This window comes from Glaesserella parasuis (genome assembly GCF_002015085.1).
Classification (GTDB): domain Bacteria; phylum Pseudomonadota; class Gammaproteobacteria; order Enterobacterales; family Pasteurellaceae; genus Glaesserella; species Glaesserella parasuis.
In genome coordinates this window covers 26,864-81,947 of the sequence record NZ_MUXW01000033.1, presented here as the reverse complement: position 1 = coordinate 81,947, position 55,084 = coordinate 26,864, and the positions used below count along the sequence as shown (strand labels likewise).

Here is a 55,084-nt window from a genome sequence, read left to right as displayed (position 1 = left end):
CCTTGACGGTCAGTAATGGTTACGATTGTATTATTGAAAGATGCGTGGATATGAGCTACGCCATCTACGATCTGTTTTTTTACACGTTTACGTGCACGAACTGGTGTTTTAGCCATTATTTATCTACTCCGATTATTTTTTGATCGGTTTGCGTGGACCCTTACGAGTACGCGCATTAGTCTTAGTACGTTGACCACGTACTGGTAAACTACGACGATGACGTAAACCACGGTAGCAACCTAGGTCTAAAAGACGTTTGATGCTTAAAGTTACTTCACGACGTAAATCACCTTCGACAGTAAATTTACCAACTTCTTCACGCAGTTTTTCAATCTGCTCTTCAGACAATTCTCTGATCTTCACATCTTCAGCAATACCCGTTGCAGCGCAGATCGCTTTTGCACGAGTTTTACCGATGCCATAAATAGCAGTCAGTGCGATTACGGTGTGTTTTTGATCAGGAATGTTAATGCCTGCAATACGGGCCACTATGCACTCCTATTTAACTAAAATTATTGATATACTGACCTTGAAAAGCCCGTTTCAGGATACTCAAACAGCATATCAGGACGAAATGAGCTGAGCAGTATAACTGCTCAGCAGGTTCTTTGCAAGAAATAATGTCAATTAACCTTGACGTTGTTTATGTTTAGGGTCGCTACAAATTACGCGTACAACACCTTCACGTTTAACAACTTTGCAGTTACGACACATTCTTTTAACTGAAGCACGAACTTTCATTGCTTATCCTTTTGATCTAAGGGCTTATTGCCCTAAGCCTTTCAAATTGGCTTTCTTCAACACAGAGTCATACTGTAAAGACATTAGATGACTTTGAACCTGTGCGATGAAATCCATAATAACAACCACAACGATCAATAATGAAGTACCGCCTAATTGGAAAGATACTTTCCATAATGATGTTATGATATAAGGAACCAAACAAACAAAGGTAATATATAACGCACCAATTAAGGTTAAACGTGTCATTACTTTATCGATATAACGAGATGTTTGCTCGCCTGGTCGATAACCTGGTACAAACGCACCTGATTTTTTCAAATTATCCGCTGTATCACGAGGATTATATTGCATTCCTGTATAAAAGAATGCAAAGAAGATTACAGCCATTGTAAATAATACAATATAGAGTGGCTGACCTGGTTGTAACAACTGTGATAAATCAAATAACCATTCAAAACCTTCACTTGTTCCGAACCATTGTGCAATGGTTGCTGGGAATAAAATAATACTTGAAGCGAAGATTGCTGGGATTACACCAGCCATATTTACTTTTAATGGTAAATGAGATTGTCTTGCAGGTGCCATCATTCTTCCCTGCTGGCGACTTGCATAGTTTACAACAATTCTTCTTTGTCCACGTTCCACGAAGACAACAAAATATGTTACAGCAAATGCAACTACAGCTATTAGTAATAACACTAATAATGAAATCTCACCTTGGCGAGATTGTTCAATAGTTTGCCCGATTACTGATGGAAGATCAGCAACAATCCCTGCAAAAATAATTAACGAAATACCATTGCCAATGCCACGTTCAGTGATTTGCTCACCTAACCACATCAGGAACATAGTACCTGTTACTAAACTAATTACAGAAGTTACATAGAACAGCATATTTGGATTAGGAACTAATCCAGCTAGCATATTCGGTAGGGCTAATGAAATACCAATAGACTGAATAAATGCTAATAACAACGTAGCATAACGTGTATATTTGCTAATTTTACGACGCCCTGCTTCACCTTCTTTTTTCAACTCGGCAAGTGCTGGGTGTACTGCTGTCAATAATTGAATAATAATTGACGCTGAAATATAGGGCATGATCCCTAACGCAAATATAGAAGCTCTACTTAAAGCACCACCAGAGAACATATTGAACATATCAATGATGGTGCCTTGCTGTTGTCGTACTAGCTCGGATAATACAGAAGCATCAATACCAGGAACAGGAATAAAAGAACCGATACGGAAAACGATTAAAGCACCTAAAACAAACAATAATCGTGATTTTAATTCACCAGTCCCTTTTTGGGTATTACCTTGATATCCTGGTTGTTTAGCCATTTATTATTCCTCGATAGAACCACCAGCAGCTTCGATAGCAGCTTTTGCACCTTTAGTTACGCCTAAGCCTTTAACCACTACTGCTTTTTCCACTTTACCTGAAAGGATTACTTTTGCAGATAAAATATCTTTTGTGATTACGTTTGCTGCTTTTAACGCATCTAAAGTAACAACATTACCATCTACTTTTGCTAAGTCACTTAAACGGATTTCAGCTACGTGTAATGCTTTAAGAGAAGTAAAACCAAATTTTGGTAAACGACGGTATAAAGGCATTTGACCACCCTCGAAACCACGACGAACACCGCCGCCTGTACGAGATTTTTGACCTTTATGACCACGACCACCAGTTTTACCTAAACCAGAACCAATACCGCGACCTAAACGTTTTGCACTGTGTTTAGCACCTTCAGCTGGAGAAAGAGAATTTAAACGCATTCTATTATTCCTCCACTTTAACCATATATGAAACTTGATTGATCATACCGCGTACTGCTGGAGTATCTTCTAACTCTACGGTATGACGAATATGACGAAGACCTAAGCCTTTCAACGTTGCTTTATGCTTCGGTAAACGAGCGATAGAGCTACGAGTTTGAGTTACTTTAATAGTTTTAGCCATATTCAATTACCCCAAAATTTCTTCAACGGTTTTGCCACGTTTTGCAGCAACCATTTCTGGTGATTTCATATTTGCTAGTGCATCAATTGTTGCACGAACAACGTTAATTGGGTTAGTTGAACCGTACGCTTTAGAAAGTACGTTGTGAACACCTGCAACTTCTAATACTGCACGCATTGCACCACCTGCGATGATACCTGTACCTTCGCTAGCTGGTTGCATAAACACGCGTGAACCAGTGTGAGAACCTTTAACAGGGTGTTGTAATGTACCTTCGTTTAACGCTACATTAACCATATTGCGACGAGCTTTTTCCATCGCTTTTTGGATTGCTGCCGGAACTTCACGAGCTTTACCGTAACCAAAACCTACACGACCGTTACCATCGCCCACCACTGTTAAAGCAGTGAAACTCATAATACGACCACCTTTTACGGTTTTAGATACACGGTTAACCGCGATTAGCTTTTCCTGCAGTTCACCAGCTTGTTTTTCGATGTTTGACATCTCAAATTCCTCTATTAGAACTGAAGACCAGCTTCACGAGCAGCATCTGCTAATGATTGCACACGACCGTGGTATTTGAAACCAGAACGGTCAAATGCAACTGCTTTAATACCTTTTTCTAAAGCACGTTCAGCAACGATTTTACCAACGACTGCTGCCGCTTCTTTATTACCAGTATATTTAACTTGCTCTTTAATTACTTTCTCAACAGTTGAAGCTGCTGCTAAAACTTCTGAGCCATTCGGTGCAATCACCTGCGCATAGATATGGCGAGGTGTGCGATGCACAACTAAACGTGTTGCACCTTGCTCTCTCATTAAATGACGTGCACGGCTTGCACGACGGATACGAGCTACTTTCTTATCCATAGTGTTACCTTACTTTACTTTTTCTTCGCTTCTTTAATACGCACAACTTCATCAGCGTAACGTACACCTTTACCTTTATAAGGCTCTGGTTTGCGGTATGCACGAATATCAGCTGCCACTTGACCGATTAACTGTTTGTCCGCAGACTTAAGAATAATCTCAGTTTGTGATGGACATTCACCAGTTACACCTGCTGGCAACTCATGTTCAACCGGGTGTGAGAAACCTAAATTTAATGCAACAGTGTTGCCTTTCATTTGAGCTCTGTAACCAACACCCACTAATTGCAATTTCTTAGTAAAGCCTTCAGTAACACCGATAACCATTGCATTAACGAGGGCACGAGCTGTACCTGCTTGCGCATCTGCATTAACGATACCCGCTTTTGGAGCGAATGTTAAAGTATCAGCTTCGTATTTTACTTCAACTGCATTGTGAATTTCGCGAGATAACTCGCCATTTTTACCTTTTACTGTTAATAGCTGACCATTCAAAGTAACTTGAACGCCGGCAGGAACAGCGACAGGTGCTTTTGCAACACGAGACATTTTTCCTACCTCACTATTATGCTACGTAACAGATAATTTCACCGCCGAGACCCGCTTGACGCGCAGCACGGTCGGTCATTACACCTTTAGATGTAGAAACCACTGCGATACCTAAACCACCCATTACTTTTGGTAACTCGTCTTTACGTTTATAAATACGAAGACCTGGACGGCTTACGCGTTGGATACTTTCTACAACTGGTTTGTTTTGGAAATATTTTAAAGTGATTTCCAATTCAGGTTTTGAACCTTCAACAACTTTGAAGCTCTCAACATAACCTTCTTCAGCTAAAACGCTTGCAATAGCAACTTTTAACTTAGATGAAGGCATACTGATTGCAACTTTATTCGCAGCTTGACCGTTACGAATACGGGTCAGCATATCTGCGATTGGATCTTGCATGCTCATGTATTTACTCCCATGATTCCAAATTAAAAGAGGTTATTACCAGCTTGCTTTCTTAAGGCCTGGAATTTCACCGCGCATTGCAGCTTCACGCACCTTAATACGGCTTAAACCAAACTTACGAAGTACACCGTGTGGACGACCAGTTTGGCGGCAACGGTTACGCTGACGGATTGGACTAGAATCGCGTGGAAGTGTTTGTAATTTTAACACTGCTGCCCAACGATCTTCGTCTGAAGAATTTACATCAGAAATAATTTTCTTTAATTCTTCACGTTTAGCGTAGAATTTATCAGCTAATTTCGCACGTTTTACGTCACGTGCAATCATTGATTGTTTTGCCACGATAACCTACCTTATTTACGGAATGGGAAATTGAAAGCCGCTAATAAAGCTTGACCTTCTTCATCAGTTTTCGCTGTAGTGGTAATAGTAATATCTAGACCACGAACACGATCTACTTTATCGTAGTCGATTTCAGGGAAAATGATTTGTTCACGAACACCCATACTGTAATTACCACGACCGTCGAATGATTTCGCGTTTAAACCGCGGAAGTCACGGATACGTGGAACAGCGATAGTAATCAATCTTTCAAAGAATTCCCACATACGTTCACCACGTAGGGTTACTTTGCATCCGATTGGATATCCCTGACGGATTTTAAAGCCTGCAACAGATTTGCGTGCTTTAGTAATTAAAGGTTTTTGACCGCTGATTGCTGTTAAATCTGCTACTGCGTTGTCTAACAGTTTTTTGTCGGTCAATGCTTCACCCACACCCATATTCAGGGTTATCTTTTCGATTCGTGGGACTTGCATGACAGATGAGTAGTTGAATTTTGCTTTTAATTCATTAACTACTGTATCTCTGTAGTAATCATGCAGTTTCGCCATCGCATTACTCCAGTTAATTAAATTGTTTTCTCGTTAGATTTGAAGAAACGGACTTTTTTGCCATCTTCGAATCTAAATCCTACACGGTCAGCTTTGTTTGTTTCTGGGTTGAAAATCGCAACGTTTGACGCATCAATCGCAGCTTCTTTCTTCACTAAACCGCCAGCTTTGCCTAAAGCAGGAACTGGTTTTTCGTGTTTAGTGATAATGTTGATACCCTCAACAACCACTTTACCGTTTGGTAACACTTTAGTTACCTTACCACGTTTGCCCTTGTCTTTACCAGCAAGAACAATTACTTCATCGTTTTGACGGATTTTTGCAGCCATTACATTCTCCCCTTATAGTACTTCTGGAGCTAAAGAAATGATCTTCATAAACTTCTCAGAACGAAGTTCACGCGTCACAGGTCCAAAAATACGAGTACCGATTGGTTGCTCAGTGTTATTGTTTAAAATTACACAAGCATTGCCATCGAAACGAATAACTGCGCCATCTGGGCGACGAACACCCTTCTTGGTGCGCACAACAACTGCTTTTAACACATCACCTTTTTTAACTTTACCGCGTGGAATTGCTTCTTTCACAGTAACTTTGATGATATCGCCGATAGCAGCGTAACGACGGTGCGATCCACCTAGAACCTTGATACACATTACGCTACGAGCCCCTGAGTTATCAGCAACATCCAGCATAGTCTGTTCTTGGATCATATTAGTGCTCCGTTAAAATAAAAAACACCCTTTCGGGACGAACCTATTTACCCTATGCAAATAGGTTGCAGATTATATCGCAATTAGCGTAATAAGATCAACTGAATTTTATTAGAATGCCAGGACAACATATGCGGTTGCCCTGATTATCAACGTTGATTGAATCACTTGGAATATATGATTTATATTCAACAATTTTCAAATTAATGCATACAAGCCAGCTCTTTTCTTTAATGTATTATGCTACCAAGTCTTATCCTCTTAACGAGCAATCCCCTTATGTCTTAACAACGCATCTAACGTAGGTTTGCGACCACGGAAGCGTTCAAACAAGACCATCGGCTCTTCTGAACCTCCACGGGTTAAGATATTATCTAGGAAAGACTGCCCAACCTCACAATTAAAAATACCTTCCTCTTCAAAGCGTGCAAAGGCATCTGCTGATAACACTTCTGCCCATAAGTAACTGTAATAGCCTGCGGCATAGCCTCCTGCGAAGATGTGGGAAAAGCTGTGTGGGGTACGCACGAAAGTCGGTAATTCCACCACTGCAACCTGTGCTTTGACCGCTTTTAGCGTATCTAACACAATATTTTCTTTCGGCTCGCTCATATGTAAGCGGAAATCGAATAAGCCAAATTCTAACTGGCGTAACACAAACATTGCTGCTTGGAAGTTTTTCGCTTTCAGCAACTGGGTCAATTTCTCTTTTGGTAGTGGCTCGCCTGTTTGGTAATGTCCTGAAATAAAGGCAAGGGCATCTTCTTCCCAGCACCAGTTTTCAAGGAGTTGACTTGGTAGCTCAACTGCGTCCCACGGCACGCCGTTAATCCCTGAAACGTCACCCACATCAATTTCGGTCAGCATATGGTGAATACCATGCCCAAACTCGTGGAACAGCGTAGTAACTTCATCGTGTGTAAACAGAGCTGGTTTATCGCCAATCGGTTTATTGAAGTTACAGGTTAAGTAGGCAACAGGTTTTTGTAATGAACCGTCCGCTAGACGTTTTTGATTGATACAATCGTCCATCCAAGCACCGCCACGTTTATTTTCACGGGCATATAGATCCAAATAGAATGAGCCACGCAAGCGGTCAGTTTCATCGAAAATATTGAAAAAACGGACATTCTCGTGATAGCTATCAAATTCTTTCTGCTCCTCCACCCGCATACCAAAAATGCGTTTCACCAGTTCAAATAACCCCGAAAGCACACGTTCTTCAGGGAAATAAAGGCGCAACTCTTCATCGTTGATCGCATATAAGGCTTGTTTCTGTTTTTCACTATAAAACGCAATATCCCACGGTTGTAATTCGCTTACGCCATAGCTCTCTTTTGCAAAGGCTTTTAGCTCAGCTAACTCTTTTTTGCCTTGCTCTTTAGAACGATTTGCTAAACCTTCCAAGAAATCAACCACTTGCGTTGGGTTTTCCGCCATTTTGGTTGCAAGGGAAAGCTCGACATAGCTTTCAAAACCTAGTAATTTAGCTAACTCTAAGCGTAACTCAAGGGTTTCCGCCATAATTGCAGAGTTATCCCATTTACCTGCATTTGGACCTTGATCTGACGCTCGTGTGTTATAAGCTTCATACATTTTCTGGCGAAGCTCACGGTTTTCACAATAGGTCATCACAGGCAAATAGCTTGGAAACTCAAGGGTAAAGCGGTAGCCTGATTTCTCTTTACTTTGTGCTGAAAGTTTCGCCCCTTCAAGTGCCGACTCTGGCAAGCCTTTCAGATCTGCGTCATCATCAATCACAATATCCCAACCCATTGTCGCATCAAGGACATTGTTGCTAAATTGTGAGCTGAGTTCAGATAAACGAGCAGAAATTTCGCCATAGCGTTTTTGTTTATCCGCTGGCAATGAGATCCCTGATAACTCAAAATCACGCAAGCTGTTTTCAATCGCTTTTTTCTGAGCGAGTGAATAAGTGGCAAACTCAGGGCTATTTTTCAGTTTGACATAGCCTTGATATAAACCTTGATGTTGCCCAACCCAAGTGCTGTATTCGGATAACATCGGCAAACACGCTTGATAAGCTTCACGCAGTTCAGAGCTATTTTTTACTGAATTGAGATGCCCAACAGGCGACCACGCACGAGAGAGTTTATCCCCTGTGATTGCTTGCGGTAGGTAGAAGTTTTCCCACGTTGGTGTATCAATTTGAGAAACTTGTTCAATCGTATCACGGCATTGTTGAATTAACTGCTCAATAGCAGGCACAACGTGTTCAGGTTGAATTTGAGAGAATTTAGGTAAACCTGTGTTGTTTAAAAGTGGGTTTGACATTCGATTTCCTCTTTATTTGATAAAAGTGCGACATCTTACCATTTTAGCGATTATTTTCATTAGTTTATTGTGATTTATGGGGGAAGCCGTTAAAATTTCAGTTTTATACAAACTGCAAATGCAAACTGCAAAAAATTAGACACAACCGACCGCTTAGGAAAACGCAATGTCTTTAGATTTATCGGATATTCGACAACAAATCACTCAAATTGACCGCAACTTATTGAAATTATTATCGGAGCGTCATCGACTTGCGTTCGATGTAGTGAGAAGCAAAGAGATCACGAAAAAGCCTCTACGAGATATCGAACGTGAAAAACAGCTGTTACAAGAATTGGTTAGTTTTGCTCAAGCGGAAAATTATCAACTTGACCCACAATATGTAACGCAAATTTTCCAACGTATCATTGAAGACTCTGTCTTAACACAGCAACATTACTTGCAAAATAAACTGAATCAGAATCAAGAAAATGCCACCATTGCATTCTTAGGTATGCGTGGCTCTTATTCTCATCTTGCTTCTCGCCAGTTTATGAAAAACAGCACGGCTTCTTTAGTGGAACTCAGTTGCGAATCTTTCGATTCAGTTTTTGAAAAAGTTCAGCAAGATGAAGCCGATTATGGCGTGTTGCCGTTAGAAAATACCACATCAGGTTCTATCAATGAAGTTTATGATTTGTTGCAACATACAGACTTAACCCTTGTAGGCGAATTAGCTTATCCTATTAAACACTGTGTTTTAGGAACAAACAATGCTGATTTTGCCCAAGTGGATACCATTTATACCCACCCACAACCTGCACAACAATGTAGCCAATTTATTCATAGTTTAGATAAAGTGCATATCAAATACTGTGAAAGTAGTTCTCACGCTATGCAGTTAGTGGCTCGTTTAAATAAACCAAATTGCGTTGCGTTAGGTAATGAAGATGGCGGGAAATTGTACGGTTTAAGCGTGTTAAAAAGTGGTATTGCGAATCAAGAAAACAATATTACTCGCTTTATTGTAGTGTCTAAAAAAACTATCAATGTTTCGCCACAAGTACAGACCAAAACCTTGTTATTAATGACGACGACTCAACAAGCGGGTGCTTTGGTTGATGCGTTGATGGTGTTCAAGCAACACGGCATTCGTATGATTAAACTTGAATCTCGACCTATTTATGGTAAACCATGGGAAGAGATGTTCTATGTGGAATTAGATGCCAATATTCACAATGAAAATACCCAAAATGCCTTGAAAGAACTTGAAACAGTGACGAGTTTCTTAAAAGTATTGGGTTGCTATCCAAGTGAAATTATTGAGCCAGTCCAAATCAACAATATAAGTTAGGAAATCTCTTAGATATTCCTAGCATGTTACTTATAATGGCAGCTGCCAATTAATTTCTTCGACTCCGTGAGAACGAAGGTAATCATTGGTTTTTGAAAAATGGCGACAGCCTAAAAAGCCACGATGTGCAGAGAGCGGTGATGGGTGAGGGGCTGTGAGAACGCAATGACGAGAACGATCAATAAATTGCCCTTTTTTCTGAGCATGGCTTCCCCAAAGCAAAAATACCAGATTTTCACGATGTAGATTGAGTTGATGGATCACCTTATCAGTAAAGGTTTCCCAACCGATATTGGCGTGTGAATGTGCTTTTCCTTGCTCAACGGTGAGAACCGTATTTAACAATAGCACCCCTTGTTTTGCCCACTCAATGAGATAGCCGTGTGATGGTATTTGAAACCCAACATCTTGGGATAATTCTTTGTACATATTAACCAGCGAGGGAGGCGGAACAATTCCTGGTTTTACTGAAAAAGATAAACCGTGTGCCTGATTGGGGCCGTGATAAGGGTCTTGCCCTAAAATAACTACCTTCACATCTTTGAATTCAGTTAAAGCAAAAGCACTAAACACTTCATTTTGAGGTGGGTAAATTACTTTTCCAACTAAACGTTCTTGATGTACATATTGCAAAATATGTTGAAAATAGGGTTGTGTTTTTTCTTCCCCAATAGCATCAGTCCAACTGTTCATATTCTATCCTATTATTAAATTGTTAAAAATTAAAATGAACTGTTAATTCCTGTCTATTTTTTAAGCCACTATCAGTTTTTTTGATAAAAATGCTTAAATTTTTCTCGCTTTTTAAAGGGTTAAAGTTAAAATGCTCAAAATTTTTTGAAATTTTAAACTTTTTTTATAATTTACCCAACATACTAGGAGCTAAAAATGATCAAAGGTGTACAAATCACTGAATCTACCAACAAAAACTTATTAAACTCTTTCTGGTTATTAGATGAAGAGAAAAATGAAGCACGTTGCTTAGTAGCTAAAGGTGATTTCCAAGAAGACCAAATCGTTGCAATCAGCGAATTAGGTCAAGTTTCATACCGTGAAGTCCCAGTTAATGTTGCACCAACCATTAAAGTTGAGGGTGGTCAGCACTTAAACGTAAACGTATTACGTCGTGAAACATTAGAAGATGCAGTGAAAAACCCTGAGAAATATCCACAATTAACTATCCGTGTTTCTGGTTATGCAGTTCGTTTTAACTCATTAACACCAGAACAACAACGTGATGTTATTACTCGTACTTTCACTGAAAGTTTATAATTACATCTTTTCTCAGGCCCTACCGTAAGGTAGGGCTTTATTGTATCTATTTTGACATAGTAGCAGATATGTTTTCTACTATATCATTATTTTAAACCCAATTTCTTCTCAAGATAGTGGATATTCGTTCCACCCTTGCAGAAGTTTTCATCAGAAAGAATCTGTTTATGAAGTGGGATATTGGTTTTAATTCCTTCCACGATCGTTTCTGACAATGCATTTTCCATACGACGAATTGCAATATCACGATTTTCAGCAAAGGTAATCAATTTACCAATCATTGAATCATAATGCGGTGGAACAGAATAGCCCGCATAAATGTGAGAATCCCAACGAACACCTAATCCACCTGGAACGTGTAAACGGGTGATTTTACCCGGTGATGGTAAGAATGTACTTGGGTCTTCCGCATTAATACGGCATTCAATCGCGTGACCACGTACTTTAATATCTTCTTGTTTAACTGAGATTGGTAAACCTGCAGCAACACGAAGCTGTTCTTTTACAAGGTCAATACCTGTAATCATTTCTGTCACAGGGTGTTCCACTTGTAAACGGGTATTCATTTCAATAAAATAAAACTCGCCATTTTCAAATAAAAATTCAAATGTACCTGCACCACGATAGCCGATTTCACGGCACGCATTCGCACAACGTTCACCGATAAATTGACGTAATTCAGGGGTAATGCCTGGTGCTGGAGCTTCTTCCACCACTTTTTGATGGCGACGTTGCATAGAGCAATCACGCTCTGCTAAATAAACCGCATTGCCGTGTGTATCTGCAAGCACTTGGATTTCGATATGGCGTGGATTTTCAAGGTATTTTTCCATATAAACCATATCGTTATTAAAGGCTGCTTTCGCTTCTGCTTTGGTCATAGCAATAGATTCTTCCAAATCTTTTTCGTGATGAACCACACGCATACCACGGCCACCGCCGCCACCAGATGCTTTAATGATCACTGGATAACCAATCTTCTGTGCAATTTCTTTATTTTTGGCGACATCATTACCGATAGGACCACCAGAGCCAGGTACACAAGGTACGCCTGCTTTTTTCATCGCATTAATTGCAGAAACTTTATCGCCCATTAAACGAATTACATCTGCTGTTGGACCAATAAAGATAAAGCCTGAATTTTCTACTTGTTCTGCGAAGTTTGCATTTTCAGATAAGAAACCATAACCAGGGTGAATCGCATCAGCACCAGTTACTTCTGCAGCGGCAATAATCGCAGGAATATTTAAGTAACTTTTTGTCGATGGCGCAGGACCGATACACACTGTTTCATCCGCAAGGAGAACGTGTTTCAACTCACGGTCTGCCGTTGAGTGAACAGCAACCGTCTTAATGCCAAGTTCACGGCACGCACGCAGAATACGCAATGCAATTTCGCCACGGTTTGCAATGACAACTTTTTTTAACATAAGACAATGTCCTTAGTTGAACAAGCGGTCACTTGTTTGCAAAATGTTGCAACAATCTGACCGCTTGTAAGAAATGAATTATTCAATAATGAAGAGTTTTTGATCAAATTCAACCGCTTCGCCATCGTTTACAAGGATTGCTTTGATTACCCCTGCTTTGTCTGACTCGATACGGTTCATCATTTTCATTGCTTCAACAATACAAAGTGTATCGCCCACTTTCACGGTTTTACCCACTTCAACAAATGGTGCAGCTTCTGGGCTTGGGCTACGGTAGAATGTCCCTACCATTGGTGAAAGAATAGCGTGGCCAGCTACTTCCGCTGTCGGAGCTGGAGCTGCTGCAGGTGCGGTTTGAGCTGCTGGTGCAGGGGTTGCAATAGGTGCTGGAGCAGCTTGCGGTGCTGCAACATATTGTACTGCCGCAGGCGCAACTGCTGGGGCGGCACGGCTGATACGTACTGTACCTTCTTCTTCAGACACTTCTAATTCAGTAATGCCTGATTCTTCAACTAACTCGATAAGTTTTTTAATTTTGCGAATATCCATAGTGAGATCCGTATTTCAGTGTAAAAATAAACAGACTCTATGTTCAAAGAACATAGAGCAAAATTTTGCGTAGATTACCTGAAATTTTATTAATTTGCGACGAAAATCTGATAAATTTGCCGAATTTGTTAGCAAATTTGCTACTGATCGTAGCAGTTCAGTTTTCTTTTTTTACTTCAGACAACAAAAAGTGGATTTATTTCCCACTCTTTAGAAATTGAATAGCATAATCTAACGCATAATCGTAACCTTTTGCCCCTAAGCCACAGATCCCCCCTTTTGCCACATCGCTTAAATAAGAGTGGTGACGGAAAGGTTCACGAGCATGTACGTTGGATAGATGAACCTCAATAAAAGGAATAGCGACAGATAATAAGGCATCACGCAAGGCGACGCTGGTGTGAGTAAATGCACCTGGGTTGATAATAATAAAATCAACCTTTTGAAAGCCTTGATGAATGCGATTAATCAATGGTTCTTCACCATTTGCTTGAAAATAGTCAAACGCAAAGCCTTGTGCTTCTGCTTGTTGTTTTAAATGTTGTTCAATGTCAGAAAGGGTTTGTGAGCCGTAGATATGCGGTTCACGTTTTCCAAGCATATTTAGGTTTGGGCCGTTTAATAGTAAGATGGTTTTCATAACTTTCCTTTTTATAACAAGGTGTTCACTAACTCAGGCGGTCTGCAAAGTTTTGTACCTTTCTGACCGCTTACAAATGGTCGGTTTAGTAGATTAGGATATTGGGCAATCAAGGCGAAAATATCGTTGTCACTCATTTCTGGGGTAATCTGTTGATAAGCCTCTACATCGGTACGAATGGCTTCTCGAACAGATAATCCGCTTTCTGTAATAAGTCGTTTAATTACGGTAATATCCAGAGGCACGTTGAGATACTCTATGATTATCGGTTCAATGCCTGCCGCTTGAATGATCGCAAGTGTTTCACGAGATTTGCTGCACTTTGGGTTGTGGTAAATAGTTAGCATTTTATTCCTCTGATTTTCGATCTTTTCTAAACGACACCATCAGTTGATCGATCTTGAAGTTTTCCGTATCAATAATTTCAAACTTATATTTATCGTACAGTACAAAATCAGTCTTTTTCGGTACTTTTCGTAGCATATACATCATAAAACCGCTGATGGTTTCGTAGTTTTCTTGATTTGGGAAGGCTTCAATATCTAAGGCTCGCATTACATCTTCTAACGGTGTTGAGCCATCAACCAGCCAAGAGTCTTCATCACGGCGAACAATCTGCTCTTCTTCATTAGATACTAATTCGCCCATTACAATACTCATCACATCATTTAAGGTCACAATCCCCACGACTAACGCATATTCATTAATAATCACCGCAAAATCTTCACCCGATGATTTAAACAGTTCTAACACTTCAAACAGCGAAAGAGTATCAGGGATAAACAATGCCTTGCGTAACACACGGCTATCGATCAATTTAACGTTTTCTTCTTGTAAATAGAGCGTCAATAAGGTGTGAGATTCGACATAGCCTAAAATCTTATCCAAACTGCCGTCAGTAATAATCAGTTTGGAATGGGAATTTTCTTTCAGTGTTTCAATAATTTGCTGGCGATTAAAGGATTTATCAAGAAAAACAATATGCTCACGAATTGTCATTGTTGAAGTCACTGTTCGCTGTTGCATATCAAAAATATTTTCGATCAGATAATGTTCTTGAGCTTTCAGCACTCCCGCTTCCGCACCTGCATCAACAATAGCAACAATATCATCAGAAGTCATAGTTTCTTCACGAACAGTCGGAATACGAAATAGTCTAAACAAAGCATTCGCAAGCGGATCAAGTAACAACACAAATGGCTTAAATAAAATAATGCTAAATGACATTAAATTAACCATTTTCATTGCCACTTTTTCAGGGTTTGCAATCGCCAAACGTTTTGGTATTAAATCGGAAAAGATAATGAACGCCACTGTCACCAACGTAAAAGAAATCCACGATGACGCTGTTTCTAGCCAAGCGACTTGGCTGTATTGAGAAAGAAAACGATAAATATAAGGGGTAAGCGAACCCTCGCCGAACATACCGCCCAACACCGCAATCACATTTTGAGCAATCTGAACTACTGTAATAAATTGCCCAGGCTCTTCTTGAAACTTCAATACTTTCTGTGCTTTCTCATTACCCTCGTTAATTAAATTCTGTAACTTAAGTTTACGCACTGAGGCTAAAGAGATTTCCCCAGCAGAAATGATTGCACTGGCGATGACCAATAAAATAATGATTAAGATCGATTCAGATAATCCCATAATTGATATACGTTAATTTAAAAATTGCACAAGATTATAGCAAAGCTAGGGATTAGGGGCAAAAATAGCAAGCGGGTAAATGAGCAAGACACTTTGCAAAAAGCAGCTCTCATCTAACCACTTGCTACATATTGAAAGGAACAATTTTACCTTCTTGAGTAATCAACATTGCCTTTTTGCAACGTTTAAACATCGGTAAATCCGTCATACTATCGGAATAACCAACGTCAAACTGAATAGCAGGCTGAACACGTTCATCAAGCATTTTGACCTTATTTTCCGCTAAACAGCGTTCTTTAAGCAAAATTGCACCATACTGATGAACAAGGCTAGAGCCAATCAAATGTACATTCGGCTGTTGAAGCAAATCGGCATAAAAATGGGAAATTAACTCTACAGGGCTACCTGAGATAATCCAAATTTGATCTTGCTGAGTAAGATGTTGTTTAAGTGCTTGTTGAACCTGAGGTAATGGCGTTAGGCTAAAGTAGTCTTTGAAATCAACAAGATACTTCTCCATTTGAGATGTTGAACAACCAAAGGTAATAAGAAAGTTTAGAATATTTAAACTCCATCTTGCCGTTGGAAAAAAGGCGTAAATCACTAATGCAAGCGGATAAATAGGCAAGAAAATCAGTAAATTGAGAATACGCTTTCTGAGCAAAAATCTCATAAAGGCGAATTCAATATCTTCCTTATGCAATGTGCCATCAAGATCGAAAAAGATATGTTTCATAGGATTTTCAATAAATAAAGGGAGGTAGAACCTCCCTAAAATAACAATTACTCTTCGATAGAACGTAATAAATCGTTGATACCCACTTTACCACGGGTTTTCTCATCTACCTTTTTCACGATGACAGCACAGTAAAGGTTATATTTACCATCTTTTGACGGAAGGCTACCTGAAACCACCACAGAACCGGCAGGAACACGACCGTAATGGATTTCGCCCGTTTCACGATCATAAATTTTGGTGGATTGACCGATAAACACACCCATTGAAATCACACAGCCATCTTCAACAATCACACCTTCTACGATTTCAGAACGTGCGCCAATAAAACAGTTATCACCAATAATCGTTGGGTTAGCTTGTAACGGCTCTAACACACCGCCGATACCCACGCCACCTGATAAATGCACGTTTTTACCGATTTGCGCGCAAGAACCCACCGTTACCCAAGTATCCACCATTGTACCTTCGCCAACATAAGCACCGATGTTCACAAATGATGGCATTAACACCACGTTTTTCTCGATGTGTGAACCTTGACGCACAACGGCACCTGGAACAGCACGGATACCATCTGCTTTGAACTGCTCTTCGCTATATTTACCGTATTTGGTCGGCACTTTGTCGTAGTATTTAGTTTCTGCACCATCAATGATTTCGTTGTCGTTGATACGGAATGAAAGTAAAACCGCTTTTTTCACCCATTGATTAACAACCCATTCACCATCAATTTTTTCTGCAACACGCAGTGAACCATTATCTAATCCTTTAATCACTTCTTCGACAGCCGCACGAGTTTGTGTATCAACAGTTTTTGGAGTAATTTCAGCACGACGCTCGAACGCCGCTTCAATAATTGCTTGTAATAACATTTGCATTTCCTTCTTGTAAGTTAAATAAAAACGGCGAACGTTTTAACATATAAGCGGTGGGATTGCTACTAAATTTCACCAAATAATGTAATAGATACATATAAGCGGCATGATTCTACGGATTTTTTACAAATCCAGATTTTCTCTTTGACTAGTTGCTTCAAAATCTGTAATATTCGCACCCTATGCAAAAGGTAAAACTACCCCTAACTATTGACCCATATAAAGACGCTCAGCGTCGAATGGACTACGAAGGCTACATTTCTGCGAACCTACTTAGCCGTTTGGGTGAATCTGTTGGTCAAGTGCTGGGCGATGCACAAGTTACTTTATCGTTATATGTTGATCCGCAAAAACTCACAGTGGTTAAAGGCAGTGCGAAAGTTGATGTGGAGCTAGACTGTCAACGTTGTAGTAACCCATTTACGCAAACACTCGACTGCACATTTTGTTTCAGTCCAGTGTCTAATATGGATCAGGCGGACAATTTGCCCGAGATTTATGAACCAATTGAAGTTGATTCTTTTGGTGAGATAAATTTGCTAGATATGATAGAAGACGAATTCATTCTGTCATTACCCCTAGTGCCGATGCATACCGATGAACACTGTGAAGTGTCCGAAAGCGAATTAGTTTTTGGCGAATTACCAGAAGAACTGGCAAAGAAACCAAATCCTTTCGCAATATTAGCTAATTTAAAGAAAAACTAGATCTAGTAGGAGTATAGCCAATGGCTGTTCAACAAAATAAGAAATCTCGTTCACGTCGTGATATGCGTCGTTCACACGATGCATTAACCACAGCTGCAGTATCTGTAGATGCACGTGGCGAAACCCACTTACGTCACCACGTTACCGCTGACGGTTATTACCGTGGTCGTAAAATCAAATAATCAATTGGATCTCGTAGAGGTTTAAATTGACTCATCTAACTCTTGCGTTAGATGCGATGGGCGGGGACTTTGGTCCCCGTATTACTATCCCCGCATTATCACTTGCGTTGGCTCAACATCCAATACTCAGTTGCATCTTGTTCGGAGACCAAGCTGAAATATCCCCCTATCTCAATAAACTTTCTCCCGATATTCAACAACGTATCGAATTAGTCCATACAACAAAAGTGATCGAAGCAGACTTGCCTTTTGTGCAAGCGATTCGGCAAAGTAAAGGCAGTTCAATGCGTTTAGCGATTGAAGCGGTAGAAAATGGAAATGCTCAAGGCTGTGTAAGTGGCGGAAATACAGGTGTACTAATGGGGCTGGCAAAACAATTGATTGAACCCTTGCCAAACATTGATCGTCCCGCATTAACATCTTTGATTCCAACAATTAACGGCAACTCAAGTGTGATGTTAGATCTTGGTGCAAACGTTGAAGCAGATAGTGAACTATTGCTTCAGTTTGCGGAAATGGGCAATGTGTTTGCAGAAGTGATGTTGGATTTGGTCTATCCACGTTTAGCGTTGCTGAATATTGGAACAGAAGAGCATAAAGGAACACAGCAAATTCGAGATGCTCACCAGCAATTAAAACAATGTAATCATCTAAATTACATTGGCTTCTTAGAAGGGGATAAATTAATGAATCATCTTGCTGATGTAATTGTCTGCGATGGATTTAGCGGTAATGTTGCACTTAAAACACTTGAAGGTGCGGCAAAAAATATCCTTTCACTCTTTAAAAAAACAACGGAAGATTCACATCTTTGTCGCAATACCAAACGTTATTTACTACGTTTAATCTTTTATCGTTACTATAAAAAGCTACAACAGATCAACCCTGATCGCCATAACGGTGCCACACTGCTCGGCTTATCGTCCGTGGTTGTAAAAAGCCATGGTGGGGCAAGTGAGCGAGCGTTTTTCTATGCAATTGATTACGCCAAACAACAAATTAAAAATAACATCCCTACAAAAATCTCCCAAAGACTTATTCTAAACAATTAAGCTCGCTGTATCACAGGTAAAGTTTTATCCAGAAAAAACTTTTCTTTTTTTTAAAAATCGCTACTATACGCCGTCCTCAAATATAACCCAACATTTGAGGCGTTGTTTCCAACCTATCCAATCCTAGGGAGCAATAGGGTAAAAACAAAAAAGCTGAAACGCTTTTTTTAATAAGTAGCGAGTCAAATGCCCCAAGGCATCTTATCTTTCAAGATAAGAAAGCTTAGGCTTCCCGCAAGGCACCCGACTTATTTTTTTAACCTCTTATAGAAGGTCTATTTTCAAATGACAACAATTCCTGTAAATCCGATCAATCAAGCAACTAACGAATATTACTTAACTCGTCAAAACGAAATGGAATCGAATGTTCGTAGTTATCCTCGTAAATTACCGCTTGCAATTGCAAAAGCACAAGGTTGCTGGGTCACTGACGTTGAAGGTAACGAATATTTAGATTGCTTGGCTGGTGCAGGTACTTTAGCACTCGGACATAATCACCCAGCCGTTATTCAGGCTATTCAAGATGTATTAGCAAGTGGTTTACCGCTTCATACCCTTGATTTAACTACGCCGTTAAAAGATGCTTTTACCGAAGAACTACTCTCTTTCTTCCCGAAAGGTGAATACCGTTTACAATTCTGTGGCCCTTCTGGTGCGGACGGCACAGAAGCAGCAATCAAATTAGCGAAAACCTATACAGGTCGCGGTAATGTAATTGCATTCTCAGGTGGCTACCACGGTATGACCCACGGTTCGCTCTCAATGACAGGTAACCTTAATGCGAAAAATGCCGTGCAAAACTTAATGGCAGGCGTACAGTTTATGCCATATCCACACGAATACCGTTGCCCATTAGGTATCGGTGGTAAAGAAGGTGTTGATGCTTTAACTTACTATTTTGAGAACTTTATCGAAGATGTTGAAAGCGGTGTGGTAAAACCAGCAGCTGTTATTCTTGAAGCAATTCAAGGTGAAGGCGGTGTGGTTACCGCACCAGTGAAATGGTTACAAAAAATCCGTGAAGTAACGAAAAAACACGGAATTGTGTTGATTTTAGATGAAGTTCAGGCAGGGTTCTGCCGTTCAGGTAAAATGTTCGCCTTTGAACACGCAGGCATTGAGCCAGATGTTGTGGTAATGTCAAAAGCTGTAGGTGGTAGCTTACCGCTTGCTGTACTTGCGATCAAAAAAGAGTTTGACGCTTGGCAGCCAGCAGGACACACAGGTACATTCCGTGGTAACCAATTAGCAATGGCAACAGGTTATGCGTCACTTAAAATTATGCGTGAGCAAAATCTGGCGAAAAACGCAGAAGAGCGTGGTGCATTCTTAAAAGCAGAATTGCAAAAACTAGCACAACAATATCCGTGTATCGGTAACGTTCGTGGTAAAGGTTTGATGATGGGGATCGAAATTGTTGATGAGCGTCAGCCACAAGATCGCATCGGTTCTTACCCTGCAGATAGCGGACTTGCTGCGGAAATCCAAAAAGCCTGCTTTAAAAACAAATTATTGTTAGAGCGTGGCGGTCGTGGCGGTAACGTTGTGCGTATCCTTTGCCCATTAATCATCACTCAAGCAGAATGTGAAGAGATGATTAAACGTTTCAGCAAATCGGTTGCCGATGCGTTGAGCACAGTGCGTGGATAATTCGTTAACAAGCGGTCGGGAATTGCAAAATTTTTACCAAATGTGACCGCTTGTAGGGTGCGTGTAAACGCACCTTTCGTCTATTAATACGGTGCGTTGATACGCACCCTACGAGAAAAGAAAAATGGCTGATATTTCAAAACACAAACAAGCCCTATTCTGCAATGACGCTCAATCTATTGCAGACTACCAAAGCTCAATGGAAACCGCCGTACAAGCGGTGAGTAACTGGCTACAAAATGAAAAAATGTACACCGGCGGTAGCATTAAACAGCTACGCTCAGAAATTGCCTTTAACCCATCAAAAGAAGGCTTAGGCGTTGCTAAATCCCTAGATCGCTTAATTGAATTATTCCTCAACAAAAGTTTAAAAGTACACCACCCACACTCTTTGGCTCATTTACACTGTCCAACAATGGTCACCAGCCAAATCGCCGAAGTATTAATCAATGCCACCAATCAATCAATGGACTCTTGGGATCAAAGCCCAGCAGGTTCATTAATGGAAGTGCAACTCATCGAGTGGTTGCGTGAAAAAGTAGGCTACGGCAAAGGACAAGCGGGTGTTTTCACTTCTGGTGGTACGCAATCTAACCTAATGGGCGTATTACTTGCTCGTGATGCGTGCATTGCAAAACACTGGAAAAATGCCGACGGCACAGAATGGTCAGTGCAACGTAACGGTATTCCGCCTGATGCAATGCAAAAAGTAAAAGTGGTTTGCTCGGAAAATGCACACTTCTCTGTGCAAAAAAATATGGCAATGATGGGAATGGGGTTCCAATCTGTTGTAACTGTACCGTGCAATGAAAATGCCCAAATGGACATCAATGCGTTGGAAGCGACCTTAGCCAAACTTTATTTAGAAGGCAAAGTTGTGGCTTGCGTTGTGGCAACAGCAGGCACAACGGACGCAGGGGCGATCGATCCACTCAAAGCCATTCGTGCGATTACCAACAAATTCGGTGTTTGGTTACACGTTGATGCGGCGTGGGGCGGTGCATTACTGCTATCCAATGAATATCGCCATTTCCTAGACGGTATCGAACTCACCGACTCAATCACCCTTGATTTCCACAAACACTTCTTCCAAAGTATCTCTTGTGGCGCGTTTTTATTAAAAGATGAAAACGAATACCGCTACATCGACTACAAAGCAGATTATCTCAACTCAGAGTATGACGAAGAACACGGTGTACCAAACTTAGTGGCAAAATCACTACAAACCACCCGTCGTTTTGACGCATTAAAATTATGGTTTACTGTGGAAGCCCTTGGTGAAAATCTTTACGGTTCAATGATTGACCACGGCGTGAAATTAACTCGTGCCGTTGCAGACTACATCAAAGCGACCGACGGCTTAGAGCTATTAGTTGAACCTCAATTTGCTTCCGTGTTGTTCCGTGTTGTACCGCAAGGCTACCCAGCAGAGTTTGTTGATACCTTGAACCAGAACGTTGCAGATGAACTCTTTGCCCGTGGCGAAGCGAATATCGGCGTAACCAAAGTGAACAACATACAATCGCTAAAAATGACCACCTTAAGTCCAATTGCGACCTTAGAAAACGTTCAGGCTTTATTAGCTCAAGTATTGAGTGAAGCAGAGCGTATCAAAGATGCAATTGCAAAAGGTGAATATACACCGGCGATTGATTAAACATAAAGAGTTTCTAGGATGATGAATAAAAATTAATTTATACGCTATAAAACGAATAAGAAATCATCAATAACTCTTTTATTTAGTTCATTTTTAGTTAAATTCATGCTAACCCTATAAAATAGATGACACCCTATTTTATAGGGTAATTTTTTATTTATCCCTAAGATTTAAACAATTAGTAAGCTGATAGGAAAAAGATGACAAACAGCAGATTGCGTACTACCATATAGCCAAATTTTATTAGATAACGAGTTCAAATGATGCACCGTAGATTTCAAACCATTGCGATTGTCGGCAAACCTCGTCACGATATAGCTTTAGAAACGCATTTAGCTGTGTATAACTGGCTAAAAGATCGTAAATATAATGTGTTAGTCGAAGAAAAAATTGCCACTCAACTCAATTTAGCTAACCCGATGAGCATTGCAGAAATTGGCGAATGGGCGGATTTAGTAATTGTGATTGGTGGTGACGGTAATATGCTGGGTATGGCTCGGCAATTAGCGAAATATCGTGTACCACTGATTGGCATTAACCGTGGAAATCTTGGTTTTTTAACAGATATTGCCCCTCAAACAGCCTTTGAGCAACTGCATAGTTGCCTTGAGCGTGGCGAGTTTATGATTGAAGAACGTTTCTTACTTGATGCGAAAATTGAGCAAAATGGTAAGATCATTGAAGCAAATAATGCCCTCAATGAAGTTGTCGTTCACTCTAGCCAAATCGCTCGTACTATTGATTTTGAAGTGAGTATTGATGGCAAATTTGCTTTTTCGCAACGTTCCGACGGGTTAATTATTGGAACACCTACAGGTTCAACCGCCTATTCGCTTTCCGCCGGTGGCCCAATCTTAACCCCTAATTTAAATGCGATTGCTCTTGTTCCGATGAACCCACACAGCCTTTCTTCTCGTCCTTTGGTTGTCGATGGCGATAGTGTTATTTCAATGCGTTTTGCTGAGTACAATCAGTCAAATTTAGTGATTAGCTGTGATAGCCAACGTTTACTGCCGTTTAGCCCTGATGAACGTATTCTTGTGCAAAAAAGCCCGGATAAGTTGCGTCTATTGCATTTAAAAGATTACAACTACTTTAATGTTTTAGGTTCAAAATTGGGCTGGTTGAGTAAGTTATTTTGACATAATATGTTTCAAAAAATTGGCATAGCGACTATTTTGTCTACTATGCCCCAATATTGCTGGGAATAATCCCCTAAATGATTTCTTAAAATTTTAATTTTTGTACGACTATCGTATAACATCAGAAGTTGCATTTAGCGCCTGACGCTGTGCTTCAAACAACTGCTCAATCCCTTTCTGTGCTAAATCAAGGAGTTGCAATAATTCCATATGGCTGAACGGTTCACCTTCGGCAGTGCCTTGTACTTCCACTAAACGACCGTCTTCAACCATCACCACATTCATATCGGTTTCTGCGTTAGAGTCTTCCACATATTCCAAATCACAGACCGCTTGCCCATCGACAATCCCTACAGAAATTGCCGCCACTAATCCTTTCATCGGATTTTCTTTCAATAAGCCATCGGCGATCAATTTGTTAATCGCATCGTGTAACGCAACGCAAGCCCCTGTGATAGACGCTGTGCGTGTACCGCCGTCGGCTTGTATCACATCACAATCTACCGTAATTGTACGCTCACCTAAGGCTTTCAAATCAACGACTGCACGCAAAGAGCGAGCGATTAAACGCTGAATTTCCATTGTACGACCGCCTTGTTTGCCTTTCGCCGCTTCACGTTGGGTTCGGCTATGGGTTGCTCTTGGCAACATACCGTATTCGGCTGTCACCCAACCTTGTTGTTGCCCTTTGAGAAAACGTGGTACAGTTTCTTCGACAGTGGCATTACACAGCACTTTGGTTTCACCAAATTCCACCAACACAGACCCTTCGGCATAGCGAGTATAGTTACGAGTGATTTTTACAGGACGAGTTTGATCAACAGGACGATTATTTGGACGCATATTTATTCCCTTTCTCTAAAAAATTTCCCCTATTCTAGCAGAATACCAAGTACAATATGCCAAATTTTGTAACAAAGAGAAAAGAGTACAATGATTTACAGTATGACCGCTTTCGCCCACCTTGAGCTTAAAAAAGAGTGGGGTAACGCCGTATGGGAAATCCGTTCGGTTAATCAACGTTTTTTAGAAACTTATTTCCGTCTGCCTGAAGCCTTTCGCAATTTGGAAATGACCTTGCGTGAACGTCTGCGTACGACACTAACCCGTGGTAAAGTAGAGTGTAGTTTACGCATTGAATTAAATGCTAATCAAAACAATGGCTTAGCTTTAAATCAAGAGTATGCCAAACAGGTGATAAGTTCATTACAATGGCTAAAAGAAACGGCTCAAGAAGGCGAAATTAACTTGGTGGATATTCTGCGTTTCCCTGGGGTTGTCGATAACCAAAATCAAGATCTCGACCAGATCAGTCAAGATTTATTAGACGGTTTTGAGCAGATCCTTGTAGAATTTATTGCAATGCGTGGACGTGAAGGGACGAATTTACAAGCCTTAATTCAACAGCGTTTAGACGCTATTGCCACAGAAGCAACAAAAGTACAGGCTCAAATGCCGAGCGTTTTACAGTGGCAAAAAGACCGCTTGCAACAGCGTTTTGATGAACTGAACTTGCAACTTGATCCACAACGTTTAGAGCAAGAAATGGTACTACTGGCTCAAAAAGTCGATGTGGCGGAAGAGTTAGACCGCTTACAGCTACACGTCAAAGAAACCACGTCTATTTTGAAAAAAGGCGGTGCAGTTGGACGTAAATTAGACTTTATGATGCAAGAGCTAAATCGTGAAGCGAATACGCTGGCATCAAAATCGATTAACGCTGATGTCACTAATTCTGCCGTTGAGTTGAAAGTGTTAATTGAACAGATGCGTGAGCAAATTCAGAATTTGGAGTAGTCAATGAGTCAGACCTTAACCCCATTTCATACCTTTCATTTGCCTGCAAAAGCATCGGTCATTATCGAGTTCAACAGTATTGAACAACTATTAACCGAATGGCAAAAAGCTGATCACGCACAACAACCGATTTTATTGTTAGGGCAAGGCTCTAATGTGCTGTTTTTAGATGATTTTGACGGCACAGTATTAGTCAATAAGCTCAAAGGGATCGAGCATCGTCAAGATGAGCATTTTCATTATTTACAGGTTGCAGGTGGTGAAAATTGGCATGAGTTAGTGCAATGGACATTGCAACAAGGAATTGGCGGGCTTGAAAATCTGGCGTTAATTCCTGGTGTTGCTGGCTCTGCACCGATTCAAAATATCGGGGCTTACGGGGTAGAATTTGAGCGTGTTTGCGATTATGTCGATGTACTAAATCTCAAAACGGGTGAGCTGTTCCGTTTAACGAAAAACGAGTGTGAGTTTGGCTATCGAGAAAGTGTATTCAAGCATCAATATCGTGAGCATTATGCGATTGTGGCTGTCGGTTTGAAGTTGGCAAAGGTGTGGCAACCTGTTTTAAATTACGGTTCTTTGGCACAATTTGATCCAAACACAGTAACGCCACAGCAAGTGTTTGATGAAGTCTGTACCGTACGCCGAGCGAAATTACCAAATCCTGATGAGTTTGGTAATGCGGGTAGTTTCTTTAAAAATCCCGTAGTGGAATTTGCAAAATTTCAACAGATTCAGACCGCTTACCCGAATATTCCACACTATCCACAAGCGGATGGTTCAGTCAAATTACCTGCAGGCTGGTTAATTGACCAAGCAAATTTAAAAGGTTTCCAAATTGGCGGAGCGGCAGTTCATACCCAGCAAGCACTGGTGCTGATTAATAAAGAGAATGCCACTGGGGCTGATGTTGTGGCATTAGCAAAAGAAGTCCGTCGTCAAGTCCGTGAAAAATTTGGCGTGGAATTACACCCAGAAGTACGTTTTATGGGACGACAGGGCGAAGTGGATAGTGAATTTGTGACAAGGTAATTGGCAATGGGATTTGATCAACATTTAATTACATCGGCATTAACCCAAGGACAAGCTCTTGTATTTAAAGAGATTGACTCTACTAACGAATATCTACTGACGCACTATAAAACCTTACCGTCAGGCTTACTTTGTGTTGCAGAATCCCAAACGGCGGGGCGTGGCAGACGTGGACGGCAGTGGTATTCACCTGAAAGTCAAAACGTTTATTTTTCAATGTTATGGCACTATCCTTCATTGGATATTCCACAGCTCTCATCACTAAGTTTAGTGGTATCAGTATTAATTGCCGAGACCTTCCAAACACTGAACGTACCGTATATTCAAATTAAATGGCCCAATGATATTTACTATCAAGGTAAAAAAATGGGGGGCATTCTAATTGAGAGCCGTGTCGATAAAACGGGAATTTACCTTGTGATTGGCATCGGCTTGAATTTAGGAATGAACGCTGTCGATAAAAATGTGGTAACGCAGGCTTGGAGCGATCTCTCAGAACATCAGATAGATCGTTCCCAACTGGTTGCTGAGCTAGCTAAACGTTTACAAAATGCCCTAGTGACTTATCCACAAACCACCTTTGAACCCTACGCAGAACGTTGGCAACAGTTTGATATTTTCCGTCATCAAGCGGTTAGATTAATCACTGAAAATGAAGAAATTCACGGGATTTCCCTTGGGATTAATGAAGAAGGGGAATTGATTCTGCAACAAGGGGAAATTATCCGCCGTTTTGCGACAGGTGAAATGTCATTGAGAGGAAACTAATCGTCCCTATCTCAATTCATATTTTAGGGATGCCGTAATCAAAAGAGTTAGTGAAAGTTAGAAAAACAGAACCAACACTTTGGTCCACTATGCTTTTTTAGGCTGTAAAAATAGTTATATACTTTCTAGTTGCTTGCTTCGTTGAAAAATGAATTGAATTAACATATTATCAACATCTATCACTACTTTTCCCTTAAATACATGAAAGCACTATTCATCTTACTCGGTTTTATCTCAATTATATTAGGTTTAATAGGTATTATTGTACCTGGGCTACCTACCACCCCATTTTTGCTTTTAGCACTCTATTGTTTTGGCAAAAGTTCTGAACGACTAACACAGTGGTTCTTATCTACCACTATCTATTCCAAATATCTCAAGTCTTTCGATCAAACACGAGCAATGACACTTAAACAGAAAATCAGTATTTTGGCATTTTCTGTTCCGTTCTGTATTTTTGCGTTCTTTGTAATCCCTCATATCATCGGCAAACTGATCTTAATTGCTGTGATTATCTTTCAATATTATTACTTCATCTTTAAGATTAAGACTTTAGAAAAATAGGCTCTCAAGGTAAAATAACAAGCAGTCTAAATTTGTAAAAAAGAGAAAGAAAATGCCCGCTTGTTTAAGCAAAGAAACCTTAAAAATTGGCTTAGTTTCCGTATCCGACCGAGCATCTGCAGGTGTTTATGCCGATCAAGGCATTCCTGAATTACAGGCTTGGCTACAAACTGCCATTACCACGCCTTTTGAACTTGAAACTCGTCTAATTCCTGATGAACAAGCGGTTATTGAGCAAACACTAATTGAATTAGTCGATAACCTCGCTTGTCACTTAGTCTTAACCACAGGCGGAACAGGTCCTGCTAAACGTGATGTCACGCCCGATGCAACCTTAGCCGTTGCTCACCGTGAAATGCCTGGCTTTGGCGAACAGATGCGACAAGTGAGTTTACATTTTGTACCAACGGCTATTCTCTCTCGTCAATTGGGGGCAATTCGACATAGCTCACTAATTTTAAACCTTCCTGGACAGCCAAAGGCAATTAAAGAAACCTTAGAAGGCGTGAAAGATCAAGATGGCAAAGTGCTTGTTCGAGGTATTTTCAGTGCAGTTCCCTACTGTTTACAACTTTTAAGCGACATTTATATTGAAACTTACCCTGAAATTTGTGAGAGTTTTAGACCAAAATCAGCAAGAAGATAGGATAACTTATGAAAAAAATTGAAGCGATTATTAAACCATTCAAATTAGATGATGTCCGTGAAGCATTAACGGATGTGGGAATTACGGGAATGACGGTCACTGAAGTCAAAGGTTTTGGTCGTCAAAAAGGGCATACGGAACTTTATCGTGGGGCAGAATATGCGATTGATTTCCTGCCAAAAGTGAAATTAGAAATTATTGTGGCTGATGAGCAAGTTGATGAATGTATTGAAGCGATCATTGATACCGCACAAACAGGCAAAATCGGCGATGGTAAAATCTTTGTGTATAATGTAGAACGTGTTATTCGTATTCGTACGGGCGAAGAGAACGAAGAAGCAATTTAAGGAATAAAATGAAAAAAACAGGTTTATCGTGGTTGTGGTTAAGTGCCGTGGTATTAATCACAGATTTATTGAGCAAATACATTGTGGTACAACGCTTTGAGCTTTATGAAAGCGTGAATGTTCTGCCGATCTTTAATCTTACGTATGTGAGAAACTATGGGGCGGCGTTTAGCTTCTTAGCGGATCACTCAGGCTGGCAAAAATATTTCTTTTTAGGTTTAGCTATTGTCATTTCTATTGCATTGATTGTAATGCTGTTTAAAAATAAAGCGGAGCTCAAACTGCAAAATTCAGCTTATGCCTTGATTATTGGTGGGGCAATAGGCAATGCGGTTGATCGTGCTTATAATGGCTATGTGGTTGATTTTTTAGATTTTTATTGGGACATTTATCATTATCCTGTATTTAACATTGCCGATATTGGTATTGTGGTGGGGGCAGGATTGCTGATTTTAGAATCCATTTTAGAACATCGTAAAAGTAAAAAGAGTAATTAAATGAACATTATTTTAGCGAATCCAAGAGGGTTCTGTGCAGGTGTAGATCGTGCTATTTCAATTGTAGAGCTTGCACTTGAAATTCACGGCGCACCGATTTATGTGCGTCACGAAGTTGTACACAATCGCTTTGTGGTGGACGGATTAAAAGCCAAAGGGGCGATATTTGTTGAAGAGCTTGATGAAGTACCAGACGGTGCTATTGTGATTTTCTCTGCTCACGGCGTTTCTCAATCCGTTCGCCACGAAGCTAAACGTCGTGAGTTGAAAGTGTTTGACGCAACCTGCCCGCTTGTAACCAAAGTCCATATGCAAGTGGCTAGAGCGAGCAAAAAAGGCACAAAAGCGATTTTAATCGGACACGAAGGACACCCTGAAGTCGTCGGCACAATGGGGCAATATGATAATGAGAAAGGGGGTATTTTCCTTGTAGAAGATGTGGAAGATATTGCTAAACTTGGCTTAAAAGAAGATGAGGATCTGACTTTTATGACCCAAACTACTTTATCTATCGACGATACCAGCGATGTGATTGAAGCCTTAAAACAGAAATACCCTGCAATTCAAGGTCCGCGTAAAAATGATATTTGCTATGCCACTACGAACCGTCAGCAAGCGGTGAGAGAATTGGCGAAATTAGCACAGTTAGTGCTAGTAGTGGGGTCTAAAAACTCGTCCAACTCAAATCGTTTAGCCGAGTTGGCTTCTCGAATGGGAACACCGTCACAGTTAATTGATGGGCCGCAGGACATTGATCCGAACTGGCTACAAGGGGTAACAACTATCGGTATTACTGCAGGTGCATCTGCCCCTGAAATATTGGTGCAGTCAGTGGTTGAACACTTAAAAACATTGGGTGTTACCAAAGTTGAAGAACTGGAAGGTTGTGAAGAAAATACCGTATTTGAAGTGCCAAGAGAGCTACGCATTACGGAGGTAAACTGATGAATCGTTTTAGAATTGAATGGGAATGCCGTCGAGGTATGCGTGAATTAGATAAAATGATTATGCCGTTTTATCAAGAACATTTTGATAGTTTAACCGCTGAACAACAGCGCACTTTCGTGGAAATGCTTCGCTATACCGATCCCGAACTGTTCCGCTGGTTTATGAATCAAGACACACCGCCAACAGAGGCATTGCAAGAGATGGTGAGATTGATTCAATCGAAATTGGTCTATTGAGTAATGATATGTAGGTAAAGTATTTAGCATGTTAGATAAAATGGTTGTTTATAATCCCTGTTTGTGTGTGGGAAAACCCAAAAGAACTATAGAAATATTTTCTTTGGAGCTAACGTTGATCAGCCCCTATTATTAAGACTTATATCATTATCTAAATGAAAAAAGAAAAATCCGAATTTCCCTTGGCACAATCTCGTGTCGATGCCCCTTTTGCCAAAGGCGTATTGGCGTGGTATCAGCAATACGGGCGTAAACATCTGCCGTGGCAACAAAATAAAACCTTGTATGGCGTTTGGTTATCCGAAGTGATGTTACAGCAAACCCAAGTGGCAACGGTTATTCCCTATTTTGAGCGTTTTGTTCAACGTTTTCCAACCATTGTTAATTTAGCCAACGCACCGATTGATGAAGTGTTGCATTTATGGACTGGGTTAGGCTATTACGCAAGGGCAAGAAATCTACATAAAGCGGCACAGCAAATTCGAGATGAATTTGGCGGTCAGTTTCCGACGGATTTTACCGATGTATTTGCACTTTCAGGTGTCGGCAGAAGTACGGCTGGGGCGGTGCTGTCTTCGGTACTTGATGCTCCGTACCCGATTTTAGATGGCAATGTTAAGCGTGTGCTGTCTCGTTATTTCGCAGTCGAAGGTTGGTCGGGCGAAAAAGCAGTTGAAAATAAATTGTGGGATCTGACCGCTCGTGTTACACCAACTTCGCAAGTTGCGGATTTTAATCAGGCGATGATGGATTTAGGGGCAATGATTTGCACACGATCTAAGCCGAAATGTTCCCTTTGTCCGTTAGAAAAGGGCTGTCAGGCAAATGCTCAACAGGCTTGGGCGGATTTTCCTGCTAAAAAACCGAAAAAGGTGTTGCCAGAAAGACAGAGCTACTTTTTGATTTTAAAACAGGGGACAAAAGTCTTATTGGAAAAACGTGAAGCAAAAGGACTTTGGGGCGGACTTTATGTCTTTCCGCAATTTGAGCATTTAGATGATCTCAAGCGGTCAGTTTCAGGCAGAAATGTGCAATTTACCCAATTAATTGCCTTTCGGCATACTTTTAGCCATTTTCATTTGGATATTTATCCGATTCTGGCGGAACTTAGTTTACAAAGAAATGCCGAAATCTTACCGCTTGGAGTGGCAGAAAATCAGGGAAATTATCATTTGCGTGTATCTTCAACAGCGGATTATTGGTATGATTTAACTCAACCTAGCGAAGTGGGTTTAGCAACCCCAATAAAACGCATTTTAGACGAATTAACTTTGACATTAGGACAGAAAAATGGCGCGTAATGTATTTTGTGCATATTTGAAACAAGAAGCAGAAGGTTTAGATTTTCAACTTTATCCTGGGGAATTAGGTAAACGTATTTTTGATTCAATCAGTAAACAAGCGTGGGCAGAGTGGATCAAAAAGCAGACAATGTTAGTCAATGAGAAGAAGCTTAATATGATGAACCCTGAACATCGTCAGCTTCTGGAAACAGAAATGGTGAATTTTTTGTTTGAAGGAAAAGAAGTCCATATTGAAGGTTATGTGCCTGTAGAGTCAAAATAGAGATAACCTAATGAACAAATATAAAAAATTCCTGCCGTTATTGGTGCTGATCCCTTTTTTAGCATCTTGTGGAAGTGATACGCCGACGAGAAAAGGTTCTAAGAAGCCTCGCCCTGATTATTCTAAAAATACCAATGGATTAGATATTTTGATGGGGCAATTTTCGCGTAATATCGATCAAATTTGGGGCGTTCATGAACTGCTCCAAGCAAGCCAGAAAGACTATGTAAAATATACGGACAAATATTACACCCGTAGCCATATTAGTTTTGAAGATGGTCAAATTACCATTGAAACTTTGGCGGATCACAACCGCTTGCGTAATTCGATTATTCACACATTATTGATGGGATCAGATGCTACAGGGATAGATTTATTTGCTTCGGGTGATGTTCCTATTAGCAATAATCCTTTTTTAGCAGGTCAAGTTGTGGATCAATATGGGCGTTCTGTAACCAATATGGCGGTTGCTAATGATTTTGCAACTTACCTATTGCAAAATAAATTAAAAACACGCCGCTTGAAAAATGGACATACCGTTACTTATGTCACGATTCCAATGATTGCAAACCACGTTGAAGTTCGTGCAAGACGATATTTGCCATTGGTTCGTCAAATGTCAAAACGCTATGGCATTGATATGAGCTTAATTCTGGGTATTATGGAAGTTGAATCAGCATTTAACCCTTATGCAGTAAGTTATGCGAATGCGATTGGTTTAATGCAAGTTGTACCTCGTACAGCTGGACGGGATATTTTTGCGCGTAAAGGTTTTGGTGGCCAGCCTAATCGTGATTATCTTTATAACCCAAGTCAGAATATTGATGCAGGCACAATGTTCTTAACGATTTTGCGTGATGAGTATCTAGAAGGAATAACTGATCCTACATCAAAACGTTACGCAATGATTTCAGCATATAATAGTGGGGCTGGCGCAGTACTGAGAGTGTTTGATAATGACAAATTAATGGCGATTGAGCGAATTAATAACTTAGATCCGTCAGCAATTTATCGAATTTTAACCACCGCTCATCCATCTTCACAAGCAAGAAACTATTTGGTTAAGGTAAATAAAGCCCAACAAAAATACCGTAACGTGAGATAACACGTTGTTTTTTAAACAAATTGAATAAAAAGCGATCCGTTAAACAGATTTTTTTATTTTTTTGAAAAAAACGTTTGACGAGAGGGGCGGAAATCAGCATAATGCACCCCGTAACGACGAGATGCCTCGATAGCTCAGTCGGTAGAGCAGGGGATTGAAAATCCCCGTGTCGGTGGTTCGATTCCGCCTCGAGGCACCATTTATGTTACAACTCTTTTCCTCCTTAGTTCAGTCGGTAGAACGGTGGACTGTTAATCCATATGTCGCAGGTTCGAGTCCCGCAGGAGGAGCCATATTTTTAGCCCCGATGAGAAATCATCGGGGTTTTTCTTTTTCTCTCTATACCTAGGCATAGTAGAAAAATGGTTGCTAAAAAGTGGCTTAAAGCCTTATAGTACAAGGATTTAAGCCCTTTTTTAAATAACCATCTGTCTTCTTTCACAAAGAAATTACGTCTGATAGATATTTAGATTGATTACACAAGTAAAACAAACCTATAAACAATTAGCAGAAAGGTATCAATGTTTCATTAGAGCTACTCAACATTATTTTGCATAAAAAGAACAGTAGATACCATAATGTTAAATTTTCCCCATCCGTCTTTCGGGCCCTTCCCCCCGTTTGTGGGGGAAGGGGTTAATGAGTAATAAACTAAGGTTCGATGAAAGTACGCAGGAAGTTTGGTAGAGAGGGAACTATCTCTCCAACGCTATCGCCAACAAAGTAATCGGGTGTAGGCAGGTTAAGTTGGTGGACATATCAATTTGCCATTTACAGGTTTCGCACTCGGAAACGACATAGTCAAAACCGCCGTTGTTGATGTGTTGGAATAACGGATTGTCGATGGCTTGTGAGGTTTCGTAGTTTTCCGCTTTGAAGCCGTAAGTCCCTGCAATACCACAACATTGTGATGGTAACATCACAATTTCAATCCCTGGGATATGTTTTAATACATCAAGGGTGTAAGGCGCCCAACCTGCTTTATCAACGTGACAAGCGGTATGATAGGCAATGCGTAATGGCATCTGTTTGAATTTTGGTTTTTTGCCTTGATTAAACAGTTCATAGAGATATTTGGTGACGATATGAACGTGTGGGCGGACTTTGGCGTTGTCCATTCCTAAAACGTGATGATATTCGTCACGCAAATTCATTGTACAGCTTGATGATGTCCCTACTACGTCAAGCTCTCGGTTCATCACCACTTTTTCAAGTTCTGCAAGGTTGAATTTCGCTTGTTGCTTCGCTCTATCTGGGAAGCCGTTTACCATTAATGGCAAACCACAGCACTTCTCTTTTTCAAGTAGCATTACGCCGATGTCCATCGCGTTAAACACATCAATCAACTCTTTACCAAGTTGTGGATTGTTGTAGTTCACATAACAGCCGTGATAGTACGCCACTTTTTCACGATAAAGGGCTTGGCGTTCTTGCTCTTTTTTCATATACCAGTTGCGGAATGAACCAAAAGCGTATTTTGGCAACGAGCGATGACGGCTCACTTTGATGGTTTTTTCAAGCAAGAATTTGGTTGCTTTTAGACCTGTGATGGTATTGACAATCGGGGCTAATGGGGTGTTCATTTTGCCCATAATGTCGGTGTTGCTCAAAATAGCATCACGCAGTTTGTGCATTAGCGGTTTGTTTTGGCGATCTAAATGACGGTTTCTCGCTCGCACAATAATGTCACCAATTTTGACATCAGACGGACAAGCTACTTCGCAACGTTTGCAGTTGGTGCAGTATTTGAGTGCTTCATCATAAAGTTCAGGGCTTTTTAAGCGTAAACGCTCACCATCTGGGCCTGATTGTTTCGGACCTGGATACATCGGGTTATTACGCGAAACAGGGCAAACCGCCGTACAAGCGGTACATTTAATGCAACTTTCAAAGGACTCATCAAAACCGTGATGAACAACGGCAGAATGGGTATTTTGTTGAGCTTGTTCGATTAAACGTTGAATGTTGTTCATATCATGCCCCCACAATTTCTTCTGCAACGGCAAGTGCCGTTGCCACTGCCACACCTGAGCCACAGCCTAATTCAAGGCTATTAAAACCGCCAATGACGTTGCCAGTTGCATATAAATTCGCCATAAATTGCCCATCTTTGCGAACTTGGCATTTTTCGTTGATCGCAACCCCTGCCGATTGATACGGTTGTGGCGATGAAAAGCGATTAGCCGTCCACGACAAGCGGTCGGTTTCATTGAAATCTTTGCAACCAACAATATCGGCTTGGAACACTGGTTCAAAAATGCGATCAAAGTCTGCTTTTAAGCCGTTGCTGAAATAGCTTCCTGTGGCGAGTACAAGATGTTCTGCACTGATCGCATTGTCTTGGTGAAGCTGGGTATAAATCCGTTGTACTTTGCCATTTTCAATATCGGCTTTTAATGCTCTGTCGCCGTTTAACATCAAACCGCCCAAGCGTTCAAAACGGTGGCGAAGTTGTTTATGTTGGCGAATACCGAGCAATGATGGCGGTAAGGTTGGTAATTCAAAAATCGTTGCTTCCACCGCTTGTTGTAACTGGTTGAAGAAACTTTGATCGTCCAAGCCAAAACAAGCTGGTAAGAAGATCGCTTCTGCCCCTTTGGTTGCCGTTTTGATTTCTGCCACAAGATCACGGAAAGCCAATTTGTGTTCTAACACTTGAGCGATATTCACACTACGGAACTCACGAGCATTGTTACGCAGTTGGTCAAGCTCTGGAATGTTGAGATAGCCAGTGCTTAATTCGCAGTGGGTAAATTGTGGGTTCTGTTTTAGGTTATCGGCTAACAGTTGTGGCTGGAAGTCGTGATAGCCTTCGATCCCCAATATCGCAATTGTTTTATAGGAGAAAGGTTCGCTACCTTTGACTGTTGGCACACTGTTTGGCGATAACCACGCTCCACGCAAGCCACCTAAAGGCGTTACTCGTAGGTGATTTTGTGCGGTAGAGCCAACCAAATCGAGCTTGAGCGATGTGGCGAGTTGTTCAAATTGTGTCGCTTTGGCAAGGACTTTCTCTTTGCCAAGTAAGCTGTAAGGGTGTTGTGGCAACTGTTTTGCGAAAGTTGCATAGGATTTGCAAAAATCAGCGACAAACTCACCGCTTGGTAAACGGCTGAGTAAATCCATTGAACCCGAAGAGAAATCAATCGCCGCTTGACCATTGTTGATGATCACACAACGTTTACCCTGTTCTTGTAGGGCAACCCCACAGGTTAAGCCTGCAAGACCGCCACCGATAATGACTACATCAAAATTCATTGCTATCTGTCCCCTGTTGAGCTTGCTCTGCAAGCGGTTGCACATCATTTAGACCTAATAAACTGTAATAGATCCAACTGGTAAAATCGGCTTCTCGAATGGCATCGCCCCACGCAATCGGCTCAATCCCACGCCAGCGTTCTTCCATAAAAGAAGCCAGTTGAGTGGTGGATTGTCGTGGTGTTGCCACTTCAAAACGGGTCATCAGCCCTGCGGCACGGCAGGCACAGAGTTCTGCTTGGCAAGTTCCCATTCCAACACGGGTACGGCGACGTAGATCGACAAGATTATTGACACTTAACTCGTCCACCGCATAGCGAACTTCCCCTGCGGTGACCGCTTCACACTCACAAACCAGAGAGCGGTCAAGACGTTCTTTATCCAACAGGCGAGTAGCTCGAGAGCCGTGACGATAAACCGCAGAATAGCGAATGGTACTTGGCAGTGAAATGACTTTGCTGTTGGTTTCCGCTCGGCTTTCACTTGAACCAGGTAAGGCTTTTTCTGCAGTAACACAGCGGTCGGTTTTGTTTAATTTTTTGCAAACGAGATCCGTTGCCCACTCAGCCATTAAGCGATAGGTCATTAACTTACCGCCTGTAATAGTAATAAAGCCTTCTAAGCCATCACGCTCTTGGTGATCGAGCAAGACGATACCACGGCTGACATTACGTCCTGATGGATCATCATCGGTAGCCACTAACGGGCGAACCCCAGCGTAAGCACGCAATACACGGATATGTCTTAAACTTGGTGCAAGTTTTTCGCCTTCTCTAAAGAGAATATCGACTTCTTCGGGGGTGACGATCATATTGTCGATTTGATCGTAAGGAATACGGCTTGATGTTGTTCCGATAACGCTGATAGTGTCGCCTGGAACAAGAATATCCGCATCGGCAGGCTTACGGCAACGGTTGATCACCATTTTGTTGATACGGTGTCCCATCACCAGTAATGCGCCTTTGGCGGGGAACATTCTGATTTTCAAATCGGCATATTCAGCAATGCCTTGTCCCCAAATACCGCCAGCATTCACAACCACAGGGGCAAAGAATTGACGTTCCACTCTGTTTTTATGGTCGTAAACGTTCACGCCAATCACTTTACCGCCTTCACGAATTAACCCTTTCACTTCGCAATAGGTAAAGACTTTCGCACCATTCTCTGTGGCATCTAACATATTTGATGCTGTTAGGCGAAATGGATCAATGGAACCATCAGGCACAACCACTGCACCGACAAGAGCTGGATTTACCGAAGGCTCCATTTGCATCGCAAGTTTTGGATCGATAGCCACCGCTTCAATGCCTGACTCCGTACAGGCTTGAATAAAGGTTTTTTGATAGTCGAGATCATCTTCAGGCAAAGTAATAAACAACCCTTCCGTTTCATCAATACAGTGGCGAGCGATCTTGCGTAGAATTTTGTTCTCTTCAATACATTCTCTCGCAGACTCACGGTCGTTTACCGCATATCTTGCACCACTGTGTAACAAACCGTGATTACGCCCTGTTGCCCCTGTCGCAATATCTCGACGTTCAAGCAAAATACAATCAATGCCACGCAATGCACAGTCACGAGCAATCCCTGCCCCTGTTGCACCGCCACCAATGATAATCACATCCGTCGTTAAGGGTGAAAAATCTTCCACATTTTTATACATATGAGGTGATATCTTCATTGTTACCCCTACAAAACAAACAAAAATAAATTAAATTGTTGATATTCTATCCCTAATCAACATTTTTAAACAAGAAAATGAGCGAAAAAGAAATTAAATTTGTGATAAAGCTCACATTTATCCAAATTGCTGAGCAAGTTTTGTGAAATAGCTCACAAAATGAAGAAATACTTCTTTTTAATTTTCAAAAAAGGGATATTATGAACAACGTCAAGGTCTGGATATGTTTACAAACAAAGCAGACCTTATTTGTCTATAAACTTTATTGTTGGAGGCTCTATGTTTGGTCCTTTTAAACCCGCTCCGCATATCCCGGAGCTACCAAAAGAGAAGATAGATTCCACTTATAACCGCTTACGTTGGCAAGTGTTTGCAGGGATCTTCTTTGGTTACGCAGCATATTATTTCGTTCGTGCGAATTTCGATTTAGCTCAAAAAGGTTTAATCGAAGCAGGAATGTACACAAAAGCAGAACTTGGTGTGATCGGTACAGCAGCAGGTTTAGCTTACGGTTTGTCTAAATTCTTTATGGCAACCATTTCAGACCGTTCAAACCCACGCGTATTCTTACCGTTTGGTTTGTTACTCTCTGGTCTTTGTATGACAATGATGGGCTTAATGCCTTGGGCAACTTCAGGCATTTTAGTAATGTGGGTAATGATCTTCCTAAACGGTTGGTTCCAAGGTATGGGTTAGCCTCCGTGCGGACGTACAATGGTTCACTGGTGGTCTAAATCAGAACGTGGAACCATCGTATCTATCTGGAACTGTGCGCACAACTTAGGGGGTATGGTACCAGGTGCGATGGTGTTACTTGCAAGTGCAATCTACTTCATCAACTACGGCGTAGAAGCAACTGCTAAAGACGTATGGCAACAAGCGTTGTACTATCCAGGTATTGCTGCAATGGTGGCTGCAATTCCAATCTATTTAGTGATGCGCGATACTCCGCAATCTTGTGGCTTACCACCAGTTGAAAAATGGCGTAATGACTACCCAGATGACTATAACGAAAAAACCTACGAACACGACTTAACCGCGAAAGAAATCTTAGTGACTTATGTGTTAAAAAATAAATTGTTATGGTACATCGCAATCGCTAACGTATTCGTTTACTTAATCCGCTATGGCGTATTGAAATGGTCACCGGTTTACCTTGGCGAAGTAAAACACTTCAACATCAAAGGTACCGCGTGGGCATATACCATCTATGAATTAGCAGCAATCCCAGGTACATTACTCTGTGGTTGGGTATCTGACAAACTATTCAAAGGTAAACGTGGTTTAACAGGCTTCATCTTTATGATCCTTACCACAGCAGCAGTAGTTGCATTATGGATGAACCCAGCAACACCAGAAGCAGAACTTGCACAATACGCAGGCAAAGGATGGTATGAAAACCCATATCAATTAATGGACTTCATCTTAATGACCACAATCGGCTTCTTAATCTACGGACCAGTAATGTTAATCGGCTTACACGCTCTTGAACTTGCACCGAAAAAAGCAGCAGGTACAGCAGCAGGTTTCACAGGCTTATTTGGTTACTTAGGTGGTACAGTATCTGCATCAGCAGTGGTTGGTTGGGCAGCAGAGTACTACGGCTGGGACGGTGGCTTCTATGTAATGATCGCAGGTGGCGTATTAGCAGTATTGTTAATGTTCATCACAATGCTTGAAGAAGGCAAACATAAAGCGAAATTAGAAGATAGCTATGGTAAATAATTAATGATTAAAAGGAAGACATTTTGGTCTTCCTTTTTTATATCTACAAAAAGAGGAAAACAGTATGAAACTCACAAAATTTGCATTAGGTTTAGTCGCAACAGCAGTATTAGCAGGTTGCTCAACATCAACCCCAGTCGCAACACAATCAGATAAATTAATTATCGCTCACCGTGGTGCAAGTGGTTATTTACCAGAACATACTTTAGAGAGTAAAGCTCTTGCCTTTGGGCAACAAGCGGATTATTTAGAGCAAGATCTTGCAATGACCAAAGATAATCGCCTCGTAGTTATTCACGACCATTTCCTTGATGGTTTAACCGATGTCGCGAAAAAATTCCCAAATCGTGCGAGAAAAGATGGGCGTTATTATGTGGCGGATTTCACGTTAAAAGAAATCCAAACCCTTGAAATGACCGAAAACTTCAAAGTAGAAGATGGCAAACAAGTTCAAGTCTACCCAAACCGCTTCCCAATGTGGAAATCTGATTTCAAAATTCACACCTTTGAAGACGAAATTGAATTTATCCAAGGCTTAGAAAAATCCACCGGCAAAAAAATCGGCATCTACCCTGAAATCAAAGCCCCTTGGTTACACCACCAAGAAGGTAAAGATATTGCACTGGAAACTTTAAAAGTGTTGAAAAAATACGGTTATGACCAAAAATCAGACCTTGTTTATCTACAAACCTTTGACTTCAACGAGTTAAAACGTATCAAAACTGAATTGTTACCAAAACTTGGTATGGACGTAAAACTTGTACAATTAGTGGCTTACACTGACTGGCACGAAACGGAAGAAAAAGACAAATCAGGTAAATGGGTAAATTACAACTACGACTGGATGTTTAAACCAGGTGCGATGGCAGAAGTAGCGAAATACGCAGACGGTGTTGGACCAGGTTGGTATATGTTGATCGACAAAGAGAAATCAAAAGTAGGCAACATTGTTTACACTCCATTAGTTAAAGAGTTAGCCCAATATAAGATGGAACTTCACCCGTACACAGTACGCAAAGACGCACTACCTGAGTTCTTCACCAACATTGATGAAATGTATGATGCCCTACTCAACAAAGCTGGTGCAACAGGTGTATTTACTGACTTCCCTGATACTGGGGTGGAGTTTTTAAAAAAAGGTAAATAAAAACGGGTTAGACTATAAATTTTTTAATAGACCTCACTATCTATGGATGTAGTAGTGAGGTTGATTAGATTATTTTACTCTCAACTTCGCCAACACGGCTTTTAGTTGTTTATCCAACGGTGCTGTCACGACCATTTCTTCGCCCGTTTTAGGGTGAACAAATCGAATAGAATGGGCGTGTAAAAATAAACGGTTTAAACCCGCTTGTTGCATTTTTTGGTCAAATTCACGGTCGCCGTATTTATCATCAAGGGCAATTGGGTGTCCTGCGTATTGAGTATGTACACGAATTTGGTGCGTTCTACCTGTCACAGGCGAAGCCTTGACTAAGGTCGCTATCGGATAACGTTCTTCAATTACAAATCGGGTCTCGGACGGTTTGCCTTCTTCACTTACTCGTACAATACGTTCACCACTGGCTAATTCGTTTTTCAATAGTGGTGCTTTAATCACTTTAACGTGCGATTGCCACTGCCCACGCACGAGCGCGAGATAATCTTTCTGTACCACTTTTTCACGCAACTGTTCGTGCAAACTACGCAATGCGGAACGTTTTTTCGCTACTAACAACAGCCCCGATGTATCTCGGTCGATACGGTGAACTAGCTCTAAAAAACGGGCTTGTGGGCGTAACGCTCGTAAGGCTTCAATCACACCGAAGCTCAAACCGCTACCACCGTGGACGGCAATGCCTGACGGTTTGTTAATCACTAACATCACTTCATCTTCATAAAGAATTTGATGTTCAAGCTCTGCAACTTTGTTGAGTTTGGTCGAAATCGGTGCTTCATTTTTTTCTGCCACACGCACAGGCGGAACTCGCACAATATCGTCCGCTTGCAACTTATATTCGGGTTTAATCCGTCCTTTGTTTACTCTCACTTCGCCTTTACGCACAATACGGTAAATCAGGCTTTTTGGCACGCCTTTGAGCTTGGCGAGTAAAAAGTTATCCAAACGTTGCCCAGCTTCATCATCACTGATCGTAAAAAATTGAACGCTGGCACTAATTACTTTTTCTGTTGTCATTTTGATATAAAGAAAGGAAAAATGAATTGGATTTTATCACAAATTCTGTCTCGTGTTAGAATAGGCTGAAATTGATATAGGAGAACATAATGAGTACCACAGAAAAAACAAAAGAAATCATACCTGAAATCACTTTACCCCCTGAAGCGAAAGAGATTATTACTGATGTAAAAAATCTTGAACTTCAACAACTCCTGGAAAATTGGATTATTCCCTATGGCACTAAATTGTTAATTGCAATTGCGATTTTTGTTATCGGGCGTTATTTGGCAAGGGCTATCAGTACCCTTATCGGCAAAGCGGTATTAGCATCAAGCAAAGATGAAATGCTACAAGGTTTTGTTCGATCTATCGCTTATTTTCTGTTTTTGCTGATTACAGTGATTGCCTCACTTTCACAATTAGGCATTAATACGAGTTCGTTAGTGGCATTGATAGGTGCGGCTGGTTTAGCCATTGGTTTAGCCTTGCAAAACTCATTACAAAACTTTGCTGCTGGGGTAATGCTATTAATCTTTAAACCATTTAACAAAGGCGATTTTATTGAAGCTGGTGGTAAATCAGGCAAAGTTGAGCAAATGGGGATTTTGATGTTGGAGCTAAGAACGGTCGATAATAAAACGGTGTTGATCCCAAACGGTAAAGTATTTGCCGACAGTATCACCAACTACTCCCGCAATGAAACTCGTCGCATCGACTTCATTTTCGATATTAGCTATGAGTCCGATATTGAGAAAGCTAAAGAGATTATTGCTCAAATTCTGTTTGAAGATGAAAATGTTTTACACTATCCAGAGCCTACCATTGCAGTCGGTAACTTAGCGGCAAGCAGTGTGCAGTTATTTGTGCGTCCGTGGGTACAGACGAATAACTATTCAACTACACAATTTGCGATTTTGGAAAAAGTAAAAATTGGCTTTGATAAGGCTGGGATTTCGATTCCGTATAATCAGTTAGATTTACATTTGCCTGAGCAGACCTCGGTAACCTTTACTAAATAGTGAATCCTAATAATTAGGGGAAAAAATATATTCTGTTTTCCATAAATAGAATATTATTTTGTGAGTTCCCCGCTATTTATAGTGGGGCTCATAGAATTTTTCAGGTTATTTAGGTATTATTTTTTCCGATTATAAATTTCCTTAGCCTTAGGCACTAAACGTGCTAAATTCGCTTGGCGATCTTCGTTTGACGGGTGAGTAGAAAAAATAGACAAACCTGAACTGCCGTTCGCTTGGCTCATTTTCACCCACACATTTGGTGCTGCTTCGGGGTTATAACCTGACTCTGCCATTAACATCAAACCGACTTCATCGGCTTCTGTTTCTTGACTACGAGAGAAGGGTTTATTGGCAACTAAATCCACCCCTGCACTGAGCAGACCCTCTGTATCTACCCCTGTTGTTGCGGTCACTGCAACATCAGCAAGTACACCAACAATACCTGTCACTGCGCTAACAGTACGATCTGATTTGCCATGTTCTTGCAAAGCGTGAGCCATTTCATGTCCCATCACAACCGCAATCTCGTCATCAGATAAATTCAACTTATCCACCAGCCCTGTGTAGAATGCCATTTTTCCACCAGGCATCGCCCAAGCATTCAATTCACTTAATTTCAGCACAATGATTTCCCATTGAAACGGCACACCTGTTTTATTTGCTCGTTCCGCATAAAGCTTCATCTTATTGAAAACCGAATGAATGCGATGAGCTGTCGTTGAGCTAGTATCTAACATACTTTTTGCTCTTGCTTCCTGCTTCACTTTAGCATAATTACTTTCTGCTTCTTGATTAATTTGGGCTGTGCTAACACAAGCGGTTAAAAGTAGTGAACAAATTGCTATAACGCTAAGATTCTTGAAAAATTTCATACTTAATTCCTATCATAAAAAATGCCAAAGCGTTTACTTTGGCATTATATTCGGTTAATAGTTTAATTATTTTTTCGCACGTTCGAAAGACTCTAAGATCTCTTGACGAGCTTCATTCACATCGCCCCAACCTTCAACTTTCACCCATTTGCCTGCTTCTAATGCTTTGTAGCTTTCGAAGAAGTGTTGGATTTGTGCTTTTAATAATGCTGGTAAGTCGCCTACATCTTTAATGTGATCGTACTCTTTAGTTAATTTGCTGTGTGGAACTGCAACTACTTTCGCATCGCCACCTGCTTCGTCAGTCATTTTTAACACGCCAACTGGACGGCAACGAATCACTGAACCTGGTTGAAGCGGGTATGGCGTTGGAACTAATACGTCCACAGGATCGCCATCAGAAGAAAGGGTATGGTTTACATAACCGTAGTTCGCAGGATAGAACATTGCTGTTGCCATAAAACGATCCACGAAAATTGCACCACTTTCTTTATCCACTTCATATTTGATTGGATCTGAATTTGCAGGAATTTCAATTACAACATAAATATCATCTGGTAACTCTTTACCAGCAGGTACATTTTCTAAGCCCATTTTGGTTTCCTTCTATTAAATAAGGGTGAAAAATTGGCAAGATTATAACGGATTCATTGCCAATCAGCAAAGCAAGCGGTCGTTTTACAGCAAAAATTTGTAAAAATAACTCTAAAACCTATCGCTTGTGTAGGTGGAGGTTCTAATGCTTTAGGTTTATTTAACGCATTTATTGATGAGCCCTCTGTCGCACTAGTTGGAGTGGAGCCAGCAGGGGAAGGCTTGGATAAGGCTGGGCGACACGCAGCTACAATGACAAAAGGAAAATTCGGTCAAATGCAAGGCTTTAACTGCTATTACTTGCAAGAAGAAGATGGCACACCATCAGCCGTTCACTCTATTGCTTCAGGCTTAGACTATCCAGGTGTCGGACCTCAACACTGTTATTTAAAAGATGTTGGGCGAGGACGCTATGAAACAGCAACCGATCAAGAATGTTTAGAAGCATTCCTCAGCCTTTCACGCCAAGAAGGTATTATCCCTGCTTTAGAGAGTGCTCACGCTGTGGCTTATACGTTACGTCGAGTCAAGGAACTAGGAAGCGATAAGCGATTATTGGTGAACTTATCAGATAGAGGCGACAAGGACACTGATTTTGTATTAAGTAAACTTACCTTATAAACAAAAATGTAATTGCGTAAATTGAAATAACAAATCCTAATAATATCAATTTACGCAATCATCAAAATCCGTATAATTCTCGCCATAATAATTACAGTATGTAAACACAACATCAAACATTCAACATTAACAACACAGGATTTTTATTATGGCTAACTATTTCAACACATTAAACTTACGTGAAAAACTTGACCAATTAGGTCGTTGTCGTTTTATGGATCGCAGCGAGTTCGCGGACGGTTGCAACTTCTTAAAAGGCAAAAAAATCGTGATCGTAGGTTGTGGTGCGCAAGGTTTAAACCAAGGTTTAAATATGCGTGATTCTGGTTTAGATATTGCTTATGCATTGCGTGCAGAAGCAATCGTAGAAAAACGTGCATCATTCACTCGTGCGTCTGAAAATGGTTTTAAAGTTGGCACATACCAAGAGTTAATCCCAACGGCAGATTTAGTGATTAACTTAACCCCAGATAAACAACACTCTAAAGTGGTGGCAGATGTGATGCCGTTAATGAAACAAGGCGCAGCATTCGGTTATTCACACGGTTTCAACATTGTTGAAGAAGGTGAGCAAATTCGTAAAGACATCACCGTTGTGATGACGGCACCAAAATGCCCAGGTACAGAAGTGCGTGAAGAATATAAACGTGGTTTCGGTGTGCCTACATTAATCGCAGTTCACCCTGAAAATGACCCGAAAGGCGAAGGTATGGCGATTGCAAAAGCGTGGGCAAGTGCGACAGGTGGCGACCGTGCAGGCGTGTTAGAGTCTTCATTCGTAGCAGAAGTGAAATCTGACTTAATGGGTGAGCAAACAATCCTTTGCGGTATGTTGCAAGCAGGTTCTATCGTGTGCTACGACAAATTAGTGGCGGACGGTAAAGATCCGGCATATGCAAGCAAATTAATTCAATACGGCTGGGAAACCATTACCGAAGCGTTAAAACAAGGCGGTATCACATTAATGATGGATCGTCTTTCTAACTCAGCGAAAATCCGTGCCTTTGAATTAGCGGAAGAAATCAAAGAACAGTTAAACTTCTTATATTTAAAACATATGGATGACATCATCAGCGGTGAGTTCTCATCAACTATGATGGCAGACTGGGCAAACGGCGATGCAAACTTATTAAAATGGCGTGAAGAAACAGGCAAAACGGCTTTCGAAAATTCACCAAAAGCAGACGGTATCAAAATTTCTGAACAAGAATACTTTGATAACGGTGTAGTGATGGTTGCAATGGTAAAAGCAGGTGTTGAAATGGCATTCGATGCAATGGTTGCAAGCGGTATCTACGAAGAGTCTGCATACTATGAATCATTACACGAGCTTCCGTTAATCGCAAACACTATAGCGCGTAAACGTTTATACGAAATGAACGTGGTTATTTCAGACACTGCGGAATACGGTAACTACTTATTCTCACACGTTGCAACGCCAATCTTAGCTGAGAAATTAATCCCAATGTTACAAAAAGGCGATTTAGGCGAACCAACACCAACTGTTGAAATTGACAATGTCTACTTGCGTGATATTAACGATGCCATCCGCAACCACCCGGTTGAGTTAATCGGTCAAGAATTGCGTGGTTATATGACAGATATGAAACGTATTGCTGTTGGTGACTAATTTTTAGTGATAAAAAAGCCTGCTATGGAAATAGTGGGCTTTTTGTGTTTGGTTTAATTAATATGGGAATAGTAGACAAAATTTTCAATTCCGTTGATGTGATTTTGTTTCACTGTAAACAGCTCCGAATGGTTAATTCGTTCGTGGTGAAATTCGCTCACATCGAGGGCATCATAACTACGATAAGTATCGGTATAACCCCAGCTGTCAGGCTTGGTTTTCCTTGCTATAACAGGCATTAGCGTTGTTGTCTTCGTATCATTGACGACCACAGTAAATACTTTTCCTTGCCGTTTCAATATCCCAAAAACAGCCACTTTTCCTGCTGCTCCACGACCTCGTTTTCCTTTACGAGGTCCACCAAAATAGCTTTCATCCAACTCAATTTGTCCGTCAAATACTTCATCTGCTTCAAGGGCTAAATCATAACTGATGACCTCACGGATTTTTCGGTAAAACAGGATCGCTGAATTGGGCTGAATTACCGAGTAAATCTGCGGCTCAAAATAAGATTTCAATTTATTGTTCTAAATTAAGAAAATTATTAAAAATATTATGTGTGAAAATAGCGAAAATACAGTCATATTTTCAACTGCTTGGGGATAAAATGATAGAAATTCCATCACCTATTATTCTTCTTGTAATGATTATTATAGAAAGATTTATTTTTCGGAACACTGTTGATAAGTAAAAACAGTACCATAAGTAATCGGAAAGCAGGAGTGCTAAATAAATAACCAAATTTAACTCTACCACGCTTTCCCTTCAAAACTCTCCACCAAAAAATCAATCAATTTTCTTACGGCAAGGGGGAGTTTGTCCCTTGACGGATAGATCGCATAAATGCTGAATGTCGGCAGTTGCCAATCGGGTAGGACGGCTTGCAGTTTGCCCTGTTGCAGTTCGGTTTCCAGCATATATTTTGGCAACATCGCAATGTCGCTCCCGTCTAGCACAGCGTTGAGCAGTGCTTGGGTGTCGTTGGTAGTGAAACGGCTGTTTAAGTCGAGCAATACTTCTCGCTCTCCTTGCGTACATTTCCACGCTTTGCGGTTGGTGTTATGGTGCGTCAGCGACATTGCAAAAACTCAATGAAATCTATCCGCTTACCTTAACGCCAACAGGCTTGTTTTACCAAAGCGGTCGTAAAATGGACGCCGATTTCGCCAGCTATGCGTGGGGTAACGAGCAACGGATTGAAAAATTGACCGGTCAGCCGTTTAGGCAGGCGTATTTGGAAAACGTGCTGCAAGGGCAAGGCGAGTTTAATTCAGCAAACAGCTTACTGGCTTTAACAGCGGTGCAACAAATTGCTCCAGAACAAGAGCTTGCTGTGTTGTCAGCGTTGCAGACGGCACGTTATGTGGACGGTTTGGATAATGCAGATTTTGCTGTAGTTGAACAGGTGTTGCACAAGCTCAACCTTAGCCAAGCTGTGTCGTTGCTTAGCAAACAATCTACCCAAACGGCATTAGCACAACGTCTTCAATTCGGGCAACAACTCGCCCACCATTGCGGTGTGCAAGGTGTGCCGCAGTTGATTGTGGAAAAAGATGAACGGTTGCATATTGTGCCGAGCCAGTTGTTGTATGGGGCTGGTGTAAGCCTTGTGGACTATGTGCGACGGCTTTAATAAAAAACGTAAGGTTTTATTGCAATAGATAAATCCCTAAACAACACAGTTACATTTAATCCTATGTCGTACTAAAATAAATCTATTTAGTACGATATAGGATTATTTTATGACTTTTTACAAACACATTTTTCACTCGGTATTATTTGAAATTGGAGCAATAGCAATCGGTACGGTTGCGATATTATTGGCTGGGGATTTCAGCCTTGAAGCTGCGGCTGGCACGGGGATTGCAATGTCTGTGATGGCAATGGTACTTAATTTCTTCTTTAACTATGTGTTTGATAAAATTTTTACCGGCAAGCGGGAAGAACGTAGTCTAAAATTACGCATTTTACATACCGTCTGCTTTGAGTGTACCTTATTGCTGTTTACCATTCCGGTGGTGGCGTATTTATTGAATTTAAGCCTGTGGCACGCCTTTTTGGTGGATATTGGTTTGAGCTTGCTGATTATGCTGTATACCTTGGTGTTTAACTGGCTTTATGACATCACTCGTGTCAAATTTTTGGAGCGTAAAAATGCCCCCCTTTGATAAATTGGTGGAGCTAGCAGCACAGCTGTCGAGCATTTATGCTAGTGTAGCGAAACAACATCAGCTCACCTTAAATGAATTGCATTTTTTGTATTCCATTGGTCGCTATGGTGCGACTTCACCTACTGCTATTGGCGATAAATGGAGTTTGCCGAAACAAACGGTAACCTCTGTTTGTAAACAACTAGACCAAAAAGGTTTTTTGGCTTTTCTGCCTGATGAGAACGACAAACGCAGTAAGTTGATTGCTTTAAGTGCAAGCGGTAAAATTTTTATCGACCCGATTATTGCTCGGCTAACCGAAGCAGAATTGCAAGTCACGTTGAAGCTCGCCCTGATATTTTCCAAGCGGGTAAGCGCAAATACAGCGATGAAGAAATTTTAGCCTTAATGGCAGACGAACAAAAACCGATCTTTGTGTATGAAGATGAAAACGGCACGGTGCAAGGCTATGCTTTCTGCATTTATCAAATTATGCAAGGCATTCCAGCCTTATTTGATCGCAAGGTGTTGTACATTGACGATTTCTGTGTTGATGCGTCACAACGAGGCAAGAAAATCGGCGAGAAGTTGTATCAGTATATGGTGGACTTTGCCAAAGCAAACGCTTGCGACAGTGTGACACTTCACGTTTGGAATGACAATCAAGGGGCATTCCGTTTCTATGAACGCTTGGGGCTTGAACCGTTAAAAACCTTGATGGAGCAGAAGCTTTAGGGGAAAAAGCGGTGGGATTTTGACGAGATTTTGCATTTGCAAACTTTTCTTCAAATCCTACCGCTTGTTTAATTAACCTAGCATATTGTTTTAACCTTTCACTTGTTCAAACAACCACTCACGGATTGGCTCAATAGTATAAGCCACTCGCCACGTATTGCGGTGACCGCTTGCGCCTTTTTTGTCCGCTCCTGGAAGGAAAACCGTGTCTTTGGCGAAAACAGTGTAATTGATTGGATTACCTTGTGCGACGATTTTATCGTAGGCAAAACGGTATTCGTTAGCGTTCCAGCGAGCGTCCCAAATTTCACGACTGATTTTTGCCCCTTCTTTTTCTAATTTTTCCGTGATGGCGTTTTGTCCTTGGAATGCACCTAAATCATCTGCGGAGACTAAAATCCAAAGTTTTTTCTTCGCAAGCGGTGCAACCAAATCCGCTCCCCATTGACCCGCGACTAAGAAGCACGCCGCAAATAAATCGGGATATTTGATGTTCATTGCAATGGCCATCATACAGCCGCCGGATTGCCCCGTAGAGTAAATGCGATTGCCGTCAATGTTGTATTGTTTACGCAAGCTGTCGATTAAATGAATCGTGGTCTCTAACATCGGTGAGGCTTGAGATTTATCGTCCACGATAATTTCATCAAACTGTGGCGCAAGCACGAAGCAAGGGCGTTTAGCCTGATCTTCTGGACTAGCCCACGAAATTGCACCTAAACCTTGCAATAAAGTCGCTCGGTGAAATTCACTGGTTACACCGGCATCGTGCATAAACAGCACTAACGGCAAAGGTTTGTCGCCGTGATTTTTCGGAACATAAAGGTTGTAACGGAGAGATTTTCCCGTTTCAGGATCGTTAAAGGTGAGCTGTTGGAAATCGTCCACAATCAGATTTTTTACCGAAGAAGTCGAAAGTTTCGTGCCGTCGGGATTAATGGTTGCGGTCGGATCATTAAAAATTAAATTAGTTGCTGGTTTATCGCCTGCCACCCAAGGTTTACCGCCCCCTGCTGGTTTTGGTCGAACTGTTGCATTTGCCATTGGAATCATTTCCGATAATGACAAGTTTGCATCATCGGGAGAAAGTTGCACAATCACAAACTTGCCCGATTCTGCTTTATCTAAGCTAGCAGAATTACTGACAAATACATTAGTAATCGTGCGTCCTTCAACGCTGAAATCTTTTGCGTCAAACTGACCGCTTGTGACAGGCTGGCTGTATTCAATGGCAATGGCGGTTAAACGCACACCATTACCAAAAACTTGGGTAATTGCCGTAGCCGTTTGCGGTTTCGCACCAGTGTTAGCTAGGGTAGGAAAGCTAGCAACTAAGGCTGTACCAGCACTCATAATTAAAAATTCTCGACGAGATAACATATTACTTTCCTTTTGATTTAGTGAATTTGATAGATATAGACTATAAACTTGTCAATGAGTTTAGCATTTTATCATTATAAAAATAAATTTATCACGGTTGGGGAAATAATATGTAGGCGGTAAAGAGACATGATGGTAAGGTAGTATTTTTAAATGACGGAGAAAAATATGGATTTCCAACACATTATCGAACGCTCGCAAGCCATTCGGGAAAAATATCATCAACTAGAACGACAAAATCACCAAACCGAATGGTCGGTGATTGAAGATGCCTTAGCCTTTTTGAGTGATGCCGGATTAGTCGGTCGTTTAACGATGTCGCAACAAGAACGCTGGGTTTCAAATAAAGATGTGACGCCAGAACTTAAACATAAATTGGCTGAATGTATTTGGTGGCTTGCCGTGCTTTCAAAACGAATGGATATAGATTTAAAACAGTCTATGGAAACTTTTTTATCAGGTATGGAACAACGTTTGGGGAAATAACAAAACAACAAGCGGTGAGATTTTGCATATTTGAGACAATCCCACAGCTTTGTGTTATCAAGTCCTCACCAACCTACTCACCACCTGTCCTGCTGTTTTTTCTTTAACTACCTGCCAATGTTCAGGCAAGACCAACGGCGAGTGATTTTTTTCAGCTTCGACATAAATCAAGGCGTTTTCAGCCAGCCAGCCGTTTTGTTCAAGTGCCGTTAAGACTTGTGGTACAAAGCCTTGATGAAATGGCGGATCGACAAAAACCAGATCAAAAGGTGCCTCGCTATTTTTCTGTGCAAGAAATTGTAATGTGTCCGTTTGAATGACCTTGCCATTTTCAGCTTTTAGGCTGACTAAATTCTTTTTGAGTTGATTTGCCGCGCCTGCAAATTTTTCTAAGAATACGACCGCTTGTGCTTGACGGGATAAGGCTTCAATCCCAAGTGAGCCACTGCCAGCAAAGCAGTCCAAACAACGAGAGCCAGCAATATCCATCATCAGCCAGTTAAAGAGCGTTTCTTTTACTCGGTCAGTGGTTGGGCGTAATCCTTCGGCGTTTAATACGGGCAGTTTTCGTCCTCGCCATAAGCCAGCAATCACACGGACTTCGCCTGTTGGTCTGTTTTGTGTAGAAATTCGAGTTTTTTTCATACGAAATCGTAAAAATTAGGGTTAAAAATGATAGACTAATACAAGTTTATTCCATTTTTATCGAAAATGGATTTTTTAATTTTAAGAGAGAGCAAAAAATGTCAGATGAAAAGAAGAAAAAAGGCTTTTGGTCTTGGTTAGGTTTCGGGAAAAAGGAAGGCGTTGAACAAACGGCAACAACCGAAGAAAAAGTAGCAGAGAAAGCAGATGCTCAACCAGAAGAAATTACGGAACAAGCGGTCAGTTCTGAGCAAGATTTTGCAAAAAATGAAGAGATTATTGAAGAAAATATAACGACCGAAGACGTGGTTGAAGTACCAACTGAAGTTGTCGAAGAAGTGATTGTTGAACCAACGGCAGAAGAAACGATTGAAACACCAGCTGAAACTGTTGAGCAGGCAGTTGTTGAACCCATAGCAGAAATCACGGAGAGCTTAGATGAACAAGCGGAAGAGTTGCAAATTTCTGAGCAAAATCCACCGCTTGTCGAAGATGAAAGTCCAGTCGAAGAACGTGTTCAGGCAGATGAATATCAAGAAAAACCAACCAGCGAAGGCGGTTTTTTCAGCCGTTTAATCAAAGGATTAATCAAAACGAAGCAGAGTATCGGCTCTGGCTTCCGTAATTTCTTTAGTGGTAAGAAAATTGATGATGAGTTGTTTGAAGAGCTAGAAGAACAGTTATTGGTGGCGGATTTAGGTATGCCGACTACCACGAAAATCATTAAAAATTTAACCGAACACGCCACAAAACAGCAATTACGTGACGCTGAGTTGCTCTATCAGCAGTTAAAAGTTGAACTTGCCGATGTGCTGAAACCTGTTGCTCAGCCATTGGTATTGGAAGATAAAAAACCTTATGTGATCTTGATGGTGGGGGTAAATGGGGTTGGTAAAACAACTACTATCGGTAAATTAGCACGAAAATTCCAAGCGGAAGGAAAATCAGTGATGTTAGCGGCCGGCGATACGTTCCGTGCGGCGGCCGTTGAACAGCTTCAAGTGTGGGGCGAACGCAATAACATTCCTGTTGTTGCACAAAGTACAGGGGCTGACTCTGCGTCAGTGATTTTTGATGCAATGCAATCGGCAGCAGCAAAAGGGATTGATGTGTTAATCGCAGACACCGCAGGACGTTTGCAAAACAAAAATAACTTAATGGACGAGTTGAAAAAAATAGTGCGAGTAATGAAAAAATATGATGAAACCGCACCGCACGAAATTATGCTTACCCTTGATGCTGGTACAGGACAGAATGCGATCAGCCAAGCGAAACTGTTTAATGAAGCGGTTGGTTTAACGGGGATTACCTTAACAAAACTGGACGGTACTGCGAAAGGTGGGGTAATTTTTGCGATTGCGGATCAATTTAATATTCCAATTCGCTTTATTGGGGTGGGTGAAAAAATTGATGATTTACGCTCATTTGATGCCGAAGAATTTATTGAAGCCTTATTTACTCACGAGGACGAGAAGTAATGATCCGATTTACTAATGTCAGCAAAGCCTATAAAGGCGGTGGACGACCAGCTCTGCAAGGGATTAACTTCCACCTTGCAGAAGGGGAAATGAAATATATCACGGGGCATTCAGGGGCAGGAAAAACCACCTTGCTGAAGCTGATTATGGGCATTGAACGAGCCAATGGCGGACAAGTGATGTTCAACGGACACGACATTACGCTCCTTGCAGAACGAGAATTGCCGTTTTTACGTCGTCAAATTGGTATGGTTCACCAAAATTATAGCCTACTGAGCGACCGCTCGATTTTAGATAATGTAGCATTACCTTTGATCATTATGGGCGTTAATCAAACCGTTGCAGAACGTGAAGCTCGCCTTGCTCTTTCTCGTGTTGGCTTGGAAAATAAAGCGAACTTCCGACCGCTTCATCTGTCAGGTGGGGAGCAACAACGTGTAGATATTGCTCGTGCGATTGTTCATCGTCCGCTGTTATTACTTGCTGATGAACCAACAGGCAATTTAGACGACAAACTCTCTTTTGAAATTTTTCGTTTATTTGAAGAATTTAACAAAGCAGGCACAACAGTATTGATTGCCACCCACGATACAAACATTATCGCCCAACGCCCTAAACCGTGTTTAGAGTTGGAAGAAGGACATTTAAAGTAAGGATCGACAATGCTAAATTCACTTAATGCTCAAACCCGTTTTATTCTGCGTTCAGTGTGGCAAGATCTACTCAAACGTAAATTTGGCACTTTCTTAACGGTATTAGTTATTACGGTGTCCTTAACGATACCGACCGTCAGCTACTTGCTATGGAAAAATACGAGCCACGCAGCGACGGAATTTTATCCAGAGCCAGAATTGACGGTCTATCTACATAAAAACCTAGCAGAACACGATATTAATGCAGTTGTTGAACGGATTCGTCAGTTTGATACCGATAAGGTGGACTCTCTTAATTACATTTCTCGCCAACAAAGCCTAGATGAGTTTCGTTCTTGGTCAGGATTTGGGGAGGCATTAGATATTTTAGATGACAATCCACTACCAGCCGTGGTGCTCTTAAAGCCGAAAAAAACCTTTACCTCACCTGAAAATATGCTGGAACTTCGCAATGGTTTGCAGAATATTAAAGGGGTACAGGAAGTGCGTTTGGACAATGGTTGGTTAGAAAAACTTACAGCGATTACCCAACTCATTGCTCGTGTAGCGGTCACTTGTACGCTGTTGATGCTGATTGCCGTTTTCCTTGTTATCAGTAACAGCATTCGTTCTGATGTGTCTAATAGCAAAGCATCTATTGATGTGATGCAACTATTGGGAGCGACGGATCATTTTATTTCACGCCCATTCTTATATATTGGAATGATTTATGGCTTGCTCGGAAGCCTACTAGCGATGCTATTTAGTTTAATGACTATCAGCTATTTTACAGGGGTAGTTCGTTATGTATCAGATATGTTTACGGTAAAATTTGAACTACACGGCTTTGATGTTAGTGAGGCGATTTTTATTATGGCACTGAGTATCTTTCTTGGGTGGTTATCTGCGAAGATTGCGACGAATAGGTATATTCAGAAGATTGGTGGAAAGTGGTAGAAGCTTTTATGAAAGATAGAATAGCTGTTAATTTTTGGCAAAGCGATATAAGAAAATGCGCTGCATTAGAGATGTAGAGGCTGTAATAAAATAGGAGACTGATGTAGATCGACCCTATCCCAAATTCTGTGTAAACACCCATTTCAACTTAACGGTGATCGTCTAGGCGATCATCAAAATCAATCATAAATCGATTCATCGCCGGTTTCCGGTTCTGAATCGGCATTGTCCATTTTTTT

The 55,084-nt window shown here is 41.0% G+C and carries 65 protein-coding genes, 2 tRNA genes and 2 pseudogenes (1 of these 69 only partly in view); 35 read left to right on the top strand and 34 right to left on the bottom strand.

Annotation, left to right across the window (positions count from 1 at the left end; genetic code table 11):
* The 15 genes from rpsK to prlC all read right to left on the bottom strand — a co-directional run.
* Positions 1-116 carry the beginning of a 30S ribosomal protein S11 gene (gene rpsK, locus B0183_RS08560; RefSeq protein WP_005711978.1) on the bottom strand. 274 nt of this gene lie to the left of the window's left edge, so only the first 116 of its 390 coding nucleotides appear in the window; its start codon is at positions 114-116; the stop codon falls past the left edge of the window.
* Between the two features lie 16 nt (positions 117-132).
* Complete coding sequence (gene rpsM / locus B0183_RS08555) at positions 133-489, bottom strand: 30S ribosomal protein S13 (RefSeq protein ID WP_005599322.1); 357 nt, start codon at positions 487-489, stop codon at positions 133-135.
* Between the two features lie 138 nt (positions 490-627).
* The gene (gene rpmJ, locus B0183_RS08550) at positions 628-741 is read right to left on the bottom strand and encodes a 50S ribosomal protein L36 (RefSeq protein WP_005705974.1); all 114 of its coding nucleotides are present in this window, start codon (positions 739-741) and stop codon (positions 628-630) included.
* 24 nt (positions 742-765) lie between these two features.
* Positions 766-2,088, bottom strand: coding sequence for a preprotein translocase subunit SecY (secY, locus tag B0183_RS08545; protein WP_005711980.1), 1,323 nt, complete (start codon positions 2,086-2,088; stop codon positions 766-768).
* Positions 2,089-2,091: 3 nt separating this feature from the next.
* Positions 2,092-2,526 carry a 50S ribosomal protein L15 gene (gene rplO / locus B0183_RS08540; RefSeq protein WP_010787026.1) on the bottom strand — a complete coding sequence of 145 codons (435 nt, stop codon included), beginning with the start codon at positions 2,524-2,526 and terminating at the stop codon, positions 2,092-2,094.
* Between the two features lie 4 nt (positions 2,527-2,530).
* Entirely contained in the window at positions 2,531-2,710 is a 180-nt protein-coding gene (rpmD, locus tag B0183_RS08535; RefSeq protein ID WP_005711983.1) for a 50S ribosomal protein L30, read from the bottom strand.
* A 6-nt stretch (positions 2,711-2,716) separates the two neighbouring features.
* Positions 2,717-3,217, bottom strand: coding sequence for a 30S ribosomal protein S5 (gene rpsE, locus B0183_RS08530; RefSeq protein WP_005711985.1), 501 nt, complete (start codon positions 3,215-3,217; stop codon positions 2,717-2,719).
* 14 nt (positions 3,218-3,231) lie between these two features.
* On the bottom strand, positions 3,232-3,585 hold the full coding sequence (gene rplR / locus B0183_RS08525; RefSeq protein ID WP_005711987.1) for a 50S ribosomal protein L18: 354 nt from the start codon (positions 3,583-3,585) through the stop codon (positions 3,232-3,234).
* 14 nt (positions 3,586-3,599) lie between these two features.
* Positions 3,600-4,133 carry a 50S ribosomal protein L6 gene (gene rplF, locus B0183_RS08520; RefSeq protein ID WP_021112780.1) on the bottom strand — a complete coding sequence of 178 codons (534 nt, stop codon included), beginning with the start codon at positions 4,131-4,133 and terminating at the stop codon, positions 3,600-3,602.
* A 16-nt stretch (positions 4,134-4,149) separates the two neighbouring features.
* Positions 4,150-4,542 (bottom strand): 30S ribosomal protein S8, encoded by a 393-nt coding sequence (gene rpsH, locus B0183_RS08515; RefSeq protein ID WP_005705955.1) that lies wholly within the window; start codon positions 4,540-4,542, stop codon positions 4,150-4,152.
* Positions 4,543-4,578: 36 nt separating this feature from the next.
* Positions 4,579-4,884, bottom strand: a complete 306-nt coding sequence (gene rpsN / locus B0183_RS08510) for a 30S ribosomal protein S14 (protein ID WP_005708075.1) — start codon at positions 4,882-4,884, stop codon at positions 4,579-4,581.
* 11 nt (positions 4,885-4,895) lie between these two features.
* A complete protein-coding gene (gene rplE / locus B0183_RS08505) occupies positions 4,896-5,435 on the bottom strand; it encodes a 50S ribosomal protein L5 (protein ID WP_005711994.1) in 540 nt (179 codons plus the stop codon).
* A 17-nt stretch (positions 5,436-5,452) separates the two neighbouring features.
* Positions 5,453-5,764, bottom strand: a complete 312-nt coding sequence (rplX, locus tag B0183_RS08500; protein WP_005711996.1) for a 50S ribosomal protein L24 — start codon at positions 5,762-5,764, stop codon at positions 5,453-5,455.
* A 12-nt stretch (positions 5,765-5,776) separates the two neighbouring features.
* The gene (gene rplN / locus B0183_RS08495; RefSeq protein ID WP_005711998.1) at positions 5,777-6,148 is read right to left on the bottom strand and encodes a 50S ribosomal protein L14; all 372 of its coding nucleotides are present in this window, start codon (positions 6,146-6,148) and stop codon (positions 5,777-5,779) included.
* Between the two features lie 261 nt (positions 6,149-6,409).
* Positions 6,410-8,443, bottom strand: coding sequence for an oligopeptidase A (prlC, locus tag B0183_RS08490; protein ID WP_078208653.1), 2,034 nt, complete (start codon positions 8,441-8,443; stop codon positions 6,410-6,412).
* Between the two features lie 166 nt (positions 8,444-8,609).
* On the opposite strand from prlC, the gene B0183_RS08485 reads away from it, so the two are divergent.
* Entirely contained in the window at positions 8,610-9,776 is a 1,167-nt protein-coding gene (locus B0183_RS08485) for a chorismate mutase (RefSeq protein WP_021116239.1), read from the top strand.
* 30 nt (positions 9,777-9,806) lie between these two features.
* Here the strand turns inward: B0183_RS08485 and ung are convergent, their stop codons facing one another.
* Positions 9,807-10,469: a uracil-DNA glycosylase gene (gene ung / locus B0183_RS08480; RefSeq protein ID WP_005711048.1), complete on the bottom strand. Its 663-nt coding sequence runs from the start codon at positions 10,467-10,469 to the stop codon at positions 9,807-9,809.
* A 195-nt stretch (positions 10,470-10,664) separates the two neighbouring features.
* On the opposite strand from ung, the gene grcA reads away from it, so the two are divergent.
* On the top strand, positions 10,665-11,048 hold the full coding sequence (gene grcA / locus B0183_RS08475; RefSeq protein ID WP_015939701.1) for an autonomous glycyl radical cofactor GrcA: 384 nt from the start codon (positions 10,665-10,667) through the stop codon (positions 11,046-11,048).
* 86 nt (positions 11,049-11,134) lie between these two features.
* Here grcA and accC read toward each other — a convergent pair whose 3' ends face one another.
* From accC to dapD, 7 genes are all read right to left on the bottom strand, one after another.
* The gene (gene accC, locus B0183_RS08470) at positions 11,135-12,478 is read right to left on the bottom strand and encodes an acetyl-CoA carboxylase biotin carboxylase subunit (RefSeq protein ID WP_021111186.1); all 1,344 of its coding nucleotides are present in this window, start codon (positions 12,476-12,478) and stop codon (positions 11,135-11,137) included.
* 78 nt (positions 12,479-12,556) lie between these two features.
* Positions 12,557-13,027: an acetyl-CoA carboxylase biotin carboxyl carrier protein gene (gene accB / locus B0183_RS08465; protein ID WP_021111188.1), complete on the bottom strand. Its 471-nt coding sequence runs from the start codon at positions 13,025-13,027 to the stop codon at positions 12,557-12,559.
* A gap of 196 nt (positions 13,028-13,223) precedes the next feature.
* A complete protein-coding gene (gene aroQ, locus B0183_RS08460) occupies positions 13,224-13,667 on the bottom strand; it encodes a type II 3-dehydroquinate dehydratase (protein ID WP_021112778.1) in 444 nt (147 codons plus the stop codon).
* Between the two features lie 11 nt (positions 13,668-13,678).
* Positions 13,679-14,014 carry an arsenate reductase (glutaredoxin) gene (arsC, locus tag B0183_RS08455; RefSeq protein ID WP_021111191.1) on the bottom strand — a complete coding sequence of 112 codons (336 nt, stop codon included), beginning with the start codon at positions 14,012-14,014 and terminating at the stop codon, positions 13,679-13,681.
* Position 14,015: 1 nt separating this feature from the next.
* Entirely contained in the window at positions 14,016-15,317 is a 1,302-nt protein-coding gene (paeA, locus tag B0183_RS08450) for a polyamine export protein PaeA (protein ID WP_021112791.1), read from the bottom strand.
* Between the two features lie 124 nt (positions 15,318-15,441).
* The gene (locus B0183_RS08445) at positions 15,442-16,053 is read right to left on the bottom strand and encodes a haloacid dehalogenase-like hydrolase (protein WP_078208652.1); all 612 of its coding nucleotides are present in this window, start codon (positions 16,051-16,053) and stop codon (positions 15,442-15,444) included.
* Positions 16,054-16,100: 47 nt separating this feature from the next.
* A complete protein-coding gene (gene dapD / locus B0183_RS08440; RefSeq protein WP_078208651.1) occupies positions 16,101-16,925 on the bottom strand; it encodes a 2,3,4,5-tetrahydropyridine-2,6-dicarboxylate N-succinyltransferase in 825 nt (274 codons plus the stop codon).
* Between the two features lie 185 nt (positions 16,926-17,110).
* Here dapD and yceD point away from each other — a divergent pair, with 185 nt between their 5' ends.
* The 6 genes from yceD (at position 17,111) to B0183_RS08410 (ending at position 23,318) form a co-directional block, all read left to right on the top strand.
* Positions 17,111-17,635, top strand: a complete 525-nt coding sequence (gene yceD / locus B0183_RS08435) for a 23S rRNA accumulation protein YceD (protein WP_016527467.1) — start codon at positions 17,111-17,113, stop codon at positions 17,633-17,635.
* Positions 17,636-17,655: 20 nt separating this feature from the next.
* Entirely contained in the window at positions 17,656-17,817 is a 162-nt protein-coding gene (gene rpmF, locus B0183_RS08430; protein ID WP_005711065.1) for a 50S ribosomal protein L32, read from the top strand.
* 26 nt (positions 17,818-17,843) lie between these two features.
* Positions 17,844-18,869, top strand: coding sequence for a phosphate acyltransferase PlsX (plsX, locus tag B0183_RS08425; RefSeq protein ID WP_005711066.1), 1,026 nt, complete (start codon positions 17,844-17,846; stop codon positions 18,867-18,869).
* Between the two features lie 285 nt (positions 18,870-19,154).
* The gene (locus tag B0183_RS08420) at positions 19,155-20,519 is read left to right on the top strand and encodes a diaminobutyrate--2-oxoglutarate transaminase (protein WP_044009373.1); all 1,365 of its coding nucleotides are present in this window, start codon (positions 19,155-19,157) and stop codon (positions 20,517-20,519) included.
* Between the two features lie 124 nt (positions 20,520-20,643).
* Positions 20,644-22,176, top strand: coding sequence for a pyridoxal phosphate-dependent decarboxylase family protein (locus B0183_RS08415; protein ID WP_021114142.1), 1,533 nt, complete (start codon positions 20,644-20,646; stop codon positions 22,174-22,176).
* A gap of 263 nt (positions 22,177-22,439) precedes the next feature.
* Complete coding sequence (locus tag B0183_RS08410) at positions 22,440-23,318, top strand: NAD(+) kinase (protein ID WP_021111199.1); 879 nt, start codon at positions 22,440-22,442, stop codon at positions 23,316-23,318.
* Between the two features lie 108 nt (positions 23,319-23,426).
* On the opposite strand, the gene rph is transcribed toward B0183_RS08410, so the two are convergent.
* Positions 23,427-24,161: a ribonuclease PH gene (gene rph, locus B0183_RS08405; protein WP_005711070.1), complete on the bottom strand. Its 735-nt coding sequence runs from the start codon at positions 24,159-24,161 to the stop codon at positions 23,427-23,429.
* Positions 24,162-24,251: 90 nt separating this feature from the next.
* Between rph and B0183_RS08400 the strand changes: the two genes are divergently transcribed.
* The 14 genes from B0183_RS08400 (at position 24,252) to B0183_RS08335 (ending at position 33,117) form a co-directional block, all read left to right on the top strand.
* Positions 24,252-25,115: a YicC/YloC family endoribonuclease gene (locus B0183_RS08400; RefSeq protein WP_075592140.1), complete on the top strand. Its 864-nt coding sequence runs from the start codon at positions 24,252-24,254 to the stop codon at positions 25,113-25,115.
* Positions 25,116-25,118: 3 nt separating this feature from the next.
* Positions 25,119-26,147: a UDP-N-acetylmuramate dehydrogenase gene (gene murB / locus B0183_RS08395; RefSeq protein ID WP_021114143.1), complete on the top strand. Its 1,029-nt coding sequence runs from the start codon at positions 25,119-25,121 to the stop codon at positions 26,145-26,147.
* A gap of 6 nt (positions 26,148-26,153) precedes the next feature.
* A complete protein-coding gene (locus B0183_RS08390; protein WP_078208650.1) occupies positions 26,154-26,915 on the top strand; it encodes a biotin--[acetyl-CoA-carboxylase] ligase in 762 nt (253 codons plus the stop codon).
* A 201-nt stretch (positions 26,916-27,116) separates the two neighbouring features.
* The gene (locus B0183_RS08385; RefSeq protein ID WP_021112819.1) at positions 27,117-27,479 is read left to right on the top strand and encodes a YbaN family protein; all 363 of its coding nucleotides are present in this window, start codon (positions 27,117-27,119) and stop codon (positions 27,477-27,479) included.
* A gap of 52 nt (positions 27,480-27,531) precedes the next feature.
* Entirely contained in the window at positions 27,532-28,125 is a 594-nt protein-coding gene (gene mog, locus B0183_RS08380) for a molybdopterin adenylyltransferase (protein ID WP_021112822.1), read from the top strand.
* An 8-nt stretch (positions 28,126-28,133) separates the two neighbouring features.
* Positions 28,134-28,472, top strand: coding sequence for a nitrogen regulatory protein P-II (gene glnB, locus B0183_RS08375; protein WP_021112810.1), 339 nt, complete (start codon positions 28,134-28,136; stop codon positions 28,470-28,472).
* An 8-nt stretch (positions 28,473-28,480) separates the two neighbouring features.
* Positions 28,481-28,969 (top strand): signal peptidase II, encoded by a 489-nt coding sequence (lspA, locus tag B0183_RS08370; protein WP_021112806.1) that lies wholly within the window; start codon positions 28,481-28,483, stop codon positions 28,967-28,969.
* Positions 28,970-29,914, top strand: coding sequence for a 4-hydroxy-3-methylbut-2-enyl diphosphate reductase (ispH, locus tag B0183_RS08365; protein ID WP_021112801.1), 945 nt, complete (start codon positions 28,970-28,972; stop codon positions 29,912-29,914). It abuts the gene before it with no gap.
* Positions 29,914-30,153 carry an FAD assembly factor SdhE gene (locus B0183_RS08360; RefSeq protein WP_005711081.1) on the top strand — a complete coding sequence of 80 codons (240 nt, stop codon included), beginning with the start codon at positions 29,914-29,916 and terminating at the stop codon, positions 30,151-30,153. Before ispH ends, B0183_RS08360 begins: the two co-directional genes overlap by 1 nt.
* 155 nt (positions 30,154-30,308) lie before the next feature.
* Complete coding sequence (mutY, locus tag B0183_RS08355) at positions 30,309-31,454, top strand: A/G-specific adenine glycosylase (protein ID WP_035496019.1); 1,146 nt, start codon at positions 30,309-30,311, stop codon at positions 31,452-31,454.
* On the top strand, positions 31,444-31,719 hold the full coding sequence (locus B0183_RS08350) for an oxidative damage protection protein (RefSeq protein ID WP_005713208.1): 276 nt from the start codon (positions 31,444-31,446) through the stop codon (positions 31,717-31,719). The genes mutY and B0183_RS08350 overlap by 11 nt, the downstream gene beginning before the upstream one ends.
* Positions 31,720-31,729: 10 nt before the next feature.
* Positions 31,730-32,824: a membrane-bound lytic murein transglycosylase MltC gene (mltC, locus tag B0183_RS08345; protein WP_021112816.1), complete on the top strand. Its 1,095-nt coding sequence runs from the start codon at positions 31,730-31,732 to the stop codon at positions 32,822-32,824.
* A gap of 123 nt (positions 32,825-32,947) precedes the next feature.
* Positions 32,948-33,023 (top strand) — tRNA-Phe (locus B0183_RS08340).
* An 18-nt stretch (positions 33,024-33,041) separates the two neighbouring features.
* Positions 33,042-33,117: transfer RNA gene (locus B0183_RS08335), tRNA-Asn, on the top strand.
* Positions 33,118-33,519: 402 nt separating this feature from the next.
* On the opposite strand, the gene glpC is transcribed toward B0183_RS08335, so the two are convergent.
* The 3 genes from glpC to glpA are packed head-to-tail and all read right to left on the bottom strand — an operon-like array spanning position 33,520 to position 37,763.
* Positions 33,520-34,797, bottom strand: a complete 1,278-nt coding sequence (gene glpC, locus B0183_RS08330) for an anaerobic glycerol-3-phosphate dehydrogenase subunit GlpC (protein WP_078208649.1) — start codon at positions 34,795-34,797, stop codon at positions 33,520-33,522.
* A gap of 1 nt (position 34,798) precedes the next feature.
* Positions 34,799-36,082: a glycerol-3-phosphate dehydrogenase subunit GlpB gene (gene glpB, locus B0183_RS08325; protein ID WP_078208648.1), complete on the bottom strand. Its 1,284-nt coding sequence runs from the start codon at positions 36,080-36,082 to the stop codon at positions 34,799-34,801.
* Positions 36,072-37,763 (bottom strand): anaerobic glycerol-3-phosphate dehydrogenase subunit A, encoded by a 1,692-nt coding sequence (gene glpA, locus B0183_RS08320; protein ID WP_078208647.1) that lies wholly within the window; start codon positions 37,761-37,763, stop codon positions 36,072-36,074. Before glpA ends, glpB begins: the two co-directional genes overlap by 11 nt.
* A 279-nt stretch (positions 37,764-38,042) precedes the next feature.
* Here glpA and glpT point away from each other — a divergent pair.
* A pseudogene (gene glpT / locus B0183_RS08315) lies at positions 38,043-39,488 on the top strand (glycerol-3-phosphate transporter).
* Between the two features lie 64 nt (positions 39,489-39,552).
* Positions 39,553-40,635 (top strand): glycerophosphodiester phosphodiesterase, encoded by a 1,083-nt coding sequence (gene glpQ, locus B0183_RS08310; RefSeq protein WP_021116254.1) that lies wholly within the window; start codon positions 39,553-39,555, stop codon positions 40,633-40,635.
* Positions 40,636-40,704: 69 nt separating this feature from the next.
* Here glpQ and rluC read toward each other — a convergent pair whose 3' ends face one another.
* Positions 40,705-41,664: a 23S rRNA pseudouridine(955/2504/2580) synthase RluC gene (gene rluC, locus B0183_RS08305; protein WP_005713218.1), complete on the bottom strand. Its 960-nt coding sequence runs from the start codon at positions 41,662-41,664 to the stop codon at positions 40,705-40,707.
* 89 nt (positions 41,665-41,753) lie between these two features.
* Here rluC and B0183_RS08300 point away from each other — a divergent pair, with 89 nt between their 5' ends.
* Positions 41,754-42,665 carry a mechanosensitive ion channel family protein gene (locus tag B0183_RS08300; RefSeq protein WP_016527455.1) on the top strand — a complete coding sequence of 304 codons (912 nt, stop codon included), beginning with the start codon at positions 41,754-41,756 and terminating at the stop codon, positions 42,663-42,665.
* Positions 42,666-42,781: 116 nt separating this feature from the next.
* Here B0183_RS08300 and B0183_RS08295 read toward each other — a convergent pair whose 3' ends face one another.
* The gene (locus B0183_RS08295) at positions 42,782-43,537 is read right to left on the bottom strand and encodes a M48 family metallopeptidase (protein ID WP_005713220.1); all 756 of its coding nucleotides are present in this window, start codon (positions 43,535-43,537) and stop codon (positions 42,782-42,784) included.
* 66 nt (positions 43,538-43,603) lie between these two features.
* Positions 43,604-44,131, bottom strand: a complete 528-nt coding sequence (gene ppa / locus B0183_RS08290; protein WP_005713221.1) for an inorganic diphosphatase — start codon at positions 44,129-44,131, stop codon at positions 43,604-43,606.
* A 51-nt stretch (positions 44,132-44,182) separates the two neighbouring features.
* Between ppa and B0183_RS08285 the strand changes: the two genes are divergently transcribed.
* Together B0183_RS08285 and ilvC are read left to right on the top strand one after the other, a co-directional pair.
* Positions 44,183-44,752 (top strand): pyridoxal-phosphate dependent enzyme, encoded by a 570-nt coding sequence (locus B0183_RS08285; RefSeq protein WP_078208646.1) that lies wholly within the window; start codon positions 44,183-44,185, stop codon positions 44,750-44,752.
* 148 nt (positions 44,753-44,900) lie between these two features.
* Positions 44,901-46,382, top strand: a complete 1,482-nt coding sequence (gene ilvC / locus B0183_RS08280) for a ketol-acid reductoisomerase (RefSeq protein WP_078208645.1) — start codon at positions 44,901-44,903, stop codon at positions 46,380-46,382.
* Positions 46,383-46,459: 77 nt separating this feature from the next.
* Here the strand turns inward: ilvC and B0183_RS08275 are convergent.
* Positions 46,460-46,883: pseudogene (locus B0183_RS08275) on the bottom strand (IS1595 family transposase); the annotation flags it as partial.
* A 248-nt stretch (positions 46,884-47,131) separates the two neighbouring features.
* On the bottom strand, positions 47,132-47,461 hold the full coding sequence (locus B0183_RS08270) for a LysR substrate-binding domain-containing protein (protein WP_021112046.1): 330 nt from the start codon (positions 47,459-47,461) through the stop codon (positions 47,132-47,134).
* Here B0183_RS08270 and B0183_RS08265 point away from each other — a divergent pair.
* The 4 genes from B0183_RS08265 (at position 47,461) to B0183_RS08250 (ending at position 49,267) form a co-directional block, all read left to right on the top strand.
* Positions 47,461-48,015: a DsbA family protein gene (locus B0183_RS08265; RefSeq protein ID WP_234802050.1), complete on the top strand. Its 555-nt coding sequence runs from the start codon at positions 47,461-47,463 to the stop codon at positions 48,013-48,015. The genes B0183_RS08270 and B0183_RS08265 overlap by 1 nt on opposite strands.
* A 109-nt stretch (positions 48,016-48,124) precedes the next feature.
* Positions 48,125-48,550, top strand: a complete 426-nt coding sequence (locus B0183_RS08260) for a PACE efflux transporter (protein ID WP_075604839.1) — start codon at positions 48,125-48,127, stop codon at positions 48,548-48,550.
* Complete coding sequence (locus tag B0183_RS08255) at positions 48,537-48,935, top strand: MarR family transcriptional regulator (protein WP_078208643.1); 399 nt, start codon at positions 48,537-48,539, stop codon at positions 48,933-48,935. Before B0183_RS08260 ends, B0183_RS08255 begins: the two co-directional genes overlap by 14 nt.
* Positions 48,936-48,940: 5 nt before the next feature.
* A complete protein-coding gene (locus tag B0183_RS08250) occupies positions 48,941-49,267 on the top strand; it encodes a GNAT family N-acetyltransferase (protein ID WP_021114158.1) in 327 nt (108 codons plus the stop codon).
* A 90-nt stretch (positions 49,268-49,357) separates the two neighbouring features.
* On the opposite strand, the gene B0183_RS08245 is transcribed toward B0183_RS08250, so the two are convergent.
* Positions 49,358-50,647 (bottom strand): PHB depolymerase family esterase, encoded by a 1,290-nt coding sequence (locus B0183_RS08245; protein ID WP_078208642.1) that lies wholly within the window; start codon positions 50,645-50,647, stop codon positions 49,358-49,360.
* A gap of 168 nt (positions 50,648-50,815) precedes the next feature.
* Between B0183_RS08245 and B0183_RS12790 the strand changes: the two genes are divergently transcribed.
* Positions 50,816-51,133 (top strand): MazG-like protein, encoded by a 318-nt coding sequence (locus B0183_RS12790; protein WP_044009326.1) that lies wholly within the window; start codon positions 50,816-50,818, stop codon positions 51,131-51,133.
* Positions 51,134-51,190: 57 nt separating this feature from the next.
* Here the strand turns inward: B0183_RS12790 and rsmD are convergent, their stop codons facing one another.
* On the bottom strand, positions 51,191-51,778 hold the full coding sequence (gene rsmD / locus B0183_RS08235; RefSeq protein ID WP_078208641.1) for a 16S rRNA (guanine(966)-N(2))-methyltransferase RsmD: 588 nt from the start codon (positions 51,776-51,778) through the stop codon (positions 51,191-51,193).
* Between the two features lie 98 nt (positions 51,779-51,876).
* Between rsmD and ftsY the strand changes: the two genes are divergently transcribed.
* The 3 genes from ftsY to ftsX are packed head-to-tail and all read left to right on the top strand — an operon-like array spanning position 51,877 to position 54,845.
* Entirely contained in the window at positions 51,877-53,256 is a 1,380-nt protein-coding gene (gene ftsY / locus B0183_RS08230; RefSeq protein ID WP_078208640.1) for a signal recognition particle-docking protein FtsY, read from the top strand.
* Positions 53,256-53,909 carry a cell division ATP-binding protein FtsE gene (gene ftsE / locus B0183_RS08225; RefSeq protein ID WP_021110246.1) on the top strand — a complete coding sequence of 218 codons (654 nt, stop codon included), beginning with the start codon at positions 53,256-53,258 and terminating at the stop codon, positions 53,907-53,909. Before ftsY ends, ftsE begins: the two co-directional genes overlap by 1 nt.
* Before the next feature lie 9 nt (positions 53,910-53,918).
* Positions 53,919-54,845 carry a permease-like cell division protein FtsX gene (ftsX, locus tag B0183_RS08220; protein ID WP_021112037.1) on the top strand — a complete coding sequence of 309 codons (927 nt, stop codon included), beginning with the start codon at positions 53,919-53,921 and terminating at the stop codon, positions 54,843-54,845.
* The last annotated feature ends 239 nt before the right edge of the window (positions 54,846-55,084 follow it).

What these genes read in the sequence shown, in the direction of transcription:
- rpmJ (WP_005705974.1), bottom strand. Translation starts at nt 741, where the DNA reads ATGAAAGTTCGTGCTTCAGTTAAAAGAATGTGTCGTAACTGCAAAGTT.
- secY (WP_005711980.1), bottom strand. Translation starts at nt 2,088, where the DNA reads ATGGCTAAACAACCAGGATATCAAGGTAATACCCAAAAAGGGACTGGT.
- rplO (WP_010787026.1), bottom strand. Translation starts at nt 2,526, where the DNA reads ATGCGTTTAAATTCTCTTTCTCCAGCTGAAGGTGCTAAACACAGTGCA.
- rpmD (WP_005711983.1), bottom strand. Translation starts at nt 2,710, where the DNA reads ATGGCTAAAACTATTAAAGTAACTCAAACTCGTAGCTCTATCGCTCGT.
- rpsE (WP_005711985.1), bottom strand. Translation starts at nt 3,217, where the DNA reads ATGTCAAACATCGAAAAACAAGCTGGTGAACTGCAGGAAAAGCTAATC.
- rplR (WP_005711987.1), bottom strand. Translation starts at nt 3,585, where the DNA reads ATGGATAAGAAAGTAGCTCGTATCCGTCGTGCAAGCCGTGCACGTCAT.
- rplF (WP_021112780.1), bottom strand. Translation starts at nt 4,133, where the DNA reads ATGTCTCGTGTTGCAAAAGCACCTGTCGCTGTTCCTGCCGGCGTTCAA.
- rpsH (WP_005705955.1), bottom strand. Translation starts at nt 4,542, where the DNA reads ATGAGCATGCAAGATCCAATCGCAGATATGCTGACCCGTATTCGTAAC.
- rplE (WP_005711994.1), bottom strand. Translation starts at nt 5,435, where the DNA reads ATGGCGAAACTGCATGATTACTACAGAGATACAGTAGTTAATGAATTA.
- rplX (WP_005711996.1), bottom strand. Translation starts at nt 5,764, where the DNA reads ATGGCTGCAAAAATCCGTCAAAACGATGAAGTAATTGTTCTTGCTGGT.
- rplN (WP_005711998.1), bottom strand. Translation starts at nt 6,148, where the DNA reads ATGATCCAAGAACAGACTATGCTGGATGTTGCTGATAACTCAGGGGCT.
- prlC (WP_078208653.1), bottom strand. Translation starts at nt 8,443, where the DNA reads ATGTCAAACCCACTTTTAAACAACACAGGTTTACCTAAATTCTCTCAA.
- B0183_RS08485 (WP_021116239.1), top strand. Translation starts at nt 8,610, where the DNA reads ATGTCTTTAGATTTATCGGATATTCGACAACAAATCACTCAAATTGAC.
- ung (WP_005711048.1), bottom strand. Translation starts at nt 10,469, where the DNA reads ATGAACAGTTGGACTGATGCTATTGGGGAAGAAAAAACACAACCCTAT.
- grcA (WP_015939701.1), top strand. Translation starts at nt 10,665, where the DNA reads ATGATCAAAGGTGTACAAATCACTGAATCTACCAACAAAAACTTATTA.
- accC (WP_021111186.1), bottom strand. Translation starts at nt 12,478, where the DNA reads ATGTTAAAAAAAGTTGTCATTGCAAACCGTGGCGAAATTGCATTGCGT.
- accB (WP_021111188.1), bottom strand. Translation starts at nt 13,027, where the DNA reads ATGGATATTCGCAAAATTAAAAAACTTATCGAGTTAGTTGAAGAATCA.
- aroQ (WP_021112778.1), bottom strand. Translation starts at nt 13,667, where the DNA reads ATGAAAACCATCTTACTATTAAACGGCCCAAACCTAAATATGCTTGGA.
- arsC (WP_021111191.1), bottom strand. Translation starts at nt 14,014, where the DNA reads ATGCTAACTATTTACCACAACCCAAAGTGCAGCAAATCTCGTGAAACA.
- paeA (WP_021112791.1), bottom strand. Translation starts at nt 15,317, where the DNA reads ATGGGATTATCTGAATCGATCTTAATCATTATTTTATTGGTCATCGCC.
- B0183_RS08445 (WP_078208652.1), bottom strand. Translation starts at nt 16,053, where the DNA reads ATGAAACATATCTTTTTCGATCTTGATGGCACATTGCATAAGGAAGAT.
- dapD (WP_078208651.1), bottom strand. Translation starts at nt 16,925, where the DNA reads ATGTTATTACAAGCAATTATTGAAGCGGCGTTCGAGCGTCGTGCTGAA.
- yceD (WP_016527467.1), top strand. Translation starts at nt 17,111, where the DNA reads ATGCAAAAGGTAAAACTACCCCTAACTATTGACCCATATAAAGACGCT.
- rpmF (WP_005711065.1), top strand. Translation starts at nt 17,656, where the DNA reads ATGGCTGTTCAACAAAATAAGAAATCTCGTTCACGTCGTGATATGCGT.
- B0183_RS08420 (WP_044009373.1), top strand. Translation starts at nt 19,155, where the DNA reads ATGACAACAATTCCTGTAAATCCGATCAATCAAGCAACTAACGAATAT.
- B0183_RS08415 (WP_021114142.1), top strand. Translation starts at nt 20,644, where the DNA reads ATGGCTGATATTTCAAAACACAAACAAGCCCTATTCTGCAATGACGCT.
- B0183_RS08410 (WP_021111199.1), top strand. Translation starts at nt 22,440, where the DNA reads ATGCACCGTAGATTTCAAACCATTGCGATTGTCGGCAAACCTCGTCAC.
- rph (WP_005711070.1), bottom strand. Translation starts at nt 24,161, where the DNA reads ATGCGTCCAAATAATCGTCCTGTTGATCAAACTCGTCCTGTAAAAATC.
- B0183_RS08400 (WP_075592140.1), top strand. Translation starts at nt 24,252, where the DNA reads ATGATTTACAGTATGACCGCTTTCGCCCACCTTGAGCTTAAAAAAGAG.
- murB (WP_021114143.1), top strand. Translation starts at nt 25,119, where the DNA reads ATGAGTCAGACCTTAACCCCATTTCATACCTTTCATTTGCCTGCAAAA.
- B0183_RS08390 (WP_078208650.1), top strand. Translation starts at nt 26,154, where the DNA reads ATGGGATTTGATCAACATTTAATTACATCGGCATTAACCCAAGGACAA.
- B0183_RS08385 (WP_021112819.1), top strand. Translation starts at nt 27,117, where the DNA reads ATGAAAGCACTATTCATCTTACTCGGTTTTATCTCAATTATATTAGGT.
- mog (WP_021112822.1), top strand. Translation starts at nt 27,532, where the DNA reads ATGCCCGCTTGTTTAAGCAAAGAAACCTTAAAAATTGGCTTAGTTTCC.
- glnB (WP_021112810.1), top strand. Translation starts at nt 28,134, where the DNA reads ATGAAAAAAATTGAAGCGATTATTAAACCATTCAAATTAGATGATGTC.
- lspA (WP_021112806.1), top strand. Translation starts at nt 28,481, where the DNA reads ATGAAAAAAACAGGTTTATCGTGGTTGTGGTTAAGTGCCGTGGTATTA.
- ispH (WP_021112801.1), top strand. Translation starts at nt 28,970, where the DNA reads ATGAACATTATTTTAGCGAATCCAAGAGGGTTCTGTGCAGGTGTAGAT.
- B0183_RS08360 (WP_005711081.1), top strand. Translation starts at nt 29,914, where the DNA reads ATGAATCGTTTTAGAATTGAATGGGAATGCCGTCGAGGTATGCGTGAA.
- mutY (WP_035496019.1), top strand. Translation starts at nt 30,309, where the DNA reads ATGAAAAAAGAAAAATCCGAATTTCCCTTGGCACAATCTCGTGTCGAT.
- B0183_RS08350 (WP_005713208.1), top strand. Translation starts at nt 31,444, where the DNA reads ATGGCGCGTAATGTATTTTGTGCATATTTGAAACAAGAAGCAGAAGGT.
- mltC (WP_021112816.1), top strand. Translation starts at nt 31,730, where the DNA reads ATGAACAAATATAAAAAATTCCTGCCGTTATTGGTGCTGATCCCTTTT.
- glpC (WP_078208649.1), bottom strand. Translation starts at nt 34,797, where the DNA reads ATGAACAACATTCAACGTTTAATCGAACAAGCTCAACAAAATACCCAT.
- glpB (WP_078208648.1), bottom strand. Translation starts at nt 36,082, where the DNA reads ATGAATTTTGATGTAGTCATTATCGGTGGCGGTCTTGCAGGCTTAACC.
- glpA (WP_078208647.1), bottom strand. Translation starts at nt 37,763, where the DNA reads ATGAAGATATCACCTCATATGTATAAAAATGTGGAAGATTTTTCACCC.
- glpQ (WP_021116254.1), top strand. Translation starts at nt 39,553, where the DNA reads ATGAAACTCACAAAATTTGCATTAGGTTTAGTCGCAACAGCAGTATTA.
- rluC (WP_005713218.1), bottom strand. Translation starts at nt 41,664, where the DNA reads ATGACAACAGAAAAAGTAATTAGTGCCAGCGTTCAATTTTTTACGATC.
- B0183_RS08300 (WP_016527455.1), top strand. Translation starts at nt 41,754, where the DNA reads ATGAGTACCACAGAAAAAACAAAAGAAATCATACCTGAAATCACTTTA.
- B0183_RS08295 (WP_005713220.1), bottom strand. Translation starts at nt 43,537, where the DNA reads ATGAAATTTTTCAAGAATCTTAGCGTTATAGCAATTTGTTCACTACTT.
- ppa (WP_005713221.1), bottom strand. Translation starts at nt 44,131, where the DNA reads ATGGGCTTAGAAAATGTACCTGCTGGTAAAGAGTTACCAGATGATATT.
- ilvC (WP_078208645.1), top strand. Translation starts at nt 44,901, where the DNA reads ATGGCTAACTATTTCAACACATTAAACTTACGTGAAAAACTTGACCAA.
- B0183_RS08270 (WP_021112046.1), bottom strand. Translation starts at nt 47,461, where the DNA reads ATGTCGCTGACGCACCATAACACCAACCGCAAAGCGTGGAAATGTACG.
- B0183_RS08260 (WP_075604839.1), top strand. Translation starts at nt 48,125, where the DNA reads ATGACTTTTTACAAACACATTTTTCACTCGGTATTATTTGAAATTGGA.
- B0183_RS08255 (WP_078208643.1), top strand. Translation starts at nt 48,537, where the DNA reads ATGCCCCCCTTTGATAAATTGGTGGAGCTAGCAGCACAGCTGTCGAGC.
- B0183_RS08250 (WP_021114158.1), top strand. Translation starts at nt 48,941, where the DNA reads ATGGCAGACGAACAAAAACCGATCTTTGTGTATGAAGATGAAAACGGC.
- B0183_RS08245 (WP_078208642.1), bottom strand. Translation starts at nt 50,647, where the DNA reads ATGTTATCTCGTCGAGAATTTTTAATTATGAGTGCTGGTACAGCCTTA.
- B0183_RS12790 (WP_044009326.1), top strand. Translation starts at nt 50,816, where the DNA reads ATGGATTTCCAACACATTATCGAACGCTCGCAAGCCATTCGGGAAAAA.
- rsmD (WP_078208641.1), bottom strand. Translation starts at nt 51,778, where the DNA reads ATGAAAAAAACTCGAATTTCTACACAAAACAGACCAACAGGCGAAGTC.
- ftsY (WP_078208640.1), top strand. Translation starts at nt 51,877, where the DNA reads ATGTCAGATGAAAAGAAGAAAAAAGGCTTTTGGTCTTGGTTAGGTTTC.
- ftsE (WP_021110246.1), top strand. Translation starts at nt 53,256, where the DNA reads ATGATCCGATTTACTAATGTCAGCAAAGCCTATAAAGGCGGTGGACGA.
- ftsX (WP_021112037.1), top strand. Translation starts at nt 53,919, where the DNA reads ATGCTAAATTCACTTAATGCTCAAACCCGTTTTATTCTGCGTTCAGTG.